Raw genomic sequence first — 57,671 nt, 5'->3', positions numbered from 1 at the left:
CAACTATAGGAATCGCTTTTAAGTGATAGTTTATTCCATTTCTTATTTTGTAAAGCTCAAATTGCCTTTCCATATTGAAATGAGCAACTTGCCCTAAAGCATGAACCCCTGTGTCAGTTCTGCCACCACAATGCAAAGAGACTCTCTCGCCACTGAAATTAAATATAGCGTTTTCTATGGTTTCCTGAATTGAGTTAGCAGAGTGTTGTTGCTTTTGCCAGCCAGAGAAACCACTACCATTGTATTCTATCGTTATTTTGTATCGCACTACAAAGTCTATCTAATTTAGGTAACTAACGTTCTGCGTTATTAAAAAACCCTTGGCAGATTGGTTGCGTTCAATTACCATGGAGACTATACAAGTTAATAAATGATCCATGGCACATAATCCAGAAGAAAGAAATAATGATAAGCAAAAAGCACTAGATAATGCAATAAGTCAAATTGAAAAAGCATTCGGTAAAGGTGCAATAATGAAGCTGAAGCAAAACCCTGTTGAAAAAATAGACACAATATCTACAGGGTCGATTGCACTTGATTCGGCTCTGGGTGTTGGGGGACTGCCAAAAGGACGTATAATTGAGATATTTGGCCCTGAGAGTTCTGGTAAAACTACTCTTGCTTTGCATGTAATTGCTGAAGCACAGAAAAAAGGAGGTTTATGTGCATTTATCGATGCGGAGCACGCACTGGATGTTATATATGCTCGTAAACTTGGAGTAAGCACCGATGATTTGGTGATTTCACAACCAGACACTGGCGAACAAGCGTTGCATATTGTTGAATATTTAGTATGTTCTGGTGCAGTTGATGTAATAGTTGTTGACTCTGTTGCAGCACTAACTCCAAGAGCTGAAATTGAAGGGGATATGGGGGATCAGCACATGGGGTTGCAAGCAAGACTTCTAAGTCATGGGCTACGAAAGCTCACCTCTGCAGTTTCAAAAGCAAACTGTATATTGATATTTATCAACCAAATTCGTATGAAAATAGGAGTAGTATATGGAAATCCTGAAACTACCACCGGTGGAAATGCATTAAAATTCTATACTTCTATAAGACTTGATATAAGAAAAGTTGGTACAATAAAGGATAAAGAGAATATTACGGGTAATGAAACGAGAGTTAAAGTTGTAAAAAATAAAGTTGCTCCTCCATTTAGAGAAGCAAAATTTGATATAATGTACAATGAAGGTATATCAAAACTTGGGGAAATAATAGATATAGGAGCAAAACTTGGTGTGCTTGAAAAAGCAGGTGCTTATTATTCATATAACAATACGCGTCTTGGCCAAGGAAAGGAAAATGTAAAAAGCTATCTCAAGGCAAACAAAGAAGTTGCAAATGAAATAGAAACGAAAATCAGAGATTCATTTAAAAATCACGATGATTCTATCGCAATAGAAGAGGGGTGCGAACAGCTTTTAGAAGAATCAGTGTTCTAACCTAGAGCAGCAGAGTAGCAAAATAAGATAGGTAAAAACATAGGAACAAATGGTGTCATGAAAGTAGATGATACTAAAGAGGCTATTTGAATAGAAAGAAATGGGTGTCATGCCAGTGCCCAGACACTGGCATCCAGTTAAATTTACGGAGTATACAGCGTCAATTATTTGAATGACAGCGTTTTGATACATGATCAGAATTCCTAGATCCCAGTGTCAGCTACTCGGATGACATTATAGAAGCTGGAACGACAAGAAAAGAAGCACTAGTTTCAATATAGCCATACATCTGAACAGATACAATCCAGATACTTGTATTGGACAGTATTCGCTTGCTATACACTCCCAACTGAGCTTATAAAAGCTGTGTTATCTCCTTGTAGCATTAAGTGTATATTTTTTGCTATTTTTTCTACTAAGGGGATAACATTATCAAAATTTTCAAACTTTGATAACACATAATCTGCTAAGCTCTTCTGATCTTCAGGCCTGTCTACTCCAAATCTCAAACGCCAATAATCGTTGCCAATAAAGCTATCTATAGACTTAAGTCCATTATGTCCAGCAGAGCTACCACCCTTTTTTACTTTTATTCTTCCAAATTTCAAGTCAGCGTCATCATGTATGATAACAATATTATCTAGGGATAATTTGTAAAAATTTTTTATTTTTGCAATAGGAATACCTGAATTATTCATAAACGAATAAGGTTTTATCAATATGACTTTATTATTATTAATCATGCTGGAGGTTATCAAGTAATCGGCTTTCTTAGAAAATGACTGAAAATTCCAATACTTGCAAATTGCATCAATAACTATGAAGCCAATATTATGGTGAGTTAATTCATATTTACTACCAGGATTACCAAGCCCAGCTATTAAATGCACTACTCCTCTGTTTCTGCTTTAGGTTCTTCAACATCACTATCAGCAGCAGAAATTGTCACAATGGTAAAATTTTCCTCCTCATGAGCTACAAACTTAACACCTTCTGGTAATTTTACATCATTGATATGTATAGATTGACCAATCATTTTGCCAGATAAGTCAATTTCTATGGCTTGAGGTATTTTCTCAGGAGAGCATTTGACAGTAATAGAACGACACAAAACATTAAGCACTCCACCTAACTTGATCCCTGGAGCTTTACTTTCATTCACAAATGATAGAGGTATGTCTATTTTAATTTCGCTGCCTTTATCAACAAATTGAAAATCAACATGTTGCACAGTATCCTTTACTACATGCAATTGGATATCGCGAACAAGAGCATATTCCTTTTTGCCCGAAATATTCAGCTCTATCAAATGTGCAGAAAGAGAGCCTGATTTATATTGCTTCGTGAATTCCTTTGCAGACAATGTTAAATTTATATTATCATGCCCTTTACCATATATAACTGCAGGTATACTTCCCTTCTCCCTCAGAGCCTGCATCGCTTTCTTTTTTTTTACATCACGTAACTCTGCATTAATTGTTACCATTTCTTGCTGTGCCATCGATTACTCCTATTCAGCTAATCCTTTTTATATAATTTAATAATATAACATAAAAATATTTATTTCAAACTTCATTCTTTCACAGTAGTTTTTTGTGAAAAAATTTGTTTAGATGTATATTTAAGATTACGTAGTAAGAGCTATGAGTATTGACGATGAAGTAGTTTTGAAGATTTATAAGCCAACAAAAACTGCAACACAATCTGGTTTAGGTAATACAAAATTCTGGCACCTAAAAATTGAGCCTTGTTCTTACTATATTGAACCTTTGATGGGGTGGGTTGGCTCAAAAGACCCAAAAAAACAGATTGTATTAAAGTTTGATTCTCTTGAAAAAGCAGTATCTTACGCAAAGAAACACAGCACAAAGTACACAATTGAAATACCAAAAGATGTTAAAAGGCTGCCAAAATCTTATGCGAATAATTTCGTATCAAAGTAAGTTTTATCGTAGTGTGTTTATCTAAAAGCCTAAATTTAAGAACATATCTTGAAAGGACTTAAGTGGTTAAGCATATATTAAAGAGTCCTTGAAGTAAGGAGAGCACGCTCATATGTCAAGCAAACAACGTTTACCTAGAATCTGTGACATTAGCAGCTTTCTTGCCCCGTTTTCAGTAAACAGTGATTTTGTAATTCTTTTATATATTAGAAAAATTTTTATTTTAATTAGCATTAAACCATAGGCGCCTATTGGTTTTTAGCTAAAGTAAAGGTCAAGTATCTGGAATTCTGGACATAAAATCCTCCTGTGTAAAAAAGATTAGAAAAAAGTGCAGCGCACATACGACAGAAATTAAGCACACTTACATGCTCTGAAGAATACGCCTTTTGATTAAAAATTTGACTGAAAAGTCTGCAGACAAAGATAGATTTTGAGCTCTTAAAATATCTCTAACTGCAATTATAATCAGATTTAAAATATATGGAAGCAATTTTTTACGTTAGCTATTTAAAATTAGGCCTCTTGCATAACTATATTAAAGCAATACTAAAGAAAAACATAAATATTGAAATAAACAGAAGGTCCTCATGATAACCTTTGTATAGCTCTGAGTTTTGCTGAACGCGCACGTGGATTTGCATTTATCTCTTCCGCACTTGCTTTCATCACTTTTTTGTTTAAAAGGGAGAATGTCTTGGTAGATCCTGGTTCACACAAATCTTTAAAAAGGGTTTTAACTATACGGTCTTCTAGAGAGTGAAAGGTAACTACAATTAATTTGCCGTTTTCACTTAAAATCTCAGATGCAGCTTTAATACCCTTTTCAAGCTCTCCTAGCTCATCGTTTACCCATATTCTGATCGCCTGAAATGTCCTAGTTGCAGGATCAATCTTGCTTTTTCCACGAAACACTACAGAACGTACAATATCTGCAAGTTCAAATGTAGTTTTGATAGTTTTCTTCTTCCGCGCATTTACTATCGCTCTTGCGATTCTACGAGAATGACGCTCACCTCCGTAATTGTATATAGTGTTTGCAATCTCTTCTTCACGTAAAGCGTTAACAAACGTTGAGGCATTTATATGAGAAGAATTATCCATGCTCATGTTAAGTGGACCATCACGTAGAAATGAGAATCCTCTATCTCCATTATCAAGCTGCATAGATGAAACTCCAACGTCGAAAACTATTCCATTGATACCTTTAATATTATTACTATCTAATAAATTTTTAATATTACTAAATTTCTCAATAAATAGATTTATTCTATCAGGGTATTTAACGTTCAGATCATCATAAAATTTGGTAACTGTTTCATCCCTATCAATTGCATATACTTTGCAATCGGCGGATTCCAATATTGCTTTGCTATATCCTCCAGCTCCAAACGTGGCATCCACATATATACCACCACTGTGTGGTGACAATTGCAGTAGCATCTCTTTTAACAAAACTGAAATATGTGTCATATCAAGAGACTTTGTGCACTTAAACTAAAATAACTTTCTCGCCAAAAAATATATGGAAATATATAGGTATAGTATAAGAATATTTAAATATAATCAACGACATAAAAATTTAATAAGATAATATTATTAATATAACATTTACATAATTCATGTTTGAAAAAGTAAGTAATATTACTATAATATCAAACAAATTATGGCAGATGTTATGCAGCAAATAACAAAAGTGATACTATCGAGTTTGGTCTGCAACACTTTATTGTGGTATGACCATATGCTTTTTAGCCATCTAATAAGCATAATCGGAGATGTGTTTTTCCCGTCAGACGACAAATTAGTCAGCATACTTAAAGCTTTTGGAGTGTTTGCAGTAGGTTTCTTAATAAGACCAATTGGTGCTGCTATATTTGGCCACATTGGAGATAAATATGGAAGAAGGATTGCTCTCTTTCTCTCTATTATATTGATGACTCTATCAACTGTACTCATTGCCTTTGTTCCAGGGTATCAAAAAATTGGAGTACTAGCATCAATACTGGTGGTATGTTTAAGATTATTGCAGGGTATATCTCTTGGAGGAGAGGCAGGAAACGCACCATTTTTAATAGAACATGCTCCTAAGAATAAGAGAGGATTCTTTGGCAGTATTGAAGTATTAAGCGCAATTCTTGGCTCAATATTAAGTCTTGTAGCAGTACTGATATGTAAAAAAGTATCTGATTTTGAATCTTGGGGATGGAGATTGCCTTTTGTTTTCAGTTTTGTAATGGGATTAATTAGCATATATATGAGGTATATACTTGATGAAAGTCCAGAGTATAAAAAACAGGAGAAGCCATATGAATTGCCATTAAAGGAATTGTTAAATGGCTATAAAAAACCTTTTTTAATATCAGTGGGAGTTGATGTAGTTGAAAATGCATCTCTTTACATATATTTAGTGTTTTTCAATGTGCTTGCATCAACAATAAATACTCAATTTAATCACACAGTAGAGATATTGAATCAGGTTGCACTTGGAGTATTGACCATACTATTTGCAATACTTTCTGATAAGATAGGAAGAGAGAAAGTCATGAAATTTGCATTTGTGACTTTTATAGTAGTAAGTTATCCAGTTTTTTCAATGATACTAAGTGGTCTCACCATAATGGCACACGTTCTTTTTATAATTCCAATAGCTGCTTCGCTTGGTCCTGTTAGCGCGTTTATGTGTGAATTATTCCCAACAAGGGTACGACAAAGTGGATTTGGTTTATCAAGAAATATAGCTTCGGGATTTTTTGGTGGCCTTGCACCATTTATATGCACAACTATTATCAAAGTTACAGGACAAGGAACTTTAGCAAGTTTTTACATGATTTTCTGTGCACTAATTGGGTTAGTTGCTATATCACAAGTTAAGAGTTAGAACCTGTACATGATCTCAAGAAAGGAATAAACTAAGAGATAATGTATATAAGTTAGGATATATGAGGAGTGTATACCCAAGTGATATAAGTCGGGAAAGATTTGAGATTATATTACCAGATCTAGAATCCTGTAGAAAAAAAACAAAACCAAGAAAACTGGATTTATATGAGTTATTTTGCGGTGTACTTTATGTGCTAAAAAGTGGCTGTCAGTGGCGAATGCTACCAAAAGAGTTTCCAAAATGGCGCAATTGTTACGATTACTTCAAGAGATGGAGTAAAAAACCGAATGAAGATAGAGAAAGTGTTCTAGAAATTGTCTTAAAAAAAATTAGTTGGAGAGGTTCGTTTCAACAGTGGTCGGAATACAAAAACAAGCTTCTGCATCATTGATGCTCAAAGTGTAAAAAACACCGATATTGCTGAAGAAAAAGGTTATGATGCCGGCAAGAAAATTTCAGGAATAAAGCGTCATATTGCAGTAGATACGCAAGGTTTGCCACATGCAATTTATATTACTACAGCTAATATCGGAGATCGTACTGCTGCTGTAGAGATGATTTGTAACGCAAGAAAAAATCTTTCCGAAGTTCAAAATATACTAGTTGATGCAGGTTATACAGGAGAAAATTTTGCAACTCAAATAAAAACGACTATTGGTGCAACCGTTGAAGTAATAAAACGAAGTGAATTACATACCTTTGTTGTATTGCCAAAAAGGTGGGTTGTAGAGCGTTCTTTTGCTTGGCTGGAAAAGTGTAGACGGTTATGGAAAAATTGCGAGCGTAAACTCAATACTAGACTACAAATGGTCGTTCTAGCTTTTACTGCCTTGCTCCTCAAAAGATTATGAACAGGCTCTTAGCCGTGGAAGGGGAAAGAGAGGTAATAAATTTACACAAAGCGCTCTCAAGCAGAACAATTGTATCGTAGATTTTATTGCGCAAAATGTTCTGTTTTATATATAACCAAAACCTCTCAACAGGATTGAGGTCAGGTGAGTATGGTGGTAGGTATATAATTTCGATATTTTTAGGTATCTTTAAACTTTTTGACTTATGCCAACTAGCGCAATCCATCACGAGAAAAGCCTTTCGTATTCCTAAATATTGCGACATCTGTTCAAGGAATATATTTATACAAGCAGTGTTGACGTTTGGTGCAAATAAGCTAAAATTCTCTCCATTTCTGGGATTAACTGCACTATAGAGATAAAAATTTTCCCTACCTAATTTTACCTTAACCTGTGTCCTGCTGCCTTTTTTAAACCACCCATGTCCAACTTTTGAATGTGTACCAAACCGTGATTCATCGAAGAAAAATAGCTCTTTTTCAGAATGCATGACAATAGTTTCATTGAGGTTTTTTTTTAAACTCCTCTTGCTTATTTTTATCCTGTCCACTATGAACTGGTCTTGGTGTGATATATGAGAATTTCATTCTTTGCATATTACGATGTATTGTGGATTTGCTGATATTCAAACCAAATCTTTCTTGGATTCTTATTCTCATTTCTCTAATAGTAATATTGGGGTTTTCCTCTATCCACACCTCAATTTGTTCAAGTTGACTTTGGTTCAATATAGTTTTTCTACGGCGTTGAGGTGGAGAAAATAATTTTTCTTCTCTTCCAAATTTTATGTGCTTTATCCATGTAGTAATTGCCTTTCTCGAAATGCAACATATTTTTGCTACAGCTGTTATACTGTGCTTTTTTGCTGCAATTACAGCATTTAGTTTTTTTGCAACATACGCATTATTTCTTACTTTCTTCAGCATCTCTTTTGCTGATTCCACCACTTTTTCATCCAATAATTTTGATCTTAATGCCATCTAAACCTCGCTATTTTACTTACTCCAGTATGGCTTTTTTTCCATTATTGTCTATTCGTTGCTTGTATAGCGGGAATTGGTATTAGTAACAGCTCATAGGCGTCTGCTAGATGTTGTTCCGCTAATTCATCTGGCTCGTATCGGCAAGTTAATGTTCTTTTTCTCACAGTTTCTCCTGCAAATGTTTTTGTAGTGCAAGGAGCCTTACCACTCCTTTTTTCCATCAATCCATTTACTCTTAGAGCCTGTTCATAATCTTTTGAGGAGCAAGGCAGTAAAAGCTAGAACGACCATTTGTAGTCTAGTATTGAGTTTACGCTCGCAATTTTTCCATAACCGTCTACACTTTTCCAGCCAAGCAAAAGAACGCTCTACAACCCACCTTTTTGGCAATACAACAAAGGTATGTAATTCACTTCGTTTTATTACTTCAACGGTTGCACCAATAGTCGTTTTTATTTGAGTTGCAAAATTTTCTCCTGTATAACCTGCATCAACTAGTATATTTTGAACTTCGGAAAGATTTTTTCTTGCGTTACAAATCATCTCTACAGCAGCAGTACGATCTCCGATATTAGCTGTAGTAATATAAATTGCATGTGGCAAACCTTGCGTATCTACTGCAATATGACGCTTTATTCCTGAAATTTTCTTGCCGGCATCATAACCTTTTTCTTCAGCAATATCGGTGTTTTTTACACTTTGAGCATCAATGATGCAGAAGCTTGTTTTTGTATTCCGACCACTGTTGAAACGAACCTCTCCAACTAATTTTTTTTAAGACAATTTCTAGAACACTTTCTCTATCTTCATTCGGTTTTTTACTCCATCTCTTGAAGTAATCGTAACAATTGCGCCATTTTGGAAACTCTTTTGGTAGCATTCGCCACTGACAGCCACTTTTTAGCACATAAAGTACACCGCAAAATAACTCATATAAATCCAGTTTTCTTGGTTTTGTTTTTTTTCTACAGGATTCTAGATCTGGTAATATAATCTCAAATCTTTCCCGACTTATATCACTTGGGTATACACTCCTCATATATCCTAACTTATATACATTATCTCTTAGTTTATTCCTTTCTTGAGATCATGTACAGGTTCTTAGATTTTCTCAAGTGTTTAAAAAATCTAATCATAAGGTGGAAAATGCCAATTTTTAGGTGATAGTGTAAATATTTCAACTCCATCTTTTGTGACTCCAAGCGTATGCTCAAATTGTGCAGAAAGTGAAAGATCACGTGTTGTCACTGTCCAGCCATCTAGCTTGCTGAGCAGAGTTTCATATTTTCCAGCATTAATCATTGGCTCTATTGTAAAAAACATTCCTTCTTTTAAGACAAGATCCTCATCTTTATCATAAAAATGTACGACATTTGGTGGAGCATGAAAAACCTTTCCTATACCATGTCCACAATAATTGCGTACGATAGAATATCCAAAATCTTCAATATATTTTTCTATAGCAAGCCCTATTTCATTTAATTTATTGCCTGGCCTGACTTGTTTTATTGCTTCCATTAGCGCATTATAAGTAGCATTACACAAACGCTTTGCTTTTATTGAGGGTTTACCAGCCCAAAACATGCGACTTGTATCACCATACCAGCCATTTAAAATCACTGTAACGTCAATATTTAAAATATCTCCATCTTTAAGAGGTTTATCATCAGGAATACCATGACATACAACAGCATTTTTTGAAGTGCAAATTGATTTCGGATATCCCTTATAATTCAGTGGTGCTGGAATTGCACCTGCATTGATTATAAAATCATGACATAGATCATTTAATTCATTAGTTGTTACGCCTACTTTGACGTATGGTGCAACGAAATCAAGGGTTTCAGCTGCAAGCCTGCCAGCTTTACGCATAAAGTCAAAATCTTCTTGTGAATGTATAGTTATGTTCATATTTTCCATTTCTAATTATAGTTCACATCTTGCATAGTAGATGATGTAATTACACTGCTTGACACATAGTTGTACAAACATTGAAGCTTTGAATGCAAAAGTACAAAAAATGGTGTTATTCGAGTACCTTTTTTCTCTGTCATCCCAGTGTGTGACACTGGGATCCAGCCTATTTTATCTTTCATCATGAACACTGTATGCTCCTAAAATCTGCTATTCATTGAATGATTTTCAAAGATTTTTATACCTAGATCCCAGTGTCATGCACTGGGATGACAAGAAGAAGGTTACTTGGATTGTGGCAAGAAGAAAATACTGCACGGCGACCAACAACGTTTGTACAATCGTATGCTTGACATAGGTTTTTTGGTGAAATTTCATCATACAAATCCTTTCATTTTTCTATTACTCGTTCAATCAGCTTCATTTTCTCTTCCATCTCTTAAAAAATTTTCCTCTAGCAAAAGTAAGTCCAATAGATCCAAGTGTCAAGCTACTTGGATGACAGAAGGAAATGAAAGCTACCTAAGCTGATCTCATAAATTAATAATCAATATAGATACGATTCTCAAAACCACCTCTCTCTTGTTTTTTAGAAATACGCTTTTCTTCAATTTGCTCTATTGATAGTCCATTTTCTTTGCTTAGTGTATGTATGACCTCAAATAAATCAGCCTTTGTTTCCTCTAAAAGCTTATCTTTGAGGCATTCAGCGCACTCATCTTTTTCCATCACCATGTCATAAACAATCATTATTTGGTAAAATCAAACCGTAACTTTCGATTTAACCCAATGGTACAATTTACTTATTTTACCATCATGACCGAGCATTCCAGAATTATTTTTATAAAAAGTGTCAATTATTAGCTTTATAGAGCCTAAAGCAGCAGAAAATACAGGATTTTTGTCGTATTCACCATCAAGACCGCTACAAGACTCAGGGCATCCGATACGGACTTGTTTGTTGAATATATAGCTTGCAATTTCTTTCATGCTTGTGAGTTGACTGGTTCCACCTGTGATCACTACTTTATTAATTGGATCTTTTTGTTCTTGAAATTGTTCTCTTATCAGCTCAAGTATTTCCTCAATCCTTGGTCTTATGATGTTAACAAGTTCAGACTTAAACACTTGAGTTGGTTCATCGCTTTCATTACTTTGCACTACAATACATTCATTCTCATCTATTGAAGTTACAATAGTGCTACCGTATAGTATTTTTATGCGTTCAGCATGCTCTATACTTGTGCATAGTCCATAAGCTATATCTCGGGTAATGTGAATGCCACCAATTGGAATACCGCTTGTGTACACAAGTTTTCCTCTCTTAAAAATTCCAATTGCAGTGCATCCACCTCCTATGTCAACAACGGCAGTTCCCAGCTCTTTTTCATCTTCACTTAGACAGGCAAGGCCTGCAGAATATGAAGAAGCAACACAACCAGCCATACTTATCCCACTATTATTAGTTATACAATTTTCGATATTGGTAAGCGCTGGACGCGAAGCAGTGACAACATTAACATCAGCAGATAATCTTTTTCCATATAATCCACTGACCTCCTTTATGTCAGTCATATCATCTAAGTGATATTTAAGTGGTATATTGTGAATTATAACATTTTCTTCGATATATTTCTCAAATGTCTGAAAGACTACACGTTTTATATCTCGATCTGAAATTTCGTGATTAGCTGCAATTATTTCGTTATGTACGTGAAAAGATGAGATTCCACATCCAGCTACATTAACATATATCTGATCTATAGTCTCTTCTGATACTTGCTCAGCTAAACCTACAGTTGATGAAATAGAATAACTTGCATGCTTTGCGTCAGTTATTGATCCACCACTTATACCCTCTGCACTTTTATAACCCGTTCCTATTATTTTATAGCTGAAATTGCTATTGATCTTAACGATGAGGCAGATAATTTTTGTTGTACCTACGTCTAAAACAGCAAAAACATTCTGCTTTGGTTTTGTTATTACTGCAGAGTACATTAGTTGACCTTATTACACAATTTCATTTAAATTGTAGCTTCCTTGAATGAATTTATATTTCTATCATAAAGGTAGCAACATTTTAATATACCTAGACAAAAAGAAAAATAAAACACAGAATTACAATTTTTATGTCTAAGTTACCAATTGTAATTGCCCCTGACGAAAGATTAACTACACGCGCCAGTGAAGTAACAGATATAAACGATAAAACTGAAGAATTAGTAAACGACATGTTCGAAACTATGTACGACGCAGATGGTCTTGGCCTTGCTGCGGTGCAAGTTGGAGTACTAAAGAGAGTGTTTGTTATGGATGTTCAGCGAGAGGACATGGAAGATAGACCTTCAGGATATGAATTAACTGGTAAATTTTATATGATTAATCCTGAAATTACAGAATTATCTGATGAGCAAGTCATTATGAGCGAAGGATGTCTTTCAATTCCGGAGCAAAGCCATGAAATCAAGCGTCCAAAATATTTAACTGTAAAATATAAAAATTTAAATAATGAAGAACAGACGCTAAGAGCTAGTGGTTGGCTTGCAAGATGTATTCAGCATGAATTGGATCACTTAAATGGTATATTATACATTAGACATTTGTCTAAGTTGAAATATGATATGGCTATGAGAAGGGCACAAAAGGTTAAAAAGAACTATGAGTAATGAAGATCTAGAATTGTTGAAGTTCTATCATGAAGTGGGAGTTGATTGCACACTAATCGAAAGTGAAGAGGAAAAAAAAGTGGAAAACGAGAGAGCTGTACAATCTTCCATCATCGAGGTAAAAAAAGAACAACAAACCATGTTTCCAAGTGACTGGATCATTGAAGCAAGGAAACTTGCAAGTGAATGTAGTAGTGTAGATGAACTAAGAAGTGCAGTTAAGTCATTTGAGGGTTGTGAAATAAAAAAAACTGCAACTAATACTGTTTTTTCCGATGGTAATCCAAATGCAAAAATCATGCTTATTGGTGAAGCACCAGGAGCAAATGAAGACTTTAAAGGCATACCATTTTGTGGTGCAAGTGGAATGCTGCTCGATAAGATGCTTGGTGCAATTAGTCTGGACCGCACTAAGGTGTATATAAGCAATGCGGTATTTTGGCGTCCACCAGGTAATAGAAAACCAACTGATCTAGAGCTTGATATGTGCAGACCATTTGTTGAGAAGCATATTGCTCTTGTTTTACCGCAGATTCTGATTTTTGTTGGAGGAATCGCATGTTATAGCCTTCTTGATAACACAAAGACTATATCGAACTTGCGTGGCAGATTTCATACTTATACTAACCAATATTTATCTCATTCAATTACTACAGCCGCTATATTTCATCCAGCCTATCTACTTCGTCAACCAGCACAAAAACGCTTAGCTTGGGAAGATTTGAAGAAGATTAGGGAATATCTTGATAATACCAATAACCACACGGATGTTTAGCTTACTACTCGTTATCATCTTAGTACCGGCTAATTGCATTAAATATTGAAAAATTTACTAAACAGAGAAAAAGGCAAAAGAAAATCTATCAGCTACTAACCTATTTTTTTAATTGGCGTTTTTCATTGTGTTAAATGCTTTGATAAGCGCATTTTAGCTTATGTGGGTAAAAGTTTTATAAAGACATAGAGTGCACATAGTGCAAAAAGTTAAACATCAAGTATATTGAGCTTTTTGTCGTTTTATCTGCACAGACTGAAGATAAATAACATAGTTTCACCCTTATTTTAAGGAGAATGGCGGAGTTCGTCAAGTAACTCTTGCCGTTGTTATAGCTACTTGAGTTCCTGTAATCACAATGTTATACCAACTCTCATTATTAATGAACCAAATAAGAAGCATTGCAGAGTTGTTTAGCCGTGGAAGGGGAAAGAGAGGTAATAAATTTACACAAAGCGCTCTCAAGCAGAACAATTGTATCGTAGATTTTATTGCGCAAAATGTTCTGTTTTATATATAACCAAAACCTCTCAACAGGATTGAGGTCAGGTGAGTATGGTGGTAGGTATATAATTTCGATATTTTTAGGTATCTTTAAACTTTTTGACTTATGCCAACTAGCGCAATCCATCACGAGAAAAGCCTTTCGTATTCCTAAATATTGCGACATCTGTTCAAGGAATATATTTATACAAGCAGTGTTGACGTTTGGTGCAAATAAGCTAAAATTCTCTCCATTTCTGGGATTAACTGCACTATAGAGATAAAAATTTTCCCTACCTAATTTTACCTTAACCTGTGTCCTACTGCCTTTTTTAAACCACCCATGTCCAACTTTTGAATGTGTACCAAACCGTGATTCATCGAAGAAAAATAGCTCTTTTTCAGAATGCATGACAATAGTTTCATTGAGGTTTTTTTTTAAACTCCTCTTGCTTATTTTTATCCTGTCCACTATGAACTGGTCTTGGTGTGATATATGAGAATTTCATTCTTTGCATATTACGATGTATTGTGGATTTGCTGATATTCAAACCAAATCTTTCTTGGATTCTTATTCTCATTTCTCTAATAGTAATATTGGGGTTTTCCTCTATCCACACCTCAATTTGTTCAAGTTGACTTTGGTTCAATATAGTTTTTCTACGGCGTTGAGGTGGAGAAAATAATTTTTCTTCTCTTCCAAATTTTATGTGCTTTATCCATGTAGTAATTGCCTTTCTCGAAATGCAACATATTTTTGCTACAGCTGTTATACTGTGCTTTTTTGCTGCAATTACAGCATTTAGTTTTTTTGCAACATACGCATTATTTCTTACTTTCTTCAGCATCTCTTTTGCTGATTCCACCACTTTTTCATCCAATAATTTTGATCTTAATGCCATCTAAACCTCGCTATTTTACTTACTCCAGTATGGCTTTTTTTCCATTATTGTCTATTCGTTGCTTGTATAGCGGGAATTGGTATTAGTGCAATGTACGCATGGAATTTTATTTACTCTATAATATGTTGGTTTATAGTAGTACTAATGCAGAAATAAATGGAGGAGACATTGGAAAGCAATATAAAAAAATTGAAAGGAAATTTTTTAGAACAAGCAATTAGAGTAAATCATGCTGGCGAATATGGAGCCATTTGCATTTATTCTGGTCAAAAATTTATTCTTAAAAAATCTTCTATAATTGACAAAATAATTGAAATGGAGGAGCAGGAAAAAAAACATTTCCACTATTTTAATGAGAAAATCAAGGAGCAAAAAGTTCGTCCTACTGCTTTGCTGCCAGTTTGGCGTGTTTTAGGGGTGTCACTTGGTGTTATAACTGCAATAATGGGCAAAAAAGCTGCTATGGCTTGCACTGCTGCAGTTGAAGAGGTGATCGGAGAGCATTACAAGAAGCAAGTCTTACATTTAGAAGATGGGGAATTAAGAGAAACTATAAGTAAGTTTCGTGATGAGGAATTAGAACACAGAGATATTGCAATTCAGCACAATGCTGAAAGCGCACTTGGCTACAACGTTTTATCTTCGTTCATAAAAACAAGCTGCAAAGCTGCTATTTACCTCTCTAAATTGATTTAATCAATCACTATTTGACAACTACATTTACCTTTAGTTCTTGTGCTAATTGCTACCTTATAACCTCTGCTCAATTTAGTGCGTATGAATATTTATAATTAATTTCTTAATTCTTGTCTTGAAAAATACATTGATTTAATCCCCTACTAGAGTTTTCTTGTTGTTGTAAACATGTTTGCATAAGACTAGTAGATGGAACGTTCTTAATAGTCTGAGTTAACTCCTCAGGAATATTTTCACAACTCTTGCCCATAACTTCTAAAACACTTTTCCCCTGTATAAGACAATCCCCTCCAAAGCTTGATTTATTTTCTAATTTGCTAAACCTTGTTTTACTTTCCTCATCAATTTCTACTACCATTTTGTTGCCATCTTTCCGTAGATAAATACTAATCTCTCCTAGTTTAGTAGTAAAAAATATTTCAATGCCACCTTTAAAAATATCTGTGTAATTTCTTTTTCCATCTTTTGTGATTGCAACTCTTACTATGCTTTCCTCAATTTGAAATATGCCAACTTCCAGATCTTTAACTTTTTCATTATTAAAAATTCTTGCAGTTTCAATAATACTATCTTGTGGATATTTAGTGTAAAAATATTTGTTATCTACTTCTACTTCAAGGTCATATTCATCAATTTGCTTATTATCTTTTTTCACAATGCCTTCATATGCTATACTTTCTAGCATTTTTTTCCTACTCTTACATTGCTCGTTCAGATCATTTAAATAACCAGAGTCATAATATCCACCTTCAATATCGCTATAAAAAGACAACCCTTTTTCTACTCCGCCTTTTAACGCTAAATTATGAGTGATATTTTGTATGATATTTTTCACAGTTGAATTGTGTGGATTTGCGTGAAAGCGATTAATCAATTCTTCCATTTTTTCAAATATTAGATTTGTTACAGTTTTATCATCCTTACCGTAACATGAGTTTAATCTTATTCCTTGATTTAAATAGTCCTCTGTTATGCGTTCAATGTACTTTAAAGCGCTTTCTTGCTCATTGTGTTCTATGATACCTTTTATTATCTTATCATAAAATTCTTTAATTAGATTTTGTTCATTTGTAGTTAATGGTATTTGTAATTCTGCGAAAGGTGAGTCTCGCTCAAAAAGATAATTTATTGACCATCTCTCTGCTATTTCAATAGAGTCAAGATTTTTTAGATATTCCACAACATCTTTGTTTTTTGCGTACCTTTGCTTGGTTAAATCCATGTGCCTATTCTTACGACTCATAATCGGTAATTTTGAATTTGGCGAACTAGTTTGCCGATTGTTAAAGAAGTTATGAGAGAGCTGTTCAAGCTTTAAAAGATGATTACTTTCACCTTGTTTGTTTACCTGATTAGCCATATTGTGTACCATCAACTACTAAAATTTTTTAGTGATTACCTCAATACATAGGTAAGTCAATAAAAATATCTTTTTTTCTTCAGTGCTAAAAAATTGTCAAAAATCTCAAAATTGGTTAATTGCATATAACCTACTTTCTGGTATACATCAAAACTACCGTAGAAAACTTCAACTTTGAAAGAGATTAACAAATAAAATTCTTGTACTTTGCCTCTACTAAAGTACAATCGGGCTTTATTTAATATTTTTCATGCTTGATGAAGTAAATGAGGAGTGTGGGGTATTTGGCATAAGTTGCAACCAAAGTGCTGCTTTTAACTCTATACTTGCTCTCCACGCTTTGCAGCATAGAGGTCAAGAGTCTTTTGGTGTAGTAACCAGTAACACCGATAAGCTGCACTCTTATCACTTTCAAGGTCAAGTGAGCAGCGTATTTGATGATATAGATGAAATAAAGAAATCCTTACCTGGAGATTGTGCAATAGGTCATGTTCGATACTCAACCAGTGGTAGTAAATTTGGAGTGCAGCCCATGTTTGGCAAAAGTGGCAAATTTGGGGATTTCGCCATAGCACATAATGGTAATTTAATTAATATTTCTCCGATACGCAAACAATTAATTAAACAAGAGTGCGTTTTTCAGTCAGATATTGATACAGAAGTAGTAGTGCATCTGACAGCAAGCGGTGAAAAGGATAGCTTCTTAGAGAGTTTTATATATGCATTAAGGCAAATACAAGGTGCTTATTCTTTTGTGGCAATCAATCAAGAAGTTGTTATTGGAGTACGTGATCCATCTGGAATCAGGCCTCTTGTTTTAGGAAAGTTAAACGATTCTTACGTTCTTGCATCTGAAACTTGTGCTTTTGATATAGTAAATGCTAAATTTATTAGAGAAATAAAACCAGGTGAGTTAGTCACCATTGATCAAAATGGTAATCTAGCTTCAATATTTCCTTTTTCACAGCAAAAATCAAGTTTTTGTATTTTTGAATATGTTTATTTTTCAAGACCAGACAGCATAATGGAGAATAGGTCTATATACGATACAAGAAAAGAAATAGGAAGAATACTTGCAGAAGAGAGCCCATCAAAAAACAATGTGGATATGATTATACCAATACCTGATTCTGGAATACCTGCAGCTATTGGATATGCAAAGTATTCAGGATTACCTATGGAACTCGGAATAATTCGTAATCATTATATAGGAAGAACGTTTATACAGCCAACCGCTGAAATACGTAAAGTTAGAATAAAATTAAAGTTTAATGCTAATAAGCATATTTTAAAAGGTAAAAACATAATTTTAATAGACGATAGTATAGTGCGTGGTAGTACGCTTAGAAGTATAATAGTTATGTTAAAAGATGCAGGAGTAAAAGAAATTCACCTAAAGATTTCAAGCCCACCAATTAAGCATTCTTGTTTTTATGGAATAGATACACCAGATTGCAAAGATTTAATTGCTGCAACTCAATCTATAGAAGAAATAAGGAAAAGTATAGAAGTAGATAGCTTAGCATTTTTGAGTATTGATGGACTATACAGAGCTGTTAAAGGAGAGGTGCGTAACAACGGTACACCGCAATATTGTGATGCTTGCTTCACTGGTGACTACCCAATTGGTAAGTAATCTATTCTTAATGAAGGTGAGGTTTTTTCTATGTTATATTAACAGTTTTAAAAATAGATTTTTTGCATAACCATATAGTTTTTGCCTGGGCGTCATTTGAGTGAAAACTACTTTACAAATTTCGTCATTCCCTTACTATGACACTAAGAGTATTTATCCTTGTTTTTGACCTGCAGGCTCAATCACAAATTTAGTAAAAAAACTCACATATTTATTGGCAAATTACATAAAAATTATAGCGGCTGCATGTCTTTTTTATTTTTTCTACATTCAGCCAAAACGCGCTTATTTTAAGCGTTAGCACATTATTACAATGCCAATTTAAATTATTATAGGGTCAAAACTCGTTACAAGGGGACTTTTTTGCCTTTTTTTTTGCTTGGTAAATTTTTTAATATTTATAGCAAAAAGAGCACAGATGTCATTCCAGCGCGTGACGTTGGAATCCAGGAATTTTTTGAGCATGAAAGTTATGCTAAGTTTTTGTTGGTAAGTAAAGGCTGGATCCCAGTGTCAAGCACTGGGATGACAAGAAAGAAAGCGCTGATTTCATATGTATCTGATAAAAAAGATGATGTCATGCCAGTGCCCAGACACTGGCATCCAGTTTTTTCATGATCATCAAAAATGTTGTGTTTTAACATAAAATTAACTGCTTCTATGCTCATAAACTTAATATCCAATCAAATTTCCTGGATCCCAGTGTCAAGCACTGGGATGACAGCTACCCTGACAACCGTCATCCCGCTACGTGTTAGCGGCTAAGAGATACCGCGGCGGTATGACGATAACCTTGTCATTCCAGTGCTTGACACTGGAATCCAGACTTTAACTGATATGATTACAGAAAGAGAATTTATTAGGTAGTTATAGACACTGAAAGTGGTAAAGCTTACCACTTTCAAGTAAAGAAAACTACGTTTATGCCTCCTATAATTTCTATTACTTATCCGCTACTGCACCGTTTTTACAAATCACACCGCCTGGTGTTATTTTTGAAACGACTACAGGAGCGCCAAAAAACACAGCAGTGAATGCACCGAGTGCAAAAAGTGCAGGCCATGGCATTCTACCGAATATTGCAAGCAACGCTGCACCTATTATCACTATTGTGATCATCGGTCCACCTATGCCATGAGTATAGCCTATTATCTTGCATATCACTGATGATGTTGTATCATTTTTATCAACAAAAGTAGTACTTGCAGGAGGAGCACCTGCATCAAACGCAAAGGAGAGAATTAAAGCTACAAGTAGAAGAAAATTTTTCATTATGCCTCCGATAATTTCTATTTAATGCTGGATTATCCTTCACTTTGATTAAATTTAAGTAAATGGTGAGGATTTTTTTGCTTAAAAATATACTTTATTTCATTTAGAATACTTTTCTTAGTTTATTTATATTACAGTGCTACAAAAATTTTATAGCATCGTTTATTGCCTTTATCGTGCTTTGATTGACACAATTTATAATGATGGAGTGGAGCACGCAGGGTATCTATCATTTTTAATCCTGTTATCAATATTCCCTTTTCTCATCGTTTTAATGGCTGTGGCATCAACATTCGCAAATTTCTTAGATAAATACAATGTCGGCTGGACATTTATTATTGATAACATGCCACAGGATATTTTATCATCTTTAATGCCACGTATTAGGGAGATAATATCAGGTCCGCCACAAAGTTTGTTAACCTTAGCAGTTGTAGGTGCTATTTGGACCGCCTCATCGACAATTGAAGGATTTAGAACGATATTGAATAAGGCCTATAAAATTCCAGTTTCGCCACCTTATATCTTGAGAAGAGTGCTCAGTATATTACAATTTTTAGTGATCACACTCATTATAACTCTAACTATAGTGTTCTCTACATTAGTTCCAATGCTAATTGATTTTTCCTATCAGGGGATTAGTTATACTAAATATCTCCTCATTGAATTTGTACTTTTCACAGTAGTCTCTTGGCTATATTTTATGTTGCCAAACATAAAACAAAACTTATCAGATGTATTTCCTGGATCTTGTGTAGCTGTTATTCTTTGGACAATTTCCGCTTCAGTTTTCAAGCAGTACTTAAAAGCTTCCTTTGACCAACTGAATTTGATATATGGAAGTTTAGGTGGTGTGGTAGTGTCATTACTATTTTTTTACATGCTAAGTTTTATTTTTATATATGGAGCAAAGTTTAATTTTCAGCTAAAATATTTCAATGAACCTCGCTAAAGAGAAAGAAATGGGTAAGTTAGAAGGTAAAGTAGCTTTAATCACCGGGGCTTCAGGTGAAATAGGCTCTGCTGTTGCAAAAAGGTTTGTAAGAGAAGGTGCATATGTGATTCTGATTTCAAGGTCTATCGATCACCTCAAGCCACTATATAATGAAATTGAAGAGCTTGAAGAATTTAAAGAAGGCTCTGTGAAACTAATTCAGCTTGATCTTTTAGACTTTGAGAATGTAAAGATACTGACAAACATGATAGAAAGCCTGAAATTATCAGAATCTGGAGCACTTGATATATTAGTTGCGTGTACTGGAATTTCAGGCAAACTGAACCCCATTCATAACTGTGAGATTGAAGAGCTACAGAATATAATGAATACAAATTTTACTGCCAATTGGTACTTACTAAAAAACTTAGATCCAATGCTAAAGAAGTCTAATGCTGGAAGAGTGATATTCATGACCTCAGAGGTGACACTTTCTCCTTCCTCTTATCCATATTGGATGCCGTATGCTGCAAGTAAAGTTGCACTAGAAATAATGGTGCAGATATATGCATCTGAGACAAAACATACAAAATTATGTGTAAATGCTGTATACACGAAAGGACCTGTGGGTAGTGAGCAGGCATTTCCTGGATCTGAATTGGTGTTACCTGATAAACTAACAGACAAATTTGTGGAGCTCGCTTCTAACGATTGCAACATATCAGGAGAAATCTTACCGCTTAGCAAATCTCCCGAATAAATTACACTAGAAAGGATGTCATTCCAGTGCTTGACACTGGAATCTAGAAAAAAAGAAGCTGGATCCCAGTGTCTGTGCACTGGGATGACAGGAGAAGAAGACTACTTGGATGATACCCTCCTAGTAGACTCAAATCACAATATTCTTACAGTTATGCGTCAAGCCTAAAAGTAGTTAGCTAATAGGTTTAATAAAAATTCACATATACAAGAAAGATTGGTAACATTACTTGAATAGAGACCGTTATTGTAATTATGCCGAAACGCACAGATATAGAATCTATATTAGTAATAGGAGCAGGCCCAATAGTTATAGGTCAGGCATGCGAGTTTGATTATTCCGGAACACAAAGCTGTAAAGTATTAAAAAGTGAAGGTTATAAAGTCATTTTGGTTAACTCCAACCCCGCAACTATAATGACAGATCCTGAGTTTTCTGATGCAACTTATATTGAGCCGGTACTGCCTGAAATCATAGAGAAAATTATAATTAAGGAGATGCCAAATGCAATATTGCCAACAATGGGTGGGCAAACAGCACTTAATTGTGCAATAAAACTTGCAGATGATGGAGTGTTAGACAAATACAATGTAGAATTAATAGGGGTAAACAGAGAAGCAATAAAAAAAGCAGAGGATAGAGAGTTATTCCGTCAGTCCATGGATAAAATAGGGCTAAAATACCCCAAAAGTATCATTATAAAAAATCAAGAACAAATAAGAAAGGCTTTGGATTACATTGGATTACCAGCAATCATCCGCTCATCATTCACCCTTGGTGGTGCAGGTAGCGGTATAGCATACAATAAAGAGGAGTTTTTCAATATTGCAGAAAGTGCTCTCAAAATTTCGCCAATAAATGAAGTTCAGATAGATGAATCAATTATCGGCTGGAAAGAATATGAAATGGAAGTTATCCGTGATTGTAAAGATAACTGCATAATAGTCTGTTCGATAGAAAATATTGATCCAATGGGAGTGCACACCGGAGATAGTATCACGGTTGCTCCTGCTTTGACTCTGCGTGACGTAGAATACCAACAGATGAGAAATGCATCTATAGCAGTGCTAAGAGAAATTGATGTTAGTGCCGGTGGTGCAAATGTTCAGTTTGCAGTGAATCCTAAAGAAGATGGAAGCCTCGTTGTGATTGAAATGAATCCAAGGGTTTCTCGCTCTTCTGCACTTGCTTCAAAAGCAACAGGTTATCCTATTGCAAAAGTTGTAACTAAACTTGCTATCGGCTATTCACTCGATGAGATACGTAATGATTGCGCTCCAGTTATACCTGCTGCATTTGAACCAGTGATTGATTATATCGTCACTAAAATTCCTCGTTTTGAATTTGAGAAGTTTAAGGGGACGAATTGTGAACTATCAACTTCCATGAAATCAGTGGGGGAAGTGATGTCGATCGGCCGCACTTTTAATGAGTCGCTGCAGAAAACTTTTCGCTCGCTTGAAACTGGGCTTACGGGCCTTAATGAAGTATTTCCTGAAAATACTGATATTGATCACATCAAATCTCAATTAGCAAAATTGCTGCCAAACAGATTACTGATTGCTGCTGACGCAATGCGTCATGGAATAAGCATAGAAGAAATAAATTCGATTACAGGATATGACTTATGGTTTTTGCAGAATATACAGCAAATTATATTAGCTGAACAAAAAATCAAGGAAAACGGCCTTCCTGAGACTGCATATGAAATGTTAGAGCTGAAAAAAATGGGGTTTTCAGATGCAAGATTGGCAAAATTAAGCAATAAGAAAGTAGAGCAAATCGAAGAAATAAGAAAAAAATTTGGCATCAAACAAGTTTATAAGCGTGTAGACACCTGTGCAGCTGAATTTGAATCGAGCACTGCTTATATGTATGGCTGTTATGAGGGTAACACAATCCAGCGCGTGACCAGAGATAAGGAAGAATGGATCCCAGTGTCAGCTACTCGGATGACAGAGGGAATGGAGTGCGAAGCAGATGTTTCTGACCGAGAAAAGGTTGTCATTTTAGGAAGTGGTCCAAATCGCATTGGTCAAGGTATTGAGTTTGATTATGCATGCGTACATGCAGCTTCTGCCGCCAAAGAAATGGGGTATGAAACAATAATGATTAACTGTAATCCAGAAACCGTTTCAACTGATTATGATACCGCTGGTCGTTTATATTTCGCGCCACTCATTGCAGAGGATGTGCTTGAAATACTAAGCAAAGAGCAAGAAAATGGCACACTGGTTGGTGTAATAGTTCAAATCGGCGGGCAAACGCCTTTAAAGTTAGCCAAAGTGCTTAACGAGAGAGGTTTCAAAATTCTAGGAACTTCGTTTGATTCTATTGACCTTGCAGAAGATCGCATGAGATTTAAAAATCTTGCTTTGCAACTTAATTTAAAACAACCTGAAAATTCTATCTGCCATTCAGTAGAAGAAGCGTTAACCAACGCAGAAAAGGTGGGGTTTCCACTAGTAGTCAGGCCATCATATGTCCTAGGCGGTCAGTCTATGTCGATTAGACACGATACTCAGAGCTTTAAAGAGTATGTCTTGAACCAAACCAAAATTTTTGAACACGGGTCACTGCTTCTTGATAAATTTTTACTCAATGCAGTTGAGGTTGACGTTGATGCTGTATGTGATGGGAAAAAAGTTTTCATTGCAGCGGTCATGGAGCACATTGAAGAAGCTGGTATCCACTCTGGCGATTCAACATGCTCAATACCGACAAATACATTGAGTGACGAAGTAATAAAAGAGATCGAGCTCCAAACTGAAAGAATAGCATTAGCATTAAAAGTGAAAGGTCTGATAAACATTCAGTTTGCTGTTCAAGAGAGTGATGTATACATACTTGAAGTGAATTTAAGGGCTAGCCGTACAGTTCCTTTCATTTCCAAGGTAATCAACATTCCTGTTGCAAAGCTTGCCACTCAGGTTATTTTGGGTAAAAATTTGAATCAGGAAAACAAGCCTTTCAATCATTTTGCAGTTAAAGCTGCTGTTTTTCCATTTACCCGCTTTGCAGGAGTTGATACTTTACTTGGTCCTGAAATGAAATCAACAGGAGAAGTGATGGGAATTGACTTATCTTTCGAAGCTGCACTTGCAAAAGTGCACATGGCTGCAGGATACAAGTTACCAACAGAAGGAACAGCTCTGGTTTCAGTAAAAGATGATGATAAAGAGTATATATTGCCTGTTGTACGAATGTTGAAAGAACTGAGTTTTGAAATATATGCCACCAAAGGCACAGCTTTGTATCTGAACAATAACGGCATTGCTGCAAAAGCTGTAAATAAAGTGAGAGAAGGCAGACCCCACATAGTTGATATGCTCAAAGATGGAAAAATAAATCTAGTAATCAATACTTCAAAAGGCGTGAAATCAGCCTCAGATAGCAAAGACATCAGGAGAACTGCTATTTTGCAAAATATAGCTTATAGCACCACAGCTTCTGGGAGTAAAGCGTTAGTGCTTGCAATTCAATATGTAAAGAATAGCAAATTGGAAGTGAAATCATTACAGCAGATACAAAACGTTTAAATATCAAAACTATAATAAATTATTACTTATTTCAAAATGAGGATCGTGTAAGCTAAGGTGAGAGAAATTTAATTAAAGGATTTTTGTGTCAGTATCAATATATAACTGCCTTGAGCGTTTGTTGAAAGGCTTTGTACTAATTCTCTTGATTCAAACAATATGCTAGATTTTAACTGTAAAAATCTGTGTACTTATAGCATGATTCCTGCTTTATAAGTGATCACGATTGAAAGGTGTTTTCATGCATTTTTTACCTAAGTGCAATAAGTGTAAATTCATTGAGTTTCTAAAATTGATAATGAAGAAAAGCATTATTCGTCTAGTAAAAGCAATTCAATATTCTTTTGAAGGAATAAAATCAGCTTTTGTATCAGAAGTTACGTTCAGACAGGAGTTACTGCTTTTTATAGTATGTGTTTCAGCTTTATTTGTTTTAGATGTAAGTAGTCTAGAACGTGCAGTGATGGTAAGCAGCCCATTTCTAGTGTTAATTGTAGAAATTATTAACACTGCTTTTGAAGCAACAATTGAGCGTATTTCCAGTGAACAACATATACTTTCAAAAAAGGTGAAAGATCTTGGAAGTGCAGCAGTTTTTCTTTCATTAATTAACTTCTTGATAATATGGATGATAATATTGATATGAATGTTATTAAGATATATTTTCAAATTCGCCGATTAAGACTTGCATGTCTTGTGGTAAATCAGAAACAAATTCCATATATTCTTTACTTTTGGGATGATATAAGCCTAGCGTGTGAGCATGTAGTGCCTGTCTGTTGAAGTTGCGGATAAAATCAGAATTTTTAGCATATTTTGCACTTTTACTACTATTTTTTCCGTAAACTTGATCACCTACTACAGAATGTCCTATGTGGCTCATGTGTACTCGAATTTGGTGTGTTCTGCCTGTCTCTAAAGTACATTTAACTAGGCTTGCTTGCCCTATAATTTTTTTCACTGAGTAATGAGTGATTGCTAATTTGCCTGCTGTTTTTGTGACACACATCATTTCTTTATTACTGCGTTTTGGAGCAATATGGGTTTTTACTGTTCCTTGCAGATTAGGTAATGCTCCCCATACTACTGCCAGATATTCCCGTTTTATTTTACGATTTGATATCAGCTCAGACAAGAAGCTGTGGGATTGTTCATTTTTTGCAATTACCATGAGTCCACTAGTATCTTTATCAAGCCTGTGAACAATTCCTGGTCTTGTATTTGTATATGGAATTTTGCCAAGGTGAGCGATCACTGCGTTCAGGAGTGTATCGTTATTTGTCCCAGCACCAGGATGGACAGTTAGCCCATTTTGTTTGTTCAGAACTATAATGTCCTCATTTTCATAGACGATATCAAGCTTTATATTATAGTTAGGTTCAATTGATGTGGATATGTCAGGTTGAACGAGATGTACTATATACTCCTCACCTGGTTTTACTACATGATCATTATCAACTAAGGAAATGCCAAGTAATGTTACCTGTTTACCTTGTATCAATCTTTGCGCTTTACTGCGCGATATGTTGCACTTTTCAGCTATGTAGGTATCTAGCCTTTTCATTACTAACAATATCTAAGACTATATCTATAGTAGCTACCTTGAATAAGCTACTTCAAATGCTGCATGAACATCTGGATCCACAAAATCAACTTTTGTGCTAGGTTGAACTTGAAGGTCACCTTGTTTCTTGATATCAAAAATTGTCTGAGAGCCATCTTTCCAGTGGACTATTATTTTATTATCAAAGTTTCTTAATGTCACTTCACTGACTTTTCCTTCCTCATCATTTTTTTCTTCCAGCTTAATAGATTCTAATAAATAATAGAAAAACTCACTTGCTTTGCCATTAATTTTTTCTTTCCATTCATCTGCTTTTTCTTGCTCAGACAATTCTTTTTCCAATTTTGCGTTTTCTTTCTCTAATTCTTTCATCCTTTTTTCTGATTTTAACAGCCTGTTTTTCTCTATTACTTTTTTCTTTTCATCTTGCTCTTTTTGAAGAGGATTAGCAGCGTTACTGCTTCCACTGTTATTAGGTTCGGTTGATTGAGTTTGTTCATTTTTTATTTCTTCTACAGATTTCTTTAATTCTTCAAATGCTTTTTTCAACTCACCTACTTCTTCCTTAATTTTTTTTAACATGCCAAAGAGTTGATTGCTATCACCTTCCGTCTGATTATTGCTACTTTTATGTCCATTTCGACCAGATTGTGTTGTATCAAAATAGGGCACACCAAATCTTCCTAACTTTAAGCTTTCTACCTTGTCTTCCACTATCTTGATAGCATTCTTGAAAGTTTCAATAGCGCTTTGTAGATTGGAAAAAGTACCTTCAATATCTAATGAATTTGCTTTTTTTGTCAGCTGTTTAGCTTCACTTAAAATAGGCAAGATTTCCTCATGCAACTCATCTAAATCTTTTTTAATATCTTCTCTAATTACTTGTAGATGAACAAGTGTTTCTTTAATCTGTTTTAGAAGGCTACTATCAAGTAGATCTTTAGCTTCATCTAAGCGCTTATCGAGTGAGTCAACAATTTTATCTGTAAAATCAGTCAAGTGTTTATCAAGTAATTTTATCAATCGAGATATAGAATCATTTTCTTCCTCATCTTTTGTCTTTTTTTCCATTACCGATACAATACCACCTCTTCTGCATGGAAAGAGAATATCCAAATTGTTAAACTTTTTAACAATGTTATGATTATTGTTTATCTCATTGTTTTTTAGCTTGCTGAATGTTACATATATTCCAACAATAGCAATGATACTAGCCAGTGCAACTGGAGCCCATTCCAAATCCTGAACATTGGCAAAGCTAAATCTATTTTGCATTAATGCACCAACTATAATTACAGCACTAATTACATATGGTATGGTAAGAAAAATTGCCTTATTCTTATTCTCTTGTCTTTGATCATCTAATATTTTTTTTTGATTTTCAGAGATTGGCAAAATTATTGAAAAGCTTGCTTTTTTGTGACCTATAAGACTTAAATTTGGTTTTATCTCTATTTTTAGAGCATTTTCAGCGATTTCACTTATCTCGTTGTCTTTGCCACCTCTAATTTTATCATTTATTAATTCCTCCATCGACTTTTCTCCTTCTTTTATCTCCTGCTTATGCATATATCTCATAGCAAAAGAGGCTACAAAAGTTGTTAAAAGAATAACAGAAACTAAAGTGTAAATTGGCATGAATGTTGGGTTAAAAATATCTGTAATAAAGCTTAAATTATTACTGGTTATTATTATTGCAGTTACGTAAGCCAAAGAAAATTGAAGCCAAGTATTTACAGCCGCTATGAGCAGAGTGTTACTTACAGAATACTTTCTTGCTGCACGCCATAGTCTAGGGAAAAAACCAATAGCATCATCTATTTTGGCAAAATTATGATCTACTTTAACATTTAAAGGGTTTGTTATATCTAAAGGCATAAACTTCCTCGTACCTAATTAATTATATACTAATGACACTTTTAAAACAAGTTTTTTGGCTTATGCCAAGGACGATTAGAACGCACTTTACTAACCTTTATGCCACTATCTGTTAGCCAAACAGAGTGTGTGCCATATGCCTCTAAGTCAGAGTATTTGATGATTTTAGTATTGCAAGCTGGATAGTTAAACTTGCTTAACTGAATTACTAGATCGACATTGTTACAATTTTCTAAAATATCTTCTCTTTTATGAGCTAGCAACACTGACTTATTATTTCCTTTATTATATATACAGTCATAATCATTACATTTTAGCCTTTTGTTTGAATTACTGAATTTAGTATGATTCACAATTTGATTCTGCCCGTTTTGCTTTACCCACGTTTTGACAACAAAATTTCTGTTTTTTCTAGTAAGGGAATATAGTAAATTGTCATCTTCTTTTACAGCAAGATTATCAGCACTGACTAGAATGTCAGGAGTTGTATACATAGCGCTAGAGAAAATACCTAGCACAATAAAGAAAATTCCAAAGAAACGCCAATTCCTTTCCCACAAGCATAACCATAATAGCCCAAGCGTTATTATAATAATTAATGAGGCAGGAAAAGTGCGAATAGGAATAACCAAATACTGAAGACTGGCAATTGCGTTTGTTATATATAAAACGCTGTCAATTGGGCGTTCCATGAGAGGCGTTATAATCCACTGAGTACCTAAAGGAATCAATAAAACATAGATTATTCCAAGTGGAATAATAATGAGTGTAACTATTGGTATAGCAATCAAATTTGTGATAATGCCACTGATTGAAAAATAGTTAAAATTGTATATTGTGTACGGAACAGTTGCTAAACTTGCTATTATTGAGCTGATCATTATCGACACAAAATATTTTATTATTTTTATTTTGAATAACTTATTAGCATTGATCTGATAGCTGGCAACTAATGCCAAAACAGCAAAAAATGACATTTGAAAACCTGGCTTTAAGATTGCTTCTGTCTCCACTATGAGTATCACCGAAGCAGCAAACGCAATTGCTATTAATCCTCGATATTTCCTTTCTATGATTATTGCAACAAGTACCAAGATCACCATGATGTAGGCACGCTGAGCAGAAATTTGCATACCGGTAATCAACAAATAAAAGGTAGTTGGCAAGATAGTAAAGAATGCAGATATTTTTTTAGTGTTATATTTAAGAGTCAAAGTTTCAGATATTGCAAATAAATTACGGAATACTATAAAAAATAGACCAGCAACAAACGATAAATGTAAACCAGATATAGCGAATAAATGTGCTATACCTGAATCTCGTATCGCATTCATAGTTTTTTGATCTATCCCGTCTTTTTTGCCAATTAATAATGCAGAGATTATGTCCGCGTGTGGCTTTTTGGTATTTTGCTGTAGGTTTTCATAGATATATTGACGGAAAGATTCTATATACTCTTGAAATTTTCTTGCTTCAGCCTTTTGTACAGGACTATTTTGCTTGTTGCAAAGCCTGTTGCACTTATTTTCTGATAATATGCTATTCTTGCAAAATCATATGCATATTCCGAAGGCGCAATTTTTGGAGGAAAGAGTTTTGCTGATAATTTTACTTGATCCCCTATTTTAATGCCTTCTTCCGCTTTGGTTTTAACTGATATTCTGATGTTATCCAGCTTGAACTTCGTGTTTTTTATTTCATAAAGCAAAAATTGTTTATATGAGCCCCTATCGTTAATATCCTTCACTGTAGCAACAATATCTTTTACATACCTTTCCTTATCAAGAATGTGAGTATTAACTGAATCTGTTCTGAATTTGCTGGCTGTAAATCCTATGAGCACTGCAATTAAAGAAATGCATAATATTGCGTATTTCCTGTATAATATTGCAATCAGAATTAGTATAGGTGAAAGCAAGAGAAAAATAGATATAGTGAAAGCACAGCTTGGTTCAAAATTTAATGAGAAATAGGTTAAAATTCCTGCACACTGAAAAACAGGGAACCACAATATCAAGTTATATTTTTCATTGCACAGATTGTTATGTATATAATTTACTATCATGTTAAGAAAGGTTAATAGATATATAAATATATGTAATAGTGTGATTTTATTCTTTTATTTATTATTATTACGCATATAATAATAAATAAGCAACGACGCGGGATGGAGCAGCTCGGTAGCTCGTCAGGCTCATAACCTGAAGGTCGTAGGTTCAAATCCTACTCCCGCAACCATCTTTCAATTGTACAAACATCGCGATTTCTCTTATTATAATAGCAATGGTATTTCTGACTCAAAGCTTGTTTTTGACCTGTAGGCTCAATCGCAACATTCAGTAAAAAACTTAAGGTATTTATTGGTGAATTACATTAAATTATAGTGGCTGCATGTCTTTTTTATTTTTTCTACATTTAGCCAAATCACGCTTGTTAGTACATTATCAATTTAAATTATTAAAACTCGCTATTCGGGACTTCTTTTGCCTTTTTTCTATTTGGTTGGATGATTTTATAAATTAATTAAAATATTCATAATATTGATTTCTTATCACAACAATGCTATTATTAAGCTAATATTACTTTTAGTGAGGTATGAGCAATGGTTGATGTGGCTTTTATTGGCATAAATACAGTTATTGATAACGGATACAGAAGAAAAATAAAACTCGTTATGTCATGATTATTTTTAGCTGTGTCAGCAGCAACTGCCGTCTGGTTTATCTTTCCTGAATCACAAAATCTACTTGCTTCCATTCTTGCTTCCAGCTATATTCCTTTTCTTGACTCTGTCTATGGGATATTATACGTTTCTTTTTGGTTGTGAGAAAAAGTCTGTAGAGAAAATGTTCTCGGTATCTGCTGAGTCAGTTAAGAGAGTGAATTGCCAAGACGGAATCGGATTTTTGCTAGCAGAAACAAGAGATATTACAAAAAATAAGTTTTGTAAAGTACTTTTGTTTTGAGGATCGTAGCAAAGCGCACAAACTTGCTTTATATGTAAAAGACATTGATAGCATTGCATCCTTATACCAACTCTCATTATTAATGAACCAAATAAGAAGCATTGCAGAGTTGTTTAACCGTGGAAGGGGAAAGAGAGGTAATAAATTTACACAAAGCGCTCTCAAGCAGAACAATTGTATCGTAGATTTTATTGCGCAAAATGTTCTGTTTTATATATAACCAAAACCTCTCAACAGGATTGAGGTCAGGTGAGTATGGTGGTAGGTATATAATTTCGATATTTTTAGGTATCTTTAAACTTTTTGACTTATGCCAACTAGCGCAATCCATCACGAGAAAAGCCTTTCGTATTCCTAAATATTGCGACATCTGTTCAAGGAATATATTTATACAAGCAGTGTTGACGTTTGGTGCAAATAAGCTAAAATTCTCTCCATTTCTGGGATTAACTGCACTATAGAGATAAAAATTTTCCCTACCTAATTTTACCTTAACCTGTGTCCTACTGCCTTTTTTAAACCACCCATGTCCAACTTTTGAATGTGTACCAAACCGTGATTCATCGAAGAAAAATAGCTCTTTTTCAGAATGCATGACAATAGTTTCATTGAGGTTTTTTTTTAAACTCCTCTTGCTTATTTTTATCCTGTCCACTATGAACTGGTCTTGGTGTGATATATGAGAATTTCATTCTTTGCATATTACGATGTATTGTGGATTTGCTGATATTCAAACCAAATCTTTCTTGGATTCTTATTCTCATTTCTCTAATAGTAATATTGGGGTTTTCCTCTATCCACACCTCAATTTGTTCAAGTTGACTTTGGTTCAATATAGTTTTTCTACGGCGTTGAGGTGGAGAAAATAATTTTTCTTCTCTTCCAAATTTTATGTGCTTTATCCATGTAGTAATTGCCTTTCTCGAAATGCAACATATTTTTGCTACAGCTGTTATACTGTGCTTTTTTGCTGCAATTACAGCATTTAGTTTTTTTGCAACATACGCATTATTTCTTACTTTCTTCAGCATCTCTTTTGCTGATTCCACCACTTTTTCATCCAATAATTTTGATCTTAATGCCATCTAAACCTCGCTATTTTACTTACTCCAGTATGGCTTTTTTTCCATTATTGTCTATTCGTTACTTGTATAGCGGGAATTGGTATTAGTAGACGAGGATTTGTTAAATCACTTTGATCAATTTTTTACCATAACTGAAGTAAGCAATAAAAACAGTAGAAATGAGCTAATTAATCGCGCAAGAATATATAGAACAATAAGTGAAAAACCTAAAGATGAAATACAAAGTTTTTTAGCTAATCAAAAAGAGAGTCTTTCGTATGAAATAACGTCACCTAAAATTGATAATTTTTTACCACAGGTTAACGCAGTAACTGTTTAGGTTAGCAAAAGTTCAATAAGCATAGCTAAGTCTTTGCAATATCAATAATTTCATTGTGTATTTGATTATCACTTTTTTTTTCAATTTCAGTAATAACATTACATCTATTAAACTCTTTTACAGCTATTTCTTGAAATCCCTTTCGAACTTTATTATAAAAATCAATGTTCATTTCTTCATATTTATTTTTGTCTTTTGCTCTACTGAGCCCAACTTGAACATCAATATCCAGAATAAATGTGATATCTGGATATTTAATTTCTACTAATTTGTGTAAATCTCTTATTAGACTCAAGTCAACACCTAGCCCATATCCTTGATACGCAATAGTTGAATCGATAAATCGATCACAAATAACTGTCTTTCCCTCTTTAAGAGCTGGTAGTATTAATTCTTTCATATGTTCATATCTCATTGAGGTAAGTAATAAAAGTTCAGAGATGGGATCAATATTATCCTTAAGTAGTAATCCTCTTATTTTTTCTGCAAAATCAGTACCACCTGGTTCTCGAGTCAATACCACATTATTTTCACCGCGAACTTGCTTAAAATAATTTGCAAGTAACTCAGACTGTGTTGTTTTACCAGAACCATCTATTCCTTCGAAGGTTATGAACATAAGTTTTATAATTACAATGCTAAATGCAAGCAGTATACATAGAAACCATTTGACATTTAAGCAATAAGATCATAAGTTATATAAAGTAAAATACTCTATAAGCTATGGTTGCACTGAATACTCCTGAGGTAGATTTTGACTTTACTGCAAAGGATTTCAATCTCTTGGGAGTGGATAACAAATATTATACATTAAGTGACTGTTGTGGGAAAAATGGTCTTATTGTAATGTTTATATGCAATCACTGTCCTTACGTTCAATCAATTATTAGCAATCTGGTAAGCGATATTGATTTATTGAAAAAAGATTATCACGTAAATACAGCTGCAATAATGCCAAATGATGTGAATGAGTACCCAGAAGACTCCTTTGAAAACATGATTGATTTTGCCAAGGAAAATAAGTTTACATTTCCATATTTGATTGACAGTAACCAAGAAGTAGCTAAAGAGTATGGTGCTGTTTGTACCCCTGATCTCTTTGGGTTTAACGCTAATTTAAAACTTTGTTATCGTGGACGTTTTAACAATACAAAAAAAGAGAAAGTTCAAAATTATGAAATAGGAAGTAGTGATTTATTTCAAGCAATGAAATTTATTGCAAAAACTAGCAATCCTCCAGTTGATCAAAAATCAAGTATTGGTTGCTCAATTAAATGGTCTAATTCTACAGGGTAAATGTCATGCACAGCGGCTCTCAGCATTTGTTTGATATTATAATTTTACTCTCTGCTGCTGTATTCATAGTCATAGCATTTTGGAAAATGAATATCAGCCCAGTGCTTGGGTACTTTGTTGCAGGCGCATTGATTGGTTCTCACGGATTTAATCTGATAAATTCAGCTGAAGTAATGGATAACTTTGCAGAATTTGGTGTAGTTTTTCTATTATTCATTATAGGTCTTGAATTGACATTTGAACGCCTTATCGCCATGCGTATGCATGTGTTCGGATTTGGTTCCCTTCAAGTTATAGTTACTATGATAGCAATATGGTGCATTGCTCTCGCTTTTGGAGTGAGTACAAACATGGCAGCAGTCATTGGTGGCGGACTCGCACTATCCTCAACAGCAATAGTGTTGCAGGTTCTGCAAGAAAAGGGTTCTCAAGCAAGCCAAGTTGGTAGATTGTCGATAGCAGTGCTACTAATGCAAGACTTTGCAGTGGTACCTCTGATAGTACTAGTGCCTCTCCTTACTGGCAACTCTGAGCACAGTTTAATAAGTTCATTAACAGGCTCATTAGTACAAGCAGCTATCGCGTTAGTGTTGATATTTGTAACTGGTAGGTTATTACTGAGGCCATTATTTTCGGTTATTGCCAAAATGGAGAGTAATGAAGTCTTTATATCAACAACACTTCTGATAGTATTAGGATCAGCTTTCATTACAGAACAATTTCATTTATCAATGGCATTAGGTGCATTTGTTGCTGGATTACTAGTTGCAGAAACAGAGCACAGGAATTCGGTAGAACATGCAGTATTGCCATTTAAAGACTTATTTCTTGGTTTATTCTTTATGACTGTTGGCATGTCTATTGATATTGACCTTTTACTCAATAAGTTACCACTCGTTACTTTATTATCAATTATCCTTATCGTTTTAAAGACGTCTATTATATATACATTGTGTAGATTTTTTGGATTTAGAAGTGCACCTGCAATACAAGCTGGATTACTGCTTGCACAAGGCGGTGAATTTGCATTTATTTTATTCCGTTTAGCAGATGAATTAGATGTACTATCAAGTGAAATCGCTCAAGTGCTTATGATGGTAACTACAGTAACTATGGCTTTTACCCCTCTTTTATCGGGAATTGGAGACTGGATAGCAAATTCATTTAGCACTGAAAAAATAATACTAGACGATGAGGCAATCGAAACAGACACACAAGATCTTTATAACCACGTAATAGTTGCCGGGTTTGGTAGAGTAGGATATATGGTAACAAAAATGCTTACTGCAGAGCATTTAAGTTATGTTGTTGTAGATATTCAATCAAAAATAGTGAAAGAAGGAAAAAATGATAGTTTCCCTATATATCTTGGAGATGCTACAAGATATGAAATTTTAAAATCAGTAGGAATACAAAGAGCCCAAGCTCTTGTAGTTTCAATAAAGAACGAAGTTACTATAAAGAAAATAGTTTCTCTAGTTGCAAAAAACTTCCCGCATGTAAATATTATAATACGTTTACCAGATTTGAATAATGTGGAGGTTTATAAAGATCTAGGGGCTAGTAAAATTATTCCCGAAACGTCTGAAATTGGATTGCAGCTAGGTGGAGCAGCATTAAGTTTAAGTGGTATTAGCGAAAGCGGAGTTACATCTTTAAAAGGTAAATTTAGAAAAGGCAACTACAGTATGTTAAAAGACCTTGGTAGTGATAAAGATGAATAATCCTCTATCACTTTAATTAGTGACCAGAAAAACACATTTAATTAAGCAACTATACTCTCTAGAAAGGTGAAATTGACCTTATTGTAACTATGAACAAAATAATAATAAAAAAATTTGGTGGTACTTCGCTAACTGACTTAAATCGAGTTGCAAATCTAATAAAAAACGATATTGAAAAAGGTTATAATGTAATTGCTGTTGTATCTGCTGCTGCAGGATTCACTGACCAAATGGCTTTTCAAGCCAGGCAAATTTCAAATTTAAATTGTAGACAAGAGTTATCAGAGTATGATGTCCTGCTTTCAGCAGGAGAACAAACCTCTTGCGGGTTATTAGCTATCACTCTTCTGTCTGTTGGAGTTAATGCTAAATCATGGCTCGCCTGGCAGTTACCAATTCTAACGGATAATTTTTATTCTGAGTCTAAAATAAAAACAATAAAAATTGACCATGTGAAAAGATCTTTTGCTGAGGGTTATACTGCTGCAATCATTGCTGGTTTCCAGGGCATACACGGTGATAGAATCACTACTTTTGGTAGAGGAGGGTCTGATATCTCAGCAATTGCCTTTGCTGTAGTCTTTGGTATTAAAACTTGTGAAATTTTTACTGACATTGACGGAATATATACAGCAGACCCAAAAATTGTTCCAAGGGCACGCAAGCTTAAATCTATCTCTTACAATGAAATATTGGAAATGTCATCGTCTGGTGCTAAAATATTGCATAATCGTTCAGTACAACTTGCAATGAAACATAATATTAAGGTGCAAGTGCTATCTACTTTTAAAGAAGTAGAAGGCACTACAGTACTACACGAAAAGGACGTATTGGAAAGATACTTAATTACTGGAATAACTTATAGCACTAACGAAGTTCTTGTAACTTTTACTAACTTTGCAAATACTCTGGATACTTTAAGAGATATAGCAGGAGCAAACGTTAAAATTGACATGATACATGGGTCAAGCTTTTTGATTTCCAAATTTGATGTTGATTTAATGACAAAGTTATTGAACAAAAATGAAAATTATGTCGTAAATAATAATATAGCTAAAATTTCAATAATTGGTATTGGTGTTATGTCTAACACTGAAGTAATGTACCGCACACTCAAGGTTTTAAGCGAAAAAAAGATAGAAATACTTGCTGTCACAATGTCCGAAATCAAGATCAGTATAGTTGTTCAAAAAAAACACGCTGAGGCTTTAATTAGAGATTTACATACCGAATATGAGCTTGATGTATGACAGCACGCTTGAAATTTATTTACTTAATAATTCAAAAAACTTGAAAGAGCAAAGATAGTTATTGAAATTATCTTGATTTACATCAGTTATCCAAGTTTGACATTGAATGCTTAACACTTCCTCTATTAACACCTTTCTGTAATGTTTATCCAAATGCGACATTATATCGTCCAGCAGAAGAAGTGGTGCCTTATTGTAATGAATACACCTTGCTTTTACACTAGATAAGATGATAGAAAGCAGTAATAGCTTTTGCTCTCCAGTAGAACACAGATTTATTGGCATGTCCCCTTTTTGGCAAAAAACCCGAAAATTATCATTATGTACAGAAAAGGTTACTCTACCAGTTAATGAGTCTTTTTTTCTGTTTTCCTTTAGACGATTCTGAAAATATTCTGCAGTATCGTTCAAAGTTAGCTGGCTGCTAAACTTCAAACTTGCTTTTGGAAAAAACTCACAGGAATGATTATTGATTGTGTCTTGTAATATTTTTAAAACAGACAATCGCATACGTAAAATATCAACTGCATTGGTAGCCATTACGTTTTCAAGGCTAGAAAGCCAATTTTCATTCAAGATATTCTCTTTCAATAGTTCACTTCGTTCACGTTTAGCTTTTCTATATTTCATGTAGCAAAAGGTATAATTTTCTTCAAATAGTGAAACTATACGGTCTAAAAATTTTAACCTGTCACTTGGAGAACTAAGAAGAATATAGTCCATTTGTGGAATTAACCATATTACATTGGATATTCTATACAGAGATGAATAACTTGATTGTATTTTCTTATCAATTTGTATTAGTTTCTTATTAAGATTCTTTCCTATACCAATTGAGTTAAGCTCTACTCCATTAAAAAAGTCATAGTGCACTGCCCAATCTTCATTACTGAATCTATTTTGCATCTCATTTGCTTTTGCTTTTTTCATTCCGTTACTTTTAGCAAGCAATGAGATTGCTTCAAGTACATTAGTTTTACCAATACCATTTTTGCCAGTTATTACAACTGATCTATCATCTAAATTCAGCTCAAAGTCTGAATGACTACGAAAGTTATATAATTTCAGTTTTTTTATATAGCAATGGGTAGTCATTCTTTAATTTATATTCTTCTTACTTCTTCTAGAACCTCATCAACATGTCCATTAACTTTTACATTTTTCCAAATTTGTACTACTTTACCTTTTTTATCTATTAAAAAAGTAGTGCGTTCTATTCCCATATACTTTTTGCCAAACATACTTTTCTCTACCCAAACACCATATTTTTCTAACATTTCAGCGTTTTCATCAGAAACTAAAAAGAACGGCAGAGAATATTTTGCTTTGAAGTTAGCGTGGCACTTAACGCTATCTTTTGATGCACCAATTATCACTGTGTCAAGAGAAGAGAAATCTTCTATTTTGTCTCTAAAGCCTTTTGCCTCCATTGTACAACTCGGAGTATCGTCTTTAGGATAAAAATAAAGGACTACATTTTTTTTATCAAAAAATTCACTGAGTGATAAAATCTCACCAGAATCTGTTGGCAAGCTAAAATCAGGTGCATTATTTCCTACTGTTAATTCCATACTTTGCTCCATTATTAACACTTTTATGGTACTATAGTATATTGTAATAGGAAGGGAGGATAAATGAAAGTAGCTTTTCAGATGGATGAAAGTATAAATTTTGAAGCTGATACTACATTTTCATTAATAAAAGAAGCGCAAAGAAGAAGGTGCGAAATTTTTGTTTATGTACCTAATAATTTAGCACTCAAGTTAAATCAGCCAATTGCCCTTGCTCAGAAAGTCAGTGTTGATGATTGTAGCTTCATTTCAAAAGAGGATGTAGTAATCAACCTAAATGAAATGGATATCATATTTATCAGACAGAATCCACCATTTGATATGCGGTACATTACAACAACCTATATCTTAGAAAAGACTACTGCGTTAGTAATAAATAATCCAACAGAAATAAGAAACTGTCCTGAAAAATTAATTACTTCACTATTTCCAGAGCTAATTCCTCCAACTTTGATCACTGAAAATATATCGATGATTAGAAATTTTTATCACGACTATCAAGATATCATATTGAAACCACTATATAGCTATGGAGGAAATGACGTAATAAGAATACAAGACCAAAATAGCATTCAAGTGGTAGTCGATCTCATGATTGCAAAATATGAATGTCCTGTGATTGCACAAGCATTTTGCAAAAACATAGACAAAGACAAAAGGATATTATTGCTAGATGGTAAACCAATAGGATCAATGAAGCGAGTTCCACAAGTAAATGGAGAGATCAGGACAAATATGCGACTAGGAGCAAGTTTTGAACCCGCTGAAATGAATGATATAGATAACAAGATATGTAATACAATTGGTCCTGAGCTAAAGAAAAGAGGACTAATATTTGTTGGTATTGATATTATAGATGACTTCCTTCTCGAAATTAACACAACTTCACCCACGGGGGTAGTTTACATCAATGAATTATACAATATATCACTAGAAAAAAAACTATGGGATGCATTCGAAGAAAAAGCAACTCGTCAACTAAGTTCTTGAGCTATTGCCTTAATAAATTCAGTAACTCCATTCCTTATTCTTGTTTTCTCAGTATTATTAGCCATATCACACAATTTTTGACAATTTTGCAATAAATCAACTAGCAACTCTCCTAGATTCTTTTTCGCGTTACTATTTTGCTCGACCATTACAGCTGCTCCCGAATCTTCAATATATTTTGCGTTATAAAATTGATGATTATCTTTTGAGTAAGGGTAAGGAATATATATAGCAGGGCGCTCAGCAAGAGTAATCTCTGCTATTGAAGTTGCTCCCGCTCTGCTAATTACCAAATGAGCATTGGCCAGTCTACTCTCCATATCATCGAAAAATTCACTTAACTCACAATCAATCTCTTCGCTTTTGTATAGACTCTTGACCTTATTTATATTTTTCTTCGTACATTGCTGTGTCACTTTAATTTTCTCTTTTATTTTAATTGGTAAATTACAAATTACGCTGCTCACTACATCATCAAAAAAATTTGCACCCTGACTGCCTGCTATTATTAACACGTTTAAAACTGTTTCAGCTCTAGAATAGCCTTGTGCTTCTATATCGACAAAATTTCCTGTAAAAACGCATTTATTGCCTTCTGCGTACTTAGCCTCTGGAAAGCTAGTTGCAATTAATTTTGCACTCTTGAAAAAGAATCTATTTACTCTCCCTAAAAATGTATTTTGTTCATGTAAAATGATAGGTATAGAAAGAACCTTTGCTGCAAGAAGAGTTGGAAAAGAAGCGTAGCTACCAAAGCCAATGACTAGTTTTGGTTTCAATTTTCTGATTTTATATATTGCCAGTGCAGAACTATACATTAACAAAAAGAGAAACTTCAATTTGTTGCCACTTGGCTTGCATAATGGTAAAATATAACTTTCTATATTGATGGTTTTTTGATCAGTGAATAATATACAATTGTGCCCTTGTACCTTTAGTGCTTTTGCTAAGGTTATAGCTGGAAAAACATGTCCACCTGTACCACCTGTTGCTAGAATAATATCCATCTGTAAGTAGCAAATTAATACTGAATTGTTAATCATTTTTTAGTAATCTGCACGTATAATTTTATTAAGCTTTATGATAGTTGAGTTAAAAATGCCTGAAAGCAGCAACAGTAAAAACGTGAAAAATAAGCCTCAAGAGCAAAACAGAAAAGGAGGTTTTTTAAAAAACATAATAAAAGCTCTTTTTAACTCAGTTGTTGATCTACCTCAGCAAGAACAAATCAATAAAAATATTGATAGACAACAAGATTTAGATAGTAAAAGAAAAAGCCCAGAGGATCTTAATCAGGAAAAAAAGCTTGAAGTGAAAGAAGCTGCTAAAGGGTTAAAAGAAAAGTTAGAAAAATCTGATATTGGTAATCAATCTATTAGAGTTGAATCGCCTAATCAGGATAATTGTAGCTCTAAAACAATGAATCGTTAGCTTAACTATTTAAAGATTCATCATCTGCGGCAAGTACTGATTCGTGTATAATTTCCGAAATAGTTGGATGAGGAAAAATCGTAGATTTTATGTCGCAGTCTGTTCCCTCTAGTTGCTTTGCAAGAGCGAAATTGCTAATTAACTCTGTTACTTCTGCACCTATCATATGAGCTCCAAGAAGTTCGCCTGTTTTTTTGTCTATAATTGTTTTCACTAAACCTTCAGTTTCACTTAGTGCAATAGATTTACCATTAAAGTTGGAGTGAAATTTTCCTACTTTTATATCATATCTACTTTTTATTGCCTGTTCCTCAGTAAGGCCAACGCTTGCTATTTGCGGATGAGAGTAAGTGCAATTTGGTATGCACTCTTTTTTTAACTTATGAGCATTTTTACCAGCAATCTTCTCAACACAGATCACAGCTTCATGACTTGCTTTATGCGCTAAACATGGGGGACCAGCTACATCACCTATTGCATATACACTTGTTTCACTTGTTTCATACCATTCATTCGTTTCAATGAAACCAGAAGGACTCAACTTAATTTTTGTATTTTCTAAACCTATATTTTCAGTGTTTGCTTGAACGCCAACTGCAACAATTACTCTATCGAATTCTTTATTCTCACCACTACTTAGCTGCACTTGAACAAAGTCTTTATTTTTAGTGAAAGTTTTTACGCTACTATTTGTATATATTTTTATTCCTTGTTTTGTAAATATCTCTTGTGCCAGGTTTGAAATATCTTCATCTTCCAGCGGCAAAATAGTGTCTTTTACTTCTATAATTGTTACATCAACTCCCAAAGTACTATAAAAACTTGCAAATTCTATTCCTATCGCACCAGAACCTATGATTAGTAGCGATTTTGGTAACTTCTTTGGAGTCATAGCGTGCTGCGCATTCCATATTAAATCTCCATCTGCTTCTATTCCAGGTAGATTTCGCGCTCTAACACCTGTTGCTAAAACGATATGACTGGAAGAAATTTCCTCCTCCTTTTTGTCATTAAGAATTTTTACAGTACGATTACCTGCAAGTTTACCAAAGCCTTGATGAACTTTGATGTTATTTTTTTTCATCAAATATGCAACACCGCTTGACAATTTATCAACAACGTTTCTTGAGTATTTCACTATTGATTGTATATCAAAGCTTGCATCCTTTACTTTTATGCCAAATTCTTCTGATCTTGTTATTAACCTATAAATTTCAGATGCTCTAAGTAGCGATTTTGTTGGTATACACCCCCAATTTAAGCATATACCACCAAAATTTTCTTCCTTTTCAACAATTGCAGTTTTAAATCCAAGTTGCACCGCTCTAATTGCTGCTATATAACCACCAGGACCGCTACCTATAACCGTAATATCATACTCACTCATCAGTTTTCTTCGTATTCAAAAAGATTATATATAACAGATGGAACCCGTATGATCAATGCTCAGGTATATAGAAGCAGCTTGACAAACCTTCCCACTTTTCTTATTATACTAATAAAAGTATTTATTCTTGTTTTTAATCTCCGCGGGTTTAATAACAAAATTCAGTAAAAAAACTCAGATACTTATTGGCAGATTACATAAAAATTATAGCGGCTGCATGTTTTTTAAATTTTTTCTACTTCAGCCAAAACATGCTTGTTAGCACATTATCAATTTACATTATTAAAACTCGCTATATAGGGATTCTTTTGCCTTTTTTTTACTTAGTAAATTTATTAATATTTATAGCTAAAGCTTCAAGCCAGCACTTGATGCTGGAATTTAGACACTGGGATGACACCCTTTATATAGACACCTAAGTTTTCTGGTCCCAGTGCCTGACACCGAAGGAGCTACTCGCATAACACCCTCTTTTAGAACAAATCACAATGTTCATACAAATATACTTTATGAATTGCGTCTATAATCTGTAAGCACTTCATTAATAGTGTGCAAAGCTTCAACAGCGTTCGTATTTGTGGTGATATCAGCAAGAGCCTTCCATAAAGCCCAGGCGCGGCCACGAGCCCAAGTGTTAGCATCCAACGGAAGCATTGCACGGAAGATTTTTCGGCTTTCTCCTCTAAGCAGCGTCCAAGCAATCATTAGATCGCAAGCGGGATCGCCGATCCCCAATCCTCCAAAATCAATTACAGCACTCAATTTTCCTTCTTGCACCAATAGGTTGCCAGCGCTAACGTCACCATGGACCCACACTGGCAAACTTTGCCAAGTGCTTGCCAGTGCTCCTTCCCAGAGCTCAATTGCAGCATTGGCATCTATTCTATCTTTCAGAACGGCAATTGCTTGCTTTATCTCAGTATTATAGGTTGTTAATACCCCTCCACGATAGAAATTATGTGGTCCGGAAAGAGGTCCATCTGTAGTATCTATGCGTTGTAAAGCAGCGAGAAATTGAGCAAGGCTGATTGCAAAGTCATTCAGATCTGCTATGTGCACAGATGCAGCGGTGTTGCCATCAATCCATTGGTAAATAGACCATTGCCACGGGTAACCCTCACACGACTCTCCCATTGCCAAAGGCTTTGGAATTGAAAGTGGCAGTAAAGGTGCCAACCTGGGTAACCACTTTTGTTCCTTTTCCACCTGCATTGCATACTTTGCAGCGCTTGGCATACGCACAAGCATGTGATCACCCAGATGAAATGTTCTGTTATGGGAGTGTTAAATAAACTGTGTCAAGCCGCATTTTTAGTTCAACTCAATTTTCAGTCTGTTGGGAAAGAAAATGTCAAGCTGAGACATAGTTAATGCCCAATTAGGCAAAGCTGTAGTCCACTTTTGCTCTACCTTTTTTATAGCACAATATACCTTTTGTACAAGGCATTTGTATTAGTAAATGAGCCCTTAGTTTTAGTAAATTTCCTAATTTGTCTATGCAATCCCTCAATTGGATTGGTGGTGTAAATCAGCTTCCTAACTGGTCCAGAATACTTAAAATAACCAGACAAATTTTCCCAATTGTTTTGCCATGATTTTGTAACCAAGGGATATTTTTCACTCCATTTTTCTTCCAGCTCAAGCAAATAATTCTCAGCAATCTCTTTACTTGAAGCACGATATATTTTTTTCAAATCATTTATGAAAACTTTTACATCTTTGCTAGATACATACTTCAGTGAATTCCTTATCTGATGCACTATGCATAGCTGTACTTCTGCTTTAGGAAATACACTATTTATAGCGGTAGGAAAGCTTTTTAGCCCATCAATACAGGCAATTAGAATATCTTCTACTCCTCTTTCTTTGAGGTCATTTAGTACTCCCAACCAGAAGTTAGCTCCTTCACTTTCAGCCAAATAAAAACCTAATACTTCTTTTCTGCCATTTTGATTTATGCCCAATATATTATACATACATTTACTTATGCAATGTCCGTCCTCCTTGACCTTAAAAAACATGCCATCCATAAATACTATTGGATACACTGATTGCAGTGGGCGGCTGCGCCATTCATTGATTACTGGTAGCAGTTTATCGGTAATACTAGATATCTCTGCTGCTGATATTTTGTGGTCATATATTTCCTCAACATGTGAAGCTATATCTCTGTATCCCATGCCACTGGCATATGTGCTTAAGACCTTTGCTTCAAGTTCTGGATGTAGGCTTGTTTGCCTTTTTTTGACTATTTGTGGTTCAAAGCTTCCCTCCCTATCTCTTGGTGTTATACCAATTCCCGCTATACAAGCAACGAATAGACAATAATGGAAAAAAAGCCATACTGGAGTAAGTAAAATAGCGAGGTTTAGATGGCATTAAGATCAAAATTATTGGATGAAAAAGTGGTGGAATCAGCAAAAGAGATGCTGAAGAAAGTAAGAAATAATGCGTATGTTGCAAAAAAACTAAATGCTGTAATTGCAGCAAAAAAGCACAGTATAACAGCTGTAGCAAAAATATGTTGCATTTCGAGAAAGGCAATTACTACATGGATAAAGCACATAAAATTTGGAAGAAAAGAAAAATTATTTTCTCCACCTCAACGCCGTAGAAAAACTATATTGAACCAAAGTCAACTTGAACAAATTGAGGTGTGGATAGAGGAAAACCCCAATATTACTATTAGAGAAATGAGAATAAGAATCCAAGAAAGATTTGGTTTGAATATCAGCAAATCCACAATACATCGTAATATGCAAAGAATGAAATTCTCATATATCACACCAAGACCAGTTCATAGTGGACAGGATAAAAATAAGCAAGAGGAGTTTAAAAAAAAACCTCAATGAAACTATTGTCATGCATTCTGAAAAAGAGCTATTTTTCTTCGATGAATCACGGTTTGGTACACATTCAAAAGTTGGACATGGGTGGTTTAAAAAAGGCAGTAGGACACAGGTTAAGGTAAAATTAGGTAGGGAAAATTTTTATCTCTATAGTGCAGTTAATCCCAGAAATGGAGAGAATTTTAGCTTATTTGCACCAAACGTCAACACTGCTTGTATAAATATATTCCTTGAACAGATGTCGCAATATTTAGGAATACGAAAGGCTTTTCTCGTGATGGATTGCGCTAGTTGGCATAAGTCAAAAAGTTTAAAGATACCTAAAAATATCGAAATTATATACCTACCACCATACTCACCTGACCTCAATCCTGTTGAGAGGTTTTGGTTATATATAAAACAGAACATTTTGCGCAATAAAATCTACGATACAATTGTTCTGCTTGAGAGCGCTTTGTGTAAATTTATTACCTCTCTTTCCCCTTCCACGGTTAAACAACTCTGCAATGCTTCTTATTTGGTTCATTAATAATGAGAGTTGGTATTAGCAGCTCAAATGAGCCTGCACTCGTGCGTAAAGTTTTTGCGTTTCTCCCATTTCTTCGGTTATTTTCTTCACTTTCAGCTGACATGTAGCTTTCTATTTCACCTTCCAGACTTGCCTCTAGCAACCTTTTTATAAACGGTGTTAATGCTCCATCTCTTCCTGTCAATGGTCTTCCTTCTCGTATAGATGACAGGATATTTGTTTCTAATTCTTTATAATCTACCAAACCAGTAGTTCTATTTGCTTGACTCATATCAAACCTCCATTTTTTATATCAATTTATTACTTTTTTTTTCGGTTTGACACACTTTTTTGAACGTTCCCTCTATTATCCCATCCACCGGGCACGATTTGGCAGATAGATAAATCTTTAAATTGCGGAAACTGGGTGGCAACTAAGCGGTGTACAAATGCAGCATCTACTCTTGCTACTTTTTGCACCAATTGTGCCTTAAATTTCTTTCTCTATAATACATTTTACCTGATAAGAATAGAGCTACTATAAGGTAAATTAAGTTCCATGTTGCTAACGAAACACCAAAAATATAATGAGGTCTGTCACAAGATGGAGAGTAGTTAGGGTTTAATAGATTATTTCTTAGCTCTTCTATGCTAACGTTACCACTTGCTTGCTCTGTACAGCCTAAAACATCATGAAATAAGCGGAGTTCAAGACCTACATGATAAAAAGATATTATTGCACCAATGAGGTAGCTGCAAAACATCGCATAGATTAGAATTTTGTTGTCTTTGAACATATACGCAACTGCAAGTAGCCCTGTAACATAGTAAACTACTCGCTCGTATATACATAACTTGCACGGTATCATATTGAAAAAATACTCTAGCACATATGCAAAAATTAAAGCGACAGCGCTTGATAAGAGAAAAATTATAGAACTGTTATTTACATCTGACATAGTTAATGAATTACTACAATATCTGTGAAGAGTCAACTCTTGTTTGACAACGTTTCATGTAACCTAAGTACTATGTTACTACTTTTAACCTCTATACATATGCTCACATCTGGATACTGATTTGATTTGCATACTAGTTACAACTCTAGTATCACTATCTATTTTTGCAATTTCTTCTTTGGTATACAATTCATCCTTGTTTTTCGTCCAGCTATTGTCATATTGAATATCAACTTCTCCTCCATTGGTTTTAAACCCAAATGTTTCTTGCATAAGCAATCTTGCTTCTTCCAAACGTCTATTGTAACGTTTGTTAGAATCTTGATAGCTAGATATAAGTAGAAGAACGTCATTAGAAAGAGTGAAATATACCATCTCTTCCATAATTTTGTAAATCTCATGTTCTGATAACTTAAACAAAGGATAATCTTTTTGAAACTTATTCTTTACTTCATTGTAAATTTCCATAATTTTTACTCTACCAGCATCGCTTAGAGCAATGATAGCATTTTCAATACTTGCTATACCATCATAGTCATAACCTTTTCTGTCATTTTCAGCAACCAAAAAGCCATGCACAGCCTGAATCTCACCAACTTTCTTATCTTCTTTAGGTAAGATATCAAAATCAAAATAGATCATAGGAGACTTCAGTGCTAATACCAATTCCCGCTATACAAGCAACGAATAGACAATAATGGAAAAAAAGCCATACTGGAGTAAGTAAAATAGCGAGGTTTAGATGGCATTAAGATCAAAATTATTGGATGAAAAAGTGGTGGAATCAGCAAAAGAGATGCTGAAGAAAGTAAGAAATAATGCGTATGTTGCAAAAAAACTAAATGCTGTAATTGCAGCAAAAAAGCACAGTATAACAGCTGTAGCAAAAATATGTTGCATTTCGAGAAAGGCAATTACTACATGGATAAAGCACATAAAATTTGGAAGAGAAGAAAAATTATTTTCTCCACCTCAACGCCGTAGAAAAACTATATTGAACCAAAGTCAACTTGAACAAATTGAGGTGTGGATAGAGGAAAACCCCAATATTACTATTAGAGAAATGAGAATAAGAATCCAAGAAAGATTTGGTTTGAATATCAGCAAATCCACAATACATCGTAATATGCAAAGAATGAAATTCTCATATATCACACCAAGACCAGTTCATAGTGGACAGGATAAAAATAAGCAAGAGGAGTTTAAAAAAAAACCTCAATGAAACTATTGTCATGCATTCTGAAAAAGAGCTATTTTTCTTCGATGAATCACGGTTTGGTACACATTCAAAAGTTGGACATGGGTGGTTTAAAAAAGGCAGTAGGACACAGGTTAAGGTAAAATTAGGTAGGGAAAATTTTTATCTCTATAGTGCAGTTAATCCCAGAAATGGAGAGAATTTTAGCTTATTTGCACCAAACGTCAACACTGCTTGTATAAATATATTCCTTGAACAGATGTCGCAATATTTAGGAATACGAAAGGCTTTTCTCGTGATGGATTGCGCTAGTTGGCATAAGTCAAAAAGTTTAAAGATACCTAAAAATATCGAAATTATATACCTACCACCATACTCACCTGACCTCAATCCTGTTGAGAGGTTTTGGTTATATATAAAACAGAACATTTTGCGCAATAAAATCTACGATACAATTGTTCTGCTTGAGAGCGCTTTTTGTAAATTTATTACCTCTCTTTCCCCTTCCACGGTTAAACAACTCTGCAATGCTTCTTATTTGGTTCATTAATAATGAGAGTTGGTATCAGGAGTAAAACCAGATCCATTTATTACTAATTTCACTACACGCGTATCTTCCCTTTTTGCCCAATTGCTCAATCTTTCCAAATATTTTTCTGGAATCGGGTATCCATATCTTTTTGGAAGCCACTGAAATACTAAAGGTGTATCAACCGTGAAAGTATGTGGAGATCCAGGCCTTAAATCTTGTCCTTTATAATTCATAGCAAAAGTACTAAATAAGTTAATACTTTATTATATAATATTAATTTATCAACTACTTATTTAAGTAATATTATTTACTTATTAATAATATTACTAAGATAAAAAAGTATATTATTAGTAAAACAAGATTATCTACTTTACATAGGGGTTTTTATTCTTTTTCAAAAGCAATCTAACTGGTACACCTTCAACAAAGAAGTTTTTTCTAAGACCATTAGTCAAATAACGTTTATAACTCTCATCAACACTTTCCGGGACGTTGCATACCAAAGAAAAAGCTGGAGGTTTGGTGCCAATTTGAGCAATATACTTCATTTTAATTGCTCTACCTTTTATAAGTGGGTGAGAATGTTTTTCCACGGCATCTATTAGCCAATTATTCAGTTTTGCAGTGCTGATCTTCTTGTTTAAGGATTCACTCACTTCAAGACACTTATCTATCACATCACCACAGCGCATACCTTTCAATGCAGAAATTGTTACAGTTGGAACTTCTAAAAATAACCGAGTCACTTCCTGTTGTTTGACAAATTTTATTAACTTACTTCTGTCATCCTTACCTATTAAATCCCACTTATTTAAAACAATGATAATTCCCTTCCCCCCTTTAATTGCAGCTTCAGCAATTGATAAATCCTGCTGCTCAACGCCAAGCAAGGAATCTAACATTAAAATCACTACATGAGAGCGCTTTATTGACTCTATACTTTTTTCAACAAATCTTGATTCTAAGTTATCAACAACATTTGCCTTTCTGCGGATTCCCGCAGTGTCGATGAGAGTGATTAATTTCCCATTATGGTCGTATGAAATGTCCACAGAGTCACGCGTGGTACCGGGTTTTGAGCTTACTATTAGTCTATTTTCTGCAAGTAAACTGTTTAAAAAAGTTGATTTTCCAACGTTTGGGCGGCCGATGATTGCGACCCTCAGCTTACTGGATTCATTAGATCCTTTGTTGTCATCCCAGTGCTTGACACTGGGATCCATATTATTTTTTTCCTGGATTCCAGCGTCACGCGCTGGAATGACATGTAACCTGTTTACGCTAATGCTTTCAATAACACCAGTTAATGCATCATAAAGATCAATCATACCAAGATTATGTTCGGCTGAGATGTACACCGGACCTATGAAGTTGAAGAACTGCAAATAATCAACATTTTCCGATTTATGACTTTCGCATTTGTTTGCTATTAGTATTACAGGTTTGTTCGTTTTTCTCTTCAGCCACTTTGCAAACTCTTTGTTCTGCTCGTTTTGCACTTTTGCATCAACAAGAAAAAAAATTACATCTGCGCTTAATAAAGAAAACTCTATTTGTTCAATAACTTGTAGTGAAAAACTGGTTTGGTCATTCCATCCTCCTGTATCTATAACTTTAAACTCTAAATCACTAATTCTTCCAATTCCTTCACGCCTATCTCTCGTTACTCCTGGAATGTCACTAACTACCGCTGCTTTTCTTCTCACCAGCCTATTAAAAAGAGTTGATTTGCCTGCATTTGGAAGGCCTATTATAGCTATTTTCAGCATAGTTTAAGAGCATGTTTTATACATAGTTGATTATAATCAAAATTTTTCACTTTAACTATTGACTTGATAGATTATGTGCTTATACTAAAGTTATTATGTTTTGTATTAAGTTTATTATGTAAAATAGGAGTAGTTATGCTAATACCAGAAAAAATATCAAGTGCAAATAAAGGGCAACATAAAGGGTCTTTGGAAGAGATGGGTTATACAGAAGAAATAAGTGCTTTTATTGACGAACATGAGCGAAAAAATATTTTAGATATATCGCGAGAGTTTCATAATGCTCATAACATATATAATGATTCAGAAGACTTGCCTATTGATCAGGCTGTGGCAGAGATTGCAAATAGATTTCTAGAATCTATAAGAGATGCAAAAAAGAAAAAGGTTATACTGAGTGTTCCATTTGATCCCCAAAGAGGATCAGCAATACTAGATAGCTTGATATGTAGACTTAACCATCTCATACACAAGGATGACAATATTAAGGGGAATGACAAAGATAAATTAAAGCCTATTTGGGAAGAAGTGTGTGATCTCGTTTCAAAAGGTAATTATGTAAGTGAGAGAGTGTTAAAATTATTGCCAGAAGATGTAATTGAAAGATGTGAAGATTACTTATCAAACCTAGAGAAAATTGCAAGTGAAAGTATTGATAATGGTGAAATAAACAAAGTTGCAGTAAAAAGAGACAATCAATGCTATTTTATAAAGTATCCAGCAGGGTGTGCTATCATTCCTACAAAGTTGCTGAACCATCCAGAACTTCAAGATTTAGACGGAGCGCTAAAAATCGGAGATGGTATAATTCGAATAAAAGATGGAAAATATCATGATATAAAAGGCAGCGTAATAATGACCTTTACCTTTTACGATGAAACAGTTGAAATGGTTTTATCCTCAAAAGATGCTTCAGGATTTGGTAAAATGATGGTCTATATGAACGACAAAAATTGTGAAATTTTCTCAAAGTACCTTAAAGAGCTAGAAGAAAAACCTCATATAAATGAGATTGTTGAAGCTGCCAAAAGCTTTGTGCAAACAAAAAGCAATACGCCTTCTTCTACTCTAGACAATACTAATCTATCTCAACGTTCTAAGGAAGTTCTAACAGTAAGCTGACAGATGTACACTGTTAAACAGTGTACATGCTTAGTGTTAAAAATGTTCAAATTCTAGACTATAAATCTGCTTGTGACAGTTACAGTGAATGCGTGCAGTTTCATCAATTTCGCTAGACCTTAAGAAAGTGTTTAGGTCAAAAATAGACACTTCAAAAAAGTAATGTATACTTAATTAATTGAAGAATTACTCCTCTTGATATGCAGGACTTTAAAATACTAGAAACTAAAACATTAGAAGCTGAAAAAGGAGGAGGTCCTGATAGGGTTAACAAGCAACATGAAAAAGGAAAGCTAACCGCTAGAGAAAGGCTGAGTATATTGCTCGATGAAAATTCATTTGAGGAATATGATAAGTTTGTGAAACATCAAGCAACTGATTTTGGTATGCAAAATGCTAATTTTTTAGGTGATGGAGTTGTAATTGGCCATGGTACTATTTATGGCAGAAAAGTTTTTGTTTATTCTCAAGATTTCACTGTCTTTGGCGGATCGCTTGGCGCAGCACATGCGAAGAAAATATGCAAAATTATGGATATGGCAATTAATGCCAGGGTTCCAATTATCGGACTAAACGACTCTGGTGGAGCAAGGATTCAAGAAGGAGTAAACTCCCTTGCTGGTTATGGAGAAATTTTTCAAAGAAATGTAAATGCATCCGGAGTTATACCACAAATCTCTCTAATCATGGGCCCATGTGCTGGCGGTGCAGTTTACTCTCCAGCGCTAACTGATTTTACTTTCATGGTAAAAAACAGCTCATACATGTTTATAACCGGACCAGATGTAGTAAAAAAAGTTACATATGAGAACGTAAGCCAAGAAGATCTCGGTGGAGCAAAAGTCCATACAGGTAAAACAGGAGTAGCAGATCTCGCATTCAATACCGAAGTTGGAATATTGCTAGAAATGCGTAAATTCTTTACCTTTTTGCCAGCAAATAATCAAGAGGTGTCAAAACCTGTAACAACCTGTGACTTAATTGATGATGCTGATGAGTCTTTGAACACTCTAGTTCCTAATAATCCTAATGCTCCTTACGATATGTATGAACTTATTGAAAAAGTTTGTGATGAAAGGAAATTTTTTGAACTAAAACCCGATTTTGCTCGTAACATCATAATTGGCTTTGGCAGAATTGGAGGAAATACTATTGGTGTTGTTGCAAATCAACCTATGCACCTTGCAGGATGCTTGGATATTGACTCTTCAAGAAAAGCTGCGAGGTTTGTAAGGTTTTGTGACGCATTTAACATTCCCATCATCACACTTATTGATGTTCCAGGGTTTCTGCCAGGTACAAATCAAGAATACAATAACATAATACAACACGGAGCGAAACTGCTTTACGCTTACGCTGAAGCGACCGTGCCGAAAATTAGCCTTATCACTAGAAAAGCGTATGGTGGTGCATATATTGTTATGAACTCAAAGCATTTAAAAGGTGATATAAATTATGCTTGGCCAACCGCTGAGATAGCTGTAATGGGCCCTGAAAGTGCAGTTGAAATTATATTTAGGCATGAAAAAGACCAGCAAACGTTAATCAAAGAATATAAAGAGAAATTTGCTAATCCATTTTTTGCTGCATCGTATGGATATATTGATGATATAATAGTGCCAAGCAAAACAAGGTATCACCTTCACAAAGCACTAGAACTACTTAAAAACAAGAAAGTAGAAAGAATATGGAAGAAGCATGATAATCTTCCTTTGTAACTTTCCTCTCAGTCTTTATTGTAAGGTCTACAGTGCCGTTACACCAAGACTAGCGCTTGGATTACCAATAACGCTAACTTTTGGATTCTTTTTTCTACAATATATTCTTACTTTAGCTAAAAATTACTTCCGCACATTTTAAATCTGATTATAATTACAATTAGAGATATTTATTGAGCTCAAAAATTTATCTTTGTCTGCAGACCTTTTTTATTAAACTCATAAAAAAATGTAGCGTATCCTCTTCAGCGTATGTGGGTGCATACACACATACTTAATTTCTGTCGTATGTGCACTGCATTTTTTTCTAATCTTTTTTTTTTCACAGGGGGATTTTATGTCCAGAATTTCAGATACTTGACCTTTACCTTAGCTAATAAAAACCAACTGGTACCTGCGGTTTTTATAGCCTCAAAATTTCAATCAAAATTCAACTATCATTCAAAGAAACTTATAGTTATTCTTTACTATAGTAGCAGTGCTATGATGATAAGAATATGGAATCCTTTATAACTTTCTTCTCAGTCTTTATTATAAGGTGTTCAATAATATGGGAAGAGTAAAGTTTTAAAGAGATAATTAAAATTATCCTTATCACCTACTTATACCAACTCTCATTATTAATGAACCAAATAAGAAGCATTGCAGAGTTGTTTAGCCGTGGAAGGGGAAAGAGAGGTAATAAATTTACACAAAGCGCTCTCAAGCAGAACAATTGTATCGTAGATTTTATTGCGCAAAATGTTCTGTTTTATATATAACCAAAACCTCTCAACAGGATTGAGGTCAGGTGAGTATGGTGGTAGGTATATAATTTCGATATTTTTAGGTATCTTTAAACTTTTTGACTTATGCCAACTAGCGCAATCCATCACGAGAAAAGCCTTTCGTATTCCTAAATATTGCGACATCTGTTCAAGGAATATATTTATACAAGCAGTGTTGACGTTTGGTGCAAATAAGCTAAAATTCTCTCCATTTCTGGGATTAACTGCACTATAGAGATAAAAATTTTCCCTACCTAATTTTACCTTAACCTGTGTCCTACTGCCTTTTTTAAACCACCCATGTCCAACTTTTGAATGTGTACCAAACCGTGATTCATCGAAGAAAAATAGCTCTTTTTCAGAATGCATGACAATAGTTTCATTGAGGTTTTTTTTTAAACTCCTCTTGCTTATTTTTATCCTGTCCACTATGAACTGGTCTTGGTGTGATATATGAGAATTTCATTCTTTGCATATTACGATGTATTGTGGATTTGCTGATATTCAAACCAAATCTTTCTTGGATTCTTATTCTCATTTCTCTAATAGTAATATTGGGGTTTTCCTCTATCCACACCTCAATTTGTTCAAGTTGACTTTGGTTCAATATAGTTTTTCTACGGCGTTGAGGTGGAGAAAATAATTTTTCTTCTCTTCCAAATTTTATGTGCTTTATCCATGTAGTAATTGCCTTTCTCGAAATGCAACATATTTTTGCTACAGCTGTTATACTGTGCTTTTTTGCTGCAATTACAGCATTTAGTTTTTTTGCAACATACGCATTATTTCTTACTTTCTTCAGCATCTCTTTTGCTGATTCCACCACTTTTTCATCCAATAATTTTGATCTTAATGCCATCTAAACCTCGCTATTTTACTTACTCCAGTATGGCTTTTTTTCCATTATTGTCTATTCGTTGCTTGTATAGCGGGAATTGGTATAATTGCCTGTATTGATGGGCTAAAAAGCTTTCCTACCGCTATAAATAGTGTATTTCCTAAAGCAGAAGTACAGCTATGCATAGTGCATCAGATAAGGAATTCACTGAAGTATGTATCTAGCAAAGATGTAAAAGTTTTCATAAATGATTTGAAAAAAATATATCGTGCTTCAAGTAAAGAGATTGCTGAGAATTATTTGCTTGAGCTGGAAGAAAAATGGAGTGAAAAATATCCCTTGGTTACAAAATCATGGCAAAACAATTGGGAAAATTTGTCTGGTTATTTTAAGTATTCTGGACCAGTTAGGAAGCTGATTTACACCACCAATCCAATTGAGGGATTGCATAGACAAATTAGGAAATTTACTAAAACTAAGGGCTCATTTACTAATACAAATGCCTTGTACAAAAGGTATATTGTGCTATAAAAAAGGTAGAGCAAAAGTGGACTACAGCTTTGCCTAATTGGGCATTAACTATGTCTCAGCTTGACATTTTCTTTCCCAACAGACTGAAAATTGAGTTGAACTAAAAATGCGGCTTGACACAGTTTATTTAACACTCCCAAGAAAAAGTCTCACTACTCTTAGAATTTGGATCGCCCCATCTTCCACACCTAGTAAAGCTGCCTTTTTCTACTACTTCTTTAACAGACATTCCACCAAATAAACACCCCTGTCCTATGATTTCTCCTATTTTTTGCAACTCATTCCACATTTCTTCGTTTTCCACCTCAACTTGTACTTGATGATAGTCTTCTGTGTCATGATATACCATTAAATTTAGCTCTCCTAGGCTAGTATAAAATGTGACTGCAAAACCGCTGTTATCGGATATATATACGTAATTTCTTTTACCGTCTTTCCCAGTTTTGACTTCAACTTCACCATCACCTATTTTTATGATATTGCCACCAAGGTTTAAGTCTCCTTTACTTAAGCCTAAATTTTTTGCACCTTCTACAACTCTTGCAACATCAACTATGCAGCTATGTGAAAATTCAATATAGAAGGTCTTATTATCGATTTCTACATTTTCAACAGTTCCTTCTATAGTAGCGTTCTCTCTAACTTCCCTGAGTTTTTTGAGCCTACTATATATTTGTGGCTCAATTTCTTTTTGCACCTTTTGATGAATTTCAGTTATTTTCTTATCAACTTGTACATTAAAATCTGCTCCATGTAAGGATAACTTTCTGATTATATCTTCTTGTTTATTTCCTTTGAATTCATCACGATACATCTTAAACATTGCAACGTTAGAAAAACTAAAGCCATCCTCATTGGCAGCATTTATTCTTATTCCTAGATCCAAAGCTTCATCGACGATTTTACTTAATTTGTCTATATTTTCAGCTGCAATAGCTTTGTCCAAGAATTCATTTAGTTTCATATTTTCATATTCACTTAGCCTTATCTTGGATAAAGCTGATCGAAATGGATTGAGCTCCTCAGGATATGTTAAGACAGGCAATTTACTAATCTTTTTATTTGCTGTTGGAGCAGCTTTTATAAAATTAGGTAATAACCCTTCTTTTGCTATTTGCTCTACTGCTTTTAACATTTTACTAGACAATTTTTTACCATTTATTTTTTTCATTGTAACCCTCACTTAATTTCATTACTATTCGATCATATCGTGATAAATATTATTTAATTGTTAATATTACACGACTTATTGATTTACTTTGAGTTATAATAACAAGTTTAACGGGCATTTACACTAGAAAAACACATCTTGTAAAAATTATTTCAATTTCAATAAAAGTTGGGTATTGTGATTGTAAAGTTGAAAGAAATGGATCTCCTGTCTTACTCCACTGAAAAGTTGAAGAAGCATTGTCAGCTACTTGATGATGAAGAAAAAATAATTCTATATGAGCAGTTGCTAGACAAGGCTAAAGACATACTTGAAAATTCAAGAGATAATGTTTCTGAACTGAAAAAGATCAGTAAAGCTGCTGTAGCAATAGAGGAAACTACCGATAAGCAGTTACTAGAAAAGTTTAATGATGACCACCCGCTAAGAGAAGTGGACATTTTAATCTACTCTCCTCAAGGAAATACTGAATATCTATTCAGCATAGATAACTCGTCGGAGCTTTATGATTTAAAAGAAGATAAGGATAAAGCTCTTTATAATGCAGTAAAATCAAATGATGTTGAGCTTGTAAAAAAGCTGCTAATGATCCTTCTACCTCAAGAAGTAGGTAATTTTGATGTAGAATACTTGGAAGAATTAAAAATATTGCTGTCAGGAATTCACAAAGAATTGCAATTATCACAAGATATGAAAAATTATCTTGTGAAGACGATAAAGTTCTATAGTTTTTTATGTAGTAATTTTAGCTTATTAGTTGCAAATCCTACTGATGTAAAAGCTATGATCAATCTATTTGCTACTCAACCAAATATTGATTACCAAATAGATAAGCTTCTGCTTTCTTTTATTGTGAGAGATGTTGAGGAAGAAAAGTTAAGTTCTGAAATCAGTCACATGATAGAACTTCTCGAGCAGCATGAAAGATTTTTTGAGCTTGAATATAAGGTTAGAAGATTAAGATCAGAGTTTGCAAGTGGTAAAAGCAGATATTCGGCTGAAGTAATACGAAATAGCATTGCAGAACGAGAAAAAGAGATGAGGGAAATTGAGAAAAGGTATATAACGCTACATAATTTAATTAGCGAAAGACAGAAATTATTGAAGCAATTTTTTTGTTGACTGTTTTTCCACTTCATAAAATTTGTTGTAAATTGAATAACTGAAATTAAAGGTGCAATTAGGCAAAAAAATAAAGGAAC

52 protein-coding genes, 1 tRNA gene and 5 pseudogenes (2 of these 58 only partly in view) are annotated in these 57,671 nt (G+C 34.3%); 27 read left to right on the top strand and 31 right to left on the bottom strand.

Going from position 1 to position 57,671, the window contains the following annotated elements; translation table 11 throughout:
• On the bottom strand, window positions 1–268 hold the 5' portion of the coding sequence (gene truA, locus ABWU62_RS01090) for a tRNA pseudouridine(38-40) synthase TruA (protein WP_353287224.1). The gene continues 470 nt to the left of window position 1, outside the view; the window shows 268 of its 738 coding nt (coding positions 1–268); it begins with the start codon at window positions 266–268; its stop codon lies off the left edge, out of view.
• Window positions 269–377: 109 nt separating this feature from the next.
• Between truA and recA the strand changes: the two genes are divergently transcribed.
• Window positions 378–1,445, top strand: a complete 1,068-nt coding sequence (gene recA / locus ABWU62_RS01085; protein ID WP_353287223.1) for a recombinase RecA — start codon at window positions 378–380, stop codon at window positions 1,443–1,445.
• A 335-nt stretch (window positions 1,446–1,780) separates the two neighbouring features.
• Here recA and pth read toward each other — a convergent pair whose 3' ends face one another.
• Both pth and ABWU62_RS01075 read right to left on the bottom strand, forming a co-directional pair.
• Window positions 1,781–2,335, bottom strand: coding sequence for an aminoacyl-tRNA hydrolase (gene pth, locus ABWU62_RS01080; protein WP_353287222.1), 555 nt, complete (start codon window positions 2,333–2,335; stop codon window positions 1,781–1,783).
• Window positions 2,335–2,946 (bottom strand): 50S ribosomal protein L25/general stress protein Ctc, encoded by a 612-nt coding sequence (locus ABWU62_RS01075; protein WP_353287221.1) that lies wholly within the window; start codon window positions 2,944–2,946, stop codon window positions 2,335–2,337. Before ABWU62_RS01075 ends, pth begins: the two co-directional genes overlap by 1 nt.
• Before the next feature lie 142 nt (window positions 2,947–3,088).
• On the opposite strand from ABWU62_RS01075, the gene ABWU62_RS01070 reads away from it, so the two are divergent.
• Window positions 3,089–3,388 (top strand): ETC complex I subunit, encoded by a 300-nt coding sequence (locus tag ABWU62_RS01070; RefSeq protein WP_353287220.1) that lies wholly within the window; start codon window positions 3,089–3,091, stop codon window positions 3,386–3,388.
• Between the two features lie 588 nt (window positions 3,389–3,976).
• On the opposite strand, the gene rsmH is transcribed toward ABWU62_RS01070, so the two are convergent.
• Complete coding sequence (rsmH, locus tag ABWU62_RS01065) at window positions 3,977–4,861, bottom strand: 16S rRNA (cytosine(1402)-N(4))-methyltransferase RsmH (protein ID WP_353287219.1); 885 nt, start codon at window positions 4,859–4,861, stop codon at window positions 3,977–3,979.
• A 205-nt stretch (window positions 4,862–5,066) separates the two neighbouring features.
• Between rsmH and ABWU62_RS01060 the strand changes: the two genes are divergently transcribed.
• The gene (locus tag ABWU62_RS01060; protein ID WP_353288128.1) at window positions 5,067–6,269 is read left to right on the top strand and encodes an MFS transporter; all 1,203 of its coding nucleotides are present in this window, start codon (window positions 5,067–5,069) and stop codon (window positions 6,267–6,269) included.
• 61 nt (window positions 6,270–6,330) lie between these two features.
• Window positions 6,331–7,123, top strand: a protein-coding gene (locus tag ABWU62_RS01055; RefSeq protein WP_353287093.1) for an IS5 family transposase whose coding sequence is annotated in 2 segments (ribosomal slippage) — window positions 6,331–6,594 and window positions 6,596–7,123 — 792 coding nt in all. Because the reading frame shifts where the segments join, the coding sequence is not laid out codon by codon here.
• On the opposite strand, the gene ABWU62_RS01050 is transcribed toward ABWU62_RS01055, so the two are convergent.
• From ABWU62_RS01050 to ftsA, 5 genes are all read right to left on the bottom strand, one after another.
• Window positions 7,110–8,103 (bottom strand): IS630 family transposase gene (locus ABWU62_RS01050; protein WP_353287218.1). Its coding sequence is split into 2 segments (ribosomal slippage): window positions 7,110–7,640 and window positions 7,642–8,103, totalling 993 coding nucleotides; the frame shifts between segments, so codons are not numbered across the junction. The genes ABWU62_RS01055 and ABWU62_RS01050 overlap by 14 nt on opposite strands.
• Before the next feature lie 249 nt (window positions 8,104–8,352).
• Window positions 8,353–9,145, bottom strand: a protein-coding gene (locus ABWU62_RS01045) for an IS5 family transposase (protein ID WP_353287093.1) whose coding sequence is annotated in 2 segments (ribosomal slippage) — window positions 8,353–8,880 and window positions 8,882–9,145 — 792 coding nt in all. Because the reading frame shifts where the segments join, the coding sequence is not laid out codon by codon here.
• Window positions 9,146–9,234: 89 nt separating this feature from the next.
• Window positions 9,235–10,017 carry a type I methionyl aminopeptidase gene (map, locus tag ABWU62_RS01040; RefSeq protein ID WP_353287217.1) on the bottom strand — a complete coding sequence of 261 codons (783 nt, stop codon included), beginning with the start codon at window positions 10,015–10,017 and terminating at the stop codon, window positions 9,235–9,237.
• 543 nt (window positions 10,018–10,560) lie between these two features.
• Complete coding sequence (locus ABWU62_RS01035) at window positions 10,561–10,770, bottom strand: hypothetical protein (protein WP_353287216.1); 210 nt, start codon at window positions 10,768–10,770, stop codon at window positions 10,561–10,563.
• Between the two features lie 12 nt (window positions 10,771–10,782).
• The gene (gene ftsA, locus ABWU62_RS01030; protein ID WP_353287215.1) at window positions 10,783–12,021 is read right to left on the bottom strand and encodes a cell division protein FtsA; all 1,239 of its coding nucleotides are present in this window, start codon (window positions 12,019–12,021) and stop codon (window positions 10,783–10,785) included.
• Between the two features lie 131 nt (window positions 12,022–12,152).
• On the opposite strand from ftsA, the gene def reads away from it, so the two are divergent.
• Window positions 12,153–12,689, top strand: coding sequence for a peptide deformylase (gene def / locus ABWU62_RS01025; protein WP_353287214.1), 537 nt, complete (start codon window positions 12,153–12,155; stop codon window positions 12,687–12,689).
• Window positions 12,682–13,464: a uracil-DNA glycosylase family protein gene (locus ABWU62_RS01020; RefSeq protein ID WP_353287213.1), complete on the top strand. Its 783-nt coding sequence runs from the start codon at window positions 12,682–12,684 to the stop codon at window positions 13,462–13,464. Before def ends, ABWU62_RS01020 begins: the two co-directional genes overlap by 8 nt.
• 379 nt (window positions 13,465–13,843) lie before the next feature.
• Here the strand turns inward: ABWU62_RS01020 and ABWU62_RS01015 are convergent.
• Window positions 13,844–14,849 (bottom strand): IS630 family transposase gene (locus ABWU62_RS01015; protein ID WP_353287184.1). Its coding sequence is split into 2 segments (ribosomal slippage): window positions 13,844–14,386 and window positions 14,388–14,849, totalling 1,005 coding nucleotides; the frame shifts between segments, so codons are not numbered across the junction.
• Window positions 14,850–15,005: 156 nt separating this feature from the next.
• On the opposite strand from ABWU62_RS01015, the gene ABWU62_RS01010 reads away from it, so the two are divergent.
• Entirely contained in the window at window positions 15,006–15,545 is a 540-nt protein-coding gene (locus ABWU62_RS01010) for a demethoxyubiquinone hydroxylase family protein (protein ID WP_410542184.1), read from the top strand.
• Window positions 15,546–15,648: 103 nt separating this feature from the next.
• Here ABWU62_RS01010 and ABWU62_RS01005 read toward each other — a convergent pair whose 3' ends face one another.
• Complete coding sequence (locus ABWU62_RS01005; protein ID WP_353287211.1) at window positions 15,649–16,905, bottom strand: hypothetical protein; 1,257 nt, start codon at window positions 16,903–16,905, stop codon at window positions 15,649–15,651.
• Window positions 16,906–17,155: 250 nt separating this feature from the next.
• Between ABWU62_RS01005 and purF the strand changes: the two genes are divergently transcribed.
• Together purF and ABWU62_RS00995 are read left to right on the top strand one after the other, a co-directional pair.
• Window positions 17,156–18,541 carry an amidophosphoribosyltransferase gene (gene purF, locus ABWU62_RS01000; protein ID WP_353287210.1) on the top strand — a complete coding sequence of 462 codons (1,386 nt, stop codon included), beginning with the start codon at window positions 17,156–17,158 and terminating at the stop codon, window positions 18,539–18,541.
• A gap of 363 nt (window positions 18,542–18,904) precedes the next feature.
• A complete protein-coding gene (locus tag ABWU62_RS00995) occupies window positions 18,905–19,159 on the top strand; it encodes a hypothetical protein (RefSeq protein ID WP_353287209.1) in 255 nt (84 codons plus the stop codon).
• Window positions 19,160–19,483: 324 nt separating this feature from the next.
• On the opposite strand, the gene ABWU62_RS00990 is transcribed toward ABWU62_RS00995, so the two are convergent.
• Window positions 19,484–19,813, bottom strand: a complete 330-nt coding sequence (locus ABWU62_RS00990; protein ID WP_353287208.1) for a TrbC/VirB2 family protein — start codon at window positions 19,811–19,813, stop codon at window positions 19,484–19,486.
• Between the two features lie 136 nt (window positions 19,814–19,949).
• Between ABWU62_RS00990 and ABWU62_RS00985 the strand changes: the two genes are divergently transcribed.
• From ABWU62_RS00985 to ABWU62_RS00970, 4 genes are all read left to right on the top strand, one after another.
• Window positions 19,950–20,765, top strand: coding sequence for a YihY/virulence factor BrkB family protein (locus tag ABWU62_RS00985; RefSeq protein WP_353287207.1), 816 nt, complete (start codon window positions 19,950–19,952; stop codon window positions 20,763–20,765).
• Window positions 20,752–21,507, top strand: coding sequence for an SDR family oxidoreductase (locus ABWU62_RS00980; protein ID WP_353287206.1), 756 nt, complete (start codon window positions 20,752–20,754; stop codon window positions 21,505–21,507). The genes ABWU62_RS00985 and ABWU62_RS00980 overlap by 14 nt, the downstream gene beginning before the upstream one ends.
• A 254-nt stretch (window positions 21,508–21,761) precedes the next feature.
• Window positions 21,762–25,046, top strand: coding sequence for a carbamoyl-phosphate synthase large subunit (carB, locus tag ABWU62_RS00975; protein WP_353287205.1), 3,285 nt, complete (start codon window positions 21,762–21,764; stop codon window positions 25,044–25,046).
• A 298-nt stretch (window positions 25,047–25,344) separates the two neighbouring features.
• Complete coding sequence (locus ABWU62_RS00970) at window positions 25,345–25,692, top strand: diacylglycerol kinase (RefSeq protein WP_353287204.1); 348 nt, start codon at window positions 25,345–25,347, stop codon at window positions 25,690–25,692.
• Between the two features lie 6 nt (window positions 25,693–25,698).
• Here the strand turns inward: ABWU62_RS00970 and ABWU62_RS00965 are convergent, their stop codons facing one another.
• From ABWU62_RS00965 to ABWU62_RS00955, 3 genes and pseudogenes are all read right to left on the bottom strand, one after another.
• Window positions 25,699–26,610, bottom strand: a complete 912-nt coding sequence (locus tag ABWU62_RS00965) for an RluA family pseudouridine synthase (protein WP_353287203.1) — start codon at window positions 26,608–26,610, stop codon at window positions 25,699–25,701.
• A gap of 33 nt (window positions 26,611–26,643) precedes the next feature.
• Window positions 26,644–28,488, bottom strand: coding sequence for a hypothetical protein (locus tag ABWU62_RS00960; protein ID WP_353287202.1), 1,845 nt, complete (start codon window positions 28,486–28,488; stop codon window positions 26,644–26,646).
• A 41-nt stretch (window positions 28,489–28,529) separates the two neighbouring features.
• Window positions 28,530–30,553, bottom strand: a pseudogene (locus tag ABWU62_RS00955) (ComEC/Rec2 family competence protein).
• A gap of 96 nt (window positions 30,554–30,649) precedes the next feature.
• Between ABWU62_RS00955 and ABWU62_RS00950 the strand changes: the two are divergent.
• Window positions 30,650–30,726 (top strand) — tRNA-Met (locus ABWU62_RS00950).
• A gap of 330 nt (window positions 30,727–31,056) precedes the next feature.
• Here the strand turns inward: ABWU62_RS00950 and ABWU62_RS00945 are convergent.
• Both ABWU62_RS00945 and ABWU62_RS00940 read right to left on the bottom strand, forming a co-directional pair.
• The gene (locus tag ABWU62_RS00945) at window positions 31,057–31,245 is read right to left on the bottom strand and encodes a hypothetical protein (protein WP_353287201.1); all 189 of its coding nucleotides are present in this window, start codon (window positions 31,243–31,245) and stop codon (window positions 31,057–31,059) included.
• A 288-nt stretch (window positions 31,246–31,533) separates the two neighbouring features.
• Window positions 31,534–32,539, bottom strand: a protein-coding gene (locus ABWU62_RS00940) for an IS630 family transposase (RefSeq protein ID WP_353287090.1) whose coding sequence is annotated in 2 segments (ribosomal slippage) — window positions 31,534–32,076 and window positions 32,078–32,539 — 1,005 coding nt in all. Because the reading frame shifts where the segments join, the coding sequence is not laid out codon by codon here.
• A gap of 97 nt (window positions 32,540–32,636) precedes the next feature.
• Between ABWU62_RS00940 and ABWU62_RS00935 the strand changes: the two genes are divergently transcribed.
• Window positions 32,637–32,858 (top strand): hypothetical protein, encoded by a 222-nt coding sequence (locus ABWU62_RS00935; protein ID WP_353287200.1) that lies wholly within the window; start codon window positions 32,637–32,639, stop codon window positions 32,856–32,858.
• A gap of 25 nt (window positions 32,859–32,883) precedes the next feature.
• Here the strand turns inward: ABWU62_RS00935 and tmk are convergent, their stop codons facing one another.
• The gene (tmk, locus tag ABWU62_RS00930; protein ID WP_353287199.1) at window positions 32,884–33,477 is read right to left on the bottom strand and encodes a dTMP kinase; all 594 of its coding nucleotides are present in this window, start codon (window positions 33,475–33,477) and stop codon (window positions 32,884–32,886) included.
• Window positions 33,478–33,581: 104 nt separating this feature from the next.
• Here tmk and ABWU62_RS00925 point away from each other — a divergent pair, with 104 nt between their 5' ends.
• The 3 genes from ABWU62_RS00925 to ABWU62_RS00915 all read left to right on the top strand — a co-directional run bounded on the left by ABWU62_RS00925 (window position 33,582) and on the right by ABWU62_RS00915 (window position 37,128).
• Window positions 33,582–34,154, top strand: coding sequence for a thioredoxin family protein (locus ABWU62_RS00925; RefSeq protein ID WP_353287198.1), 573 nt, complete (start codon window positions 33,582–33,584; stop codon window positions 34,152–34,154).
• Window positions 34,155–34,159: 5 nt separating this feature from the next.
• Window positions 34,160–35,878 carry a cation:proton antiporter gene (locus ABWU62_RS00920; protein ID WP_353287197.1) on the top strand — a complete coding sequence of 573 codons (1,719 nt, stop codon included), beginning with the start codon at window positions 34,160–34,162 and terminating at the stop codon, window positions 35,876–35,878.
• A gap of 89 nt (window positions 35,879–35,967) precedes the next feature.
• Complete coding sequence (locus ABWU62_RS00915; RefSeq protein ID WP_353287196.1) at window positions 35,968–37,128, top strand: aspartate kinase; 1,161 nt, start codon at window positions 35,968–35,970, stop codon at window positions 37,126–37,128.
• A 15-nt stretch (window positions 37,129–37,143) separates the two neighbouring features.
• Here ABWU62_RS00915 and recF read toward each other — a convergent pair whose 3' ends face one another.
• Entirely contained in the window at window positions 37,144–38,223 is a 1,080-nt protein-coding gene (gene recF / locus ABWU62_RS00910; protein WP_353287195.1) for a DNA replication/repair protein RecF, read from the bottom strand.
• Window positions 38,224–38,231: 8 nt separating this feature from the next.
• Window positions 38,232–38,699: a thioredoxin-dependent thiol peroxidase gene (gene bcp / locus ABWU62_RS00905; protein ID WP_353287194.1), complete on the bottom strand. Its 468-nt coding sequence runs from the start codon at window positions 38,697–38,699 to the stop codon at window positions 38,232–38,234.
• 63 nt (window positions 38,700–38,762) lie between these two features.
• On the opposite strand from bcp, the gene gshB reads away from it, so the two are divergent.
• Window positions 38,763–39,689, top strand: a complete 927-nt coding sequence (gshB, locus tag ABWU62_RS00900) for a glutathione synthase (protein ID WP_353287193.1) — start codon at window positions 38,763–38,765, stop codon at window positions 39,687–39,689.
• Here gshB and murG read toward each other — a convergent pair.
• A complete protein-coding gene (gene murG / locus ABWU62_RS00895) occupies window positions 39,674–40,696 on the bottom strand; it encodes an undecaprenyldiphospho-muramoylpentapeptide beta-N-acetylglucosaminyltransferase (RefSeq protein ID WP_353288127.1) in 1,023 nt (340 codons plus the stop codon). The two genes, gshB and murG, sit on opposite strands and share 16 nt — an antisense overlap.
• Window positions 40,697–40,769: 73 nt before the next feature.
• Between murG and ABWU62_RS00890 the strand changes: the two genes are divergently transcribed.
• A complete protein-coding gene (locus tag ABWU62_RS00890; RefSeq protein WP_353287192.1) occupies window positions 40,770–41,120 on the top strand; it encodes a hypothetical protein in 351 nt (116 codons plus the stop codon).
• A 1-nt stretch (window position 41,121) separates the two neighbouring features.
• On the opposite strand, the gene lpdA is transcribed toward ABWU62_RS00890, so the two are convergent.
• From lpdA to ABWU62_RS00875, 3 genes and pseudogenes are all read right to left on the bottom strand, one after another.
• Entirely contained in the window at window positions 41,122–42,507 is a 1,386-nt protein-coding gene (lpdA, locus tag ABWU62_RS00885) for a dihydrolipoyl dehydrogenase (RefSeq protein WP_353287191.1), read from the bottom strand.
• Window positions 42,508–43,014: 507 nt separating this feature from the next.
• Window positions 43,015–43,773 (bottom strand): annotated as a pseudogene (locus ABWU62_RS00880) (aminoglycoside phosphotransferase family protein); the annotation flags it as partial.
• Between the two features lie 45 nt (window positions 43,774–43,818).
• Window positions 43,819–44,798 (bottom strand): annotated as a pseudogene (locus tag ABWU62_RS00875) (IS256 family transposase); the annotation flags it as partial.
• 81 nt (window positions 44,799–44,879) lie between these two features.
• Here ABWU62_RS00875 and ABWU62_RS00870 point away from each other — a divergent pair.
• A protein-coding gene (locus ABWU62_RS00870) for an IS630 family transposase (protein ID WP_353287112.1) occupies window positions 44,880–45,885 on the top strand; the annotation gives its coding sequence in 2 pieces (ribosomal slippage) (window positions 44,880–45,341 and window positions 45,343–45,885; 1,005 coding nt in all).
• Between the two features lie 10 nt (window positions 45,886–45,895).
• Here the strand turns inward: ABWU62_RS00870 and ABWU62_RS00865 are convergent.
• The 3 genes and pseudogenes from ABWU62_RS00865 to ABWU62_RS00855 form a co-directional block, all read right to left on the bottom strand.
• Window positions 45,896–46,156: pseudogene (locus ABWU62_RS00865) on the bottom strand (transposase); the annotation flags it as partial.
• A 175-nt stretch (window positions 46,157–46,331) separates the two neighbouring features.
• Window positions 46,332–46,823, bottom strand: coding sequence for a disulfide bond formation protein B (locus ABWU62_RS00860; protein ID WP_353287190.1), 492 nt, complete (start codon window positions 46,821–46,823; stop codon window positions 46,332–46,334).
• An 84-nt stretch (window positions 46,824–46,907) separates the two neighbouring features.
• Complete coding sequence (locus tag ABWU62_RS00855; protein ID WP_353287189.1) at window positions 46,908–47,465, bottom strand: hypothetical protein; 558 nt, start codon at window positions 47,463–47,465, stop codon at window positions 46,908–46,910.
• Between the two features lie 100 nt (window positions 47,466–47,565).
• On the opposite strand from ABWU62_RS00855, the gene ABWU62_RS00850 reads away from it, so the two are divergent.
• A protein-coding gene (locus ABWU62_RS00850; RefSeq protein ID WP_353287167.1) for an IS630 family transposase occupies window positions 47,566–48,571 on the top strand; the annotation gives its coding sequence in 2 pieces (ribosomal slippage) (window positions 47,566–48,027 and window positions 48,029–48,571; 1,005 coding nt in all).
• Here the strand turns inward: ABWU62_RS00850 and ABWU62_RS00845 are convergent.
• Complete coding sequence (locus ABWU62_RS00845; RefSeq protein ID WP_353287188.1) at window positions 48,568–48,786, bottom strand: hypothetical protein; 219 nt, start codon at window positions 48,784–48,786, stop codon at window positions 48,568–48,570. The two genes, ABWU62_RS00850 and ABWU62_RS00845, sit on opposite strands and share 4 nt — an antisense overlap.
• A gap of 132 nt (window positions 48,787–48,918) precedes the next feature.
• The gene (der, locus tag ABWU62_RS00840) at window positions 48,919–50,322 is read right to left on the bottom strand and encodes a ribosome biogenesis GTPase Der (protein WP_353287187.1); all 1,404 of its coding nucleotides are present in this window, start codon (window positions 50,320–50,322) and stop codon (window positions 48,919–48,921) included.
• A gap of 135 nt (window positions 50,323–50,457) precedes the next feature.
• Between der and ABWU62_RS00835 the strand changes: the two genes are divergently transcribed.
• Both ABWU62_RS00835 and ABWU62_RS00830 read left to right on the top strand, forming a co-directional pair.
• Window positions 50,458–51,444: a hypothetical protein gene (locus tag ABWU62_RS00835; RefSeq protein ID WP_353287186.1), complete on the top strand. Its 987-nt coding sequence runs from the start codon at window positions 50,458–50,460 to the stop codon at window positions 51,442–51,444.
• A 200-nt stretch (window positions 51,445–51,644) separates the two neighbouring features.
• Window positions 51,645–53,162 (top strand): acyl-CoA carboxylase subunit beta, encoded by a 1,518-nt coding sequence (locus tag ABWU62_RS00830; protein WP_353287185.1) that lies wholly within the window; start codon window positions 51,645–51,647, stop codon window positions 53,160–53,162.
• Between the two features lie 620 nt (window positions 53,163–53,782).
• On the opposite strand, the gene ABWU62_RS00825 is transcribed toward ABWU62_RS00830, so the two are convergent.
• A protein-coding gene (locus tag ABWU62_RS00825; protein ID WP_353287184.1) for an IS630 family transposase occupies window positions 53,783–54,788 on the bottom strand; the annotation gives its coding sequence in 2 pieces (ribosomal slippage) (window positions 53,783–54,325 and window positions 54,327–54,788; 1,005 coding nt in all).
• An 81-nt stretch (window positions 54,789–54,869) separates the two neighbouring features.
• Between ABWU62_RS00825 and ABWU62_RS00820 the strand changes: the two are divergent.
• Window positions 54,870–55,402 (top strand): annotated as a pseudogene (locus ABWU62_RS00820) (transposase); the annotation flags it as partial.
• 23 nt (window positions 55,403–55,425) lie between these two features.
• Here ABWU62_RS00820 and ABWU62_RS00815 read toward each other — a convergent pair.
• The gene (locus ABWU62_RS00815; RefSeq protein WP_353287183.1) at window positions 55,426–56,469 is read right to left on the bottom strand and encodes a hypothetical protein; all 1,044 of its coding nucleotides are present in this window, start codon (window positions 56,467–56,469) and stop codon (window positions 55,426–55,428) included.
• 228 nt (window positions 56,470–56,697) lie between these two features.
• On the opposite strand from ABWU62_RS00815, the gene ABWU62_RS00810 reads away from it, so the two are divergent.
• Both ABWU62_RS00810 and ABWU62_RS00805 read left to right on the top strand, forming a co-directional pair.
• On the top strand, window positions 56,698–57,591 hold the full coding sequence (locus ABWU62_RS00810) for a hypothetical protein (protein ID WP_353287182.1): 894 nt from the start codon (window positions 56,698–56,700) through the stop codon (window positions 57,589–57,591).
• Between the two features lie 52 nt (window positions 57,592–57,643).
• Window positions 57,644–57,671 carry the beginning of a helix-turn-helix domain-containing protein gene (locus ABWU62_RS00805; RefSeq protein WP_353287181.1) on the top strand. 305 nt of this gene lie beyond the right edge of the window, so the window shows 28 of its 333 coding nt (coding positions 1–28); it begins with the start codon at window positions 57,644–57,646; its stop codon lies off the right edge, out of view.

Origin of the sequence: Wolbachia endosymbiont (group B) of Gerris lacustris (assembly GCF_964028355.1) — a bacterium.
Taxonomy (GTDB): domain Bacteria; phylum Pseudomonadota; class Alphaproteobacteria; order Rickettsiales; family Anaplasmataceae; genus Wolbachia.
Note: the sequence above shows the minus strand (reverse complement) of the source record. Positions and strands in the feature narration are given on the sequence as shown.

Excerpts from the sequence above, each read along its gene's own strand:
- ABWU62_RS00990 (WP_353287208.1), bottom strand. The coding sequence starts at position 19,813 with ATGAAAAATTTTCTTCTACTTGTAGCTTTAATTCTCTCCTTTGCGTTT.
- ABWU62_RS00925 (WP_353287198.1), top strand. The coding sequence starts at position 33,582 with ATGGTTGCACTGAATACTCCTGAGGTAGATTTTGACTTTACTGCAAAG.
- ABWU62_RS00945 (WP_353287201.1), bottom strand. The coding sequence starts at position 31,245 with ATGGAAGCAAGTAGATTTTGTGATTCAGGAAAGATAAACCAGACGGCA.
- ABWU62_RS01070 (WP_353287220.1), top strand. The coding sequence starts at position 3,089 with ATGAGTATTGACGATGAAGTAGTTTTGAAGATTTATAAGCCAACAAAA.
- ABWU62_RS01075 (WP_353287221.1), bottom strand. The coding sequence starts at position 2,946 with ATGGCACAGCAAGAAATGGTAACAATTAATGCAGAGTTACGTGATGTA.
- ABWU62_RS00970 (WP_353287204.1), top strand. The coding sequence starts at position 25,345 with ATGAAGAAAAGCATTATTCGTCTAGTAAAAGCAATTCAATATTCTTTT.
- ABWU62_RS00860 (WP_353287190.1), bottom strand. The coding sequence starts at position 46,823 with ATGTCAGATGTAAATAACAGTTCTATAATTTTTCTCTTATCAAGCGCT.
- gshB (WP_353287193.1), top strand. The coding sequence starts at position 38,763 with ATGAAAGTAGCTTTTCAGATGGATGAAAGTATAAATTTTGAAGCTGAT.
- def (WP_353287214.1), top strand. The coding sequence starts at position 12,153 with ATGTCTAAGTTACCAATTGTAATTGCCCCTGACGAAAGATTAACTACA.
- lpdA (WP_353287191.1), bottom strand. The coding sequence starts at position 42,507 with ATGAGTGAGTATGATATTACGGTTATAGGTAGCGGTCCTGGTGGTTAT.
- ABWU62_RS01035 (WP_353287216.1), bottom strand. The coding sequence starts at position 10,770 with ATGATTGTTTATGACATGGTGATGGAAAAAGATGAGTGCGCTGAATGC.
- rsmH (WP_353287219.1), bottom strand. The coding sequence starts at position 4,861 with ATGACACATATTTCAGTTTTGTTAAAAGAGATGCTACTGCAATTGTCA.
- ABWU62_RS01020 (WP_353287213.1), top strand. The coding sequence starts at position 12,682 with ATGAGTAATGAAGATCTAGAATTGTTGAAGTTCTATCATGAAGTGGGA.
- ABWU62_RS01060 (WP_353288128.1), top strand. The coding sequence starts at position 5,067 with ATGCAGCAAATAACAAAAGTGATACTATCGAGTTTGGTCTGCAACACT.
- ABWU62_RS00830 (WP_353287185.1), top strand. The coding sequence starts at position 51,645 with ATGCAGGACTTTAAAATACTAGAAACTAAAACATTAGAAGCTGAAAAA.
- murG (WP_353288127.1), bottom strand. The coding sequence starts at position 40,696 with ATGGATATTATTCTAGCAACAGGTGGTACAGGTGGACATGTTTTTCCA.
- ABWU62_RS00915 (WP_353287196.1), top strand. The coding sequence starts at position 35,968 with ATGAACAAAATAATAATAAAAAAATTTGGTGGTACTTCGCTAACTGAC.
- ABWU62_RS01005 (WP_353287211.1), bottom strand. The coding sequence starts at position 16,905 with ATGGCTAATCAGGTAAACAAACAAGGTGAAAGTAATCATCTTTTAAAG.
- ABWU62_RS01010 (WP_410542184.1), top strand. The coding sequence starts at position 15,006 with ATGGAGGAGACATTGGAAAGCAATATAAAAAAATTGAAAGGAAATTTT.
- ABWU62_RS00920 (WP_353287197.1), top strand. The coding sequence starts at position 34,160 with ATGCACAGCGGCTCTCAGCATTTGTTTGATATTATAATTTTACTCTCT.
- der (WP_353287187.1), bottom strand. The coding sequence starts at position 50,322 with ATGCTGAAAATAGCTATAATAGGCCTTCCAAATGCAGGCAAATCAACT.
- ABWU62_RS00965 (WP_353287203.1), bottom strand. The coding sequence starts at position 26,610 with ATGAAAAGGCTAGATACCTACATAGCTGAAAAGTGCAACATATCGCGC.
- ftsA (WP_353287215.1), bottom strand. The coding sequence starts at position 12,021 with ATGTACTCTGCAGTAATAACAAAACCAAAGCAGAATGTTTTTGCTGTT.
- map (WP_353287217.1), bottom strand. The coding sequence starts at position 10,017 with ATGAACATAACTATACATTCACAAGAAGATTTTGACTTTATGCGTAAA.
- ABWU62_RS00960 (WP_353287202.1), bottom strand. The coding sequence starts at position 28,488 with ATGCCTTTAGATATAACAAACCCTTTAAATGTTAAAGTAGATCATAAT.
- tmk (WP_353287199.1), bottom strand. The coding sequence starts at position 33,477 with ATGTTCATAACCTTCGAAGGAATAGATGGTTCTGGTAAAACAACACAG.
- ABWU62_RS00855 (WP_353287189.1), bottom strand. The coding sequence starts at position 47,465 with ATGATCTATTTTGATTTTGATATCTTACCTAAAGAAGATAAGAAAGTT.
- ABWU62_RS00980 (WP_353287206.1), top strand. The coding sequence starts at position 20,752 with ATGAACCTCGCTAAAGAGAAAGAAATGGGTAAGTTAGAAGGTAAAGTA.
- ABWU62_RS00845 (WP_353287188.1), bottom strand. The coding sequence starts at position 48,786 with ATGAATTATAAAGGACAAGATTTAAGGCCTGGATCTCCACATACTTTC.
- purF (WP_353287210.1), top strand. The coding sequence starts at position 17,156 with ATGCTTGATGAAGTAAATGAGGAGTGTGGGGTATTTGGCATAAGTTGC.
- carB (WP_353287205.1), top strand. The coding sequence starts at position 21,762 with ATGCCGAAACGCACAGATATAGAATCTATATTAGTAATAGGAGCAGGC.
- ABWU62_RS00815 (WP_353287183.1), bottom strand. The coding sequence starts at position 56,469 with ATGAAAAAAATAAATGGTAAAAAATTGTCTAGTAAAATGTTAAAAGCA.
- recA (WP_353287223.1), top strand. The coding sequence starts at position 378 with ATGGCACATAATCCAGAAGAAAGAAATAATGATAAGCAAAAAGCACTA.
- ABWU62_RS00890 (WP_353287192.1), top strand. The coding sequence starts at position 40,770 with ATGATAGTTGAGTTAAAAATGCCTGAAAGCAGCAACAGTAAAAACGTG.
- bcp (WP_353287194.1), bottom strand. The coding sequence starts at position 38,699 with ATGGAATTAACAGTAGGAAATAATGCACCTGATTTTAGCTTGCCAACA.
- ABWU62_RS00835 (WP_353287186.1), top strand. The coding sequence starts at position 50,458 with ATGCTAATACCAGAAAAAATATCAAGTGCAAATAAAGGGCAACATAAA.
- recF (WP_353287195.1), bottom strand. The coding sequence starts at position 38,223 with ATGACTACCCATTGCTATATAAAAAAACTGAAATTATATAACTTTCGT.